This window comes from Mycobacterium sp. OTB74, from assembly GCF_029892685.1.
Classification (GTDB): domain Bacteria; phylum Actinomycetota; class Actinomycetes; order Mycobacteriales; family Mycobacteriaceae; genus Mycobacterium.
On sequence record NZ_JARXVD010000014.1, the window covers coordinates 57,672 to 114,920 of the forward strand.

A 57,249-nucleotide genomic window follows, 5' to 3' on the forward strand; every position below is an offset into this window, starting at 1 on the left:
AGCCGGTCTTCGGGCGCTGACGCCCCCGGCAGTTGTGGCGTGGGGCGCCAAGCTCGGTTGGCTGCCGGTGGCCGGCACCTGGGCTTCCTGGGTGGCCCATCCGATCACGGTCACCGTGCTGACGATTCTGCTGCTGGTGGAGCTGGTCACCGATCAGCTGCCCTCGACGCCGGCCCGGACGGTCCCGCCGCAGTTCGTGGTGCGGATCCTCACCGGTGCCTTTGCCGGTGCGGTGATCGGTGCCGGTTGGCATCACACCTTCACCGCCACCGGATGCGGCATGATCGGTGCGGTGATCGGCACCATGGCCGGCTACAACGCCCGCCGGGCCCTCGTCGAACGCAACGGCGGTAAGGATCGCCCGGTTGCCATCGTCGAGGACGCCATTGCGGTGCTCGGTGGGTTCGGCGTGGCCGCACTGGCAACTCTTCTGTAAATGGGCACTGCCACAACGGCATTCGACGCCATTGTCGTCGGAGCGGGGCAGGCTGGGCCGCCGCTGGCCGGTCGATTGACCGAGGCCGGTAACACCGTCGCGGTGGTGGAACGCAAACTGGTGGGCGGCACCTGCGTCAACTATGGCTGCATCCCCACCAAGACCCTGGTGGCCAGCGCCCACGCCGCGCACCTGGCCCGCCGCAGCGCCGAATTCGGCATCGGTACAGGGCAGATCACGGTCGATATGGCCAGGGTCAAGGATCGCAAAGACGGCATCGTCACCGCCGACCGCACGGGCGTTGAGGGCTGGCTGGAGACCATGGACGGCTGCACGCTACTGCGCGGGCACGCCCGGTTCACCGACCCGCATACCTTGGCGGTTGGCGACCAGACCATCACTGCCGAGCGGATCTTCCTCAACGTCGGTGGCAGGGCCTCGGTGCCTGACATCCCGGGCCTGGCCGACGTCGACTATCTGACCAATGTCGGTATTCTCGAACTCGACACGGTACCAACGCATCTCGTGATCATTGGCGGTAGCTATATCGGCCTCGAGTTCGCGCAGATGTACCGGCGGTTCGGTGCCGAGGTCACCGTGATTGAGCGCGGCCCGCGATTGGCCTCCCGCGAGGACGACGATGTGTGTGTTGCCATCAAGGACATCCTGGAGCGCGAGGGCATCACAATCCACTTGGGCGCCAGCGACATTCGTGTCGAGCGCGAAGGTGACGGGGTGGCGGTGACCACCCGTCCCGGTGGCCCGGTGGTCACCGGCTCGCATCTGCTGGTCGCGGTGGGACGGGTGCCCAACACCGATGAGCTGGGTTTGGATGTCGCCGGAGTAGCAACCGACGCAAGGGGTTTCATCACCGTGGATGACCAATTGCGCACCAACATCGAGCACATCTGGGCAATGGGTGACTGTAACGGCAGGGGAGCGTTCACCCACACTTCGTACAACGACTTCGAGATCGTGGCGGCCAATCTGCTCGATGGCGAACCTCGCCGGGTCAGCGATCGGATCCCCACCTATGCGCTCTACATCGACCCGCCGCTGGGCCGGGCCGGGATGACCGAGGCCCAGGTGCGGGCCTCGGGCCGAAAGGCGTTGGTGGGCAAGCGTCCGATGACACGGGTCGGTAGGGCGGTCGAGAAGGGCGAGACTCAGGGTTTCATGAAGGTACTGGTCGACGCTGAATCCGGGCAGATTCTCGGCGCATCCATCCTCGGCGTCGGCGGCGACGAGGTGGTGCACTGCATCCTGGACCTGATGTCCGCTGGAGCGCCGTACACCACCATGACCCACACCGTACACATCCACCCGACCGTGGCGGAGTTGGTGCCGACGATGTTGGAGGGGCTCAGGCCTCTGCAGCAACTGGCCCCGTAATAGCCTGTACCGCAGCACGTCCGGCGACCAACTGCCGGGTCACGAGGGCGACCCGGCGACCCAGATGTTCGCACGTGGCAAGGTCCGACGGGTGTACATCGGTGGCATTGGCATCCACGTCGGTGGCTGCTGCAGCGCCGAGCCAGAAGCCCAGTCGGTTCAGGTCGTGCTCACTCGACCCGGAACTGTTCCAGCCGGGCCCCAGGCCGAGGTTCACCCAATGCATGTGATGCTGAGCGGCGAATACCGTTAGTGAGACAAGTGAATTGAGCTTGTCGCCGCTCTTGGCGCCGGAGTTGGTGAAGCCCGCGGCGACCTTGTCGCCCCAGGTGCCGAGTTGGCAGCGCCGACCGGTCTGCTCGGCGAAGGCCTGGAAAACCGCCGACACGTTGCCCATGTAGGTGGCGGTGCCGAAGATGATGGCGTCGGCGCAGTCCAGAGTGGGCCAGTCGTCGTCGGACAACTCCGAAAGTCGGATCATGGCCACCTCGACGTCGGCCGACCGGGCGCCCGCCGCAACCGCGTCGGCCAGGACTGCGGTGTGACCGAAGCCGGACTGGTAGGCAACGACGACCGAAGGGGTGCTGTCAAAATCGTTCTGGGACATGCGCTTAGCCGTTCTGAATGGGGCTGCGGCCCGCGATCTGTTCGTAGCGTTCCAACCAGCCGGGCAGCGGTGTGCCGTCCAGCAGTGCTTGCAGCCGGTCCAGGTAGGCCTGGGTGCCGGGCCGGAAACCGTTGGCGTTGGGGACGCCAAGGCCGCGATGAGTCAGGCGGAGCAGCGTGCCGGAGCCGTCGGCGATGAGTTCGTAACGCACCACGCCGGGTTCGACGATCTGTTGGTGCCATTCGTGTTCGAACACCTTTGGCGGGTCCCAGACCAGGATGCGCCCAGTCATCCGCTTCATCTCCGGCGGCACCGGGGGACCAGAGGCCACGGTCTCGATGGAGCCGCCCGCCCTGGCGTCGATCTGGGTCTTGCCCATCCACTGGTCGCGGTGTGCCGGTTGGGTGATGGCAGCCCATACCCGCTCCACCGGATGGGCCAGCCTCCGCTCGAAGATCAACGTTGCGCGATCACCGTCGACGACGACTTCGCCTTGCAGCCCAATCTGATTCATTCATCCTCCTTGAAAGCGCGGTCCAGGTGACGGGTCAGAGCGTCCAGATGATCGGTCCAATAGCGCCGGTACCGCTCGATCCAGCGGTCCATCTCGACCAGGCCGTCGGCCCGCAGTGCGTAGATGCGTCGCTGGGCATCGGGGCGCACTTCGACCAGTCCGACCTCGCGCAGCACCCGCAGATGCCGGGACACGGTGGGCTGGGTCAGGCCGGGCAGTGTGGCCACCAGTTCGCCGGCGGTACGTTCGCCGCCCGCCAGTACGTCGAGCAAGGCGCGGCGGTTGGGTTCGGCGACGGCTTCGAACACATCCACGCAACTAATATCGCATATCATCTATATAGATGTAAAGGAATATAAGGCGCCGGCCAATGACGCGCCTGCCAGCAGGCGGAGGAGGTAACCGCATGACGGTGCTACACGCGATCAAGCAATCAGCGTGAGCGGAGCGGAATCGGCGGCTGGGTTCGGATGGTTATCGTCGGTATTGCCTACCGGAGTTGTTCTAGATCCCGACCGTAGTTCGACCAATCATGTCGCCGCCGCGATCGACCAGGCCCTCCGCGCCTATGACGCCGGCGTACGTCAATTGTGGATAGCCCAGCAGTTCGACCACGACGCGATCTCGCTGGCCGGATATGTAGGCGCCGCGGTGCCAGGCCTTGGCGACGGTACCTTCGTGGTTCCCATCAACCCACGGCATCCGCTGATCGTCGCCTCCCAAGCCCAGACCGCCCAGGCCGCGACCGGCGGGAACTTCGCTCTCGGTCTGGGCCTGGGCGCACACGCTCCCGAACAGGTGGCGTTCGGGACCGCCTGGCCCAACACCATCGGCCGATTACGCGAGCACCTGCAGGTGCTGCGGGCGATCCTGGACACCGGCACCGTTGACTTCCACGGCGAAGAATTCACCGCCGCCCCGCAGTGGCCGGTGACGGTGGCCGGCGGCGCGCCGCTGCCGGTCTACGTCGCGGCCATGGGGCCCAAGGCATTACGCGTCACAGGGGAACTGGCTGACGGGACTTTGCCGTACCTGGCGGGGCCGCGCACCCTTGAGAGATTCATCGTGCCGACCATCACCGCGGCCGCCAGCGCGGCCGGCAGACCCGCAGCGAAGGTGATCGCCGCGGTACCCGTGCTGGTGACCGACGACGTCGACGAAGGTCGGGCACGCGCCGCCGAGGCCCTCGAGTTCTACACGACCATTCCGTCATACGCGCGGGTGATCGCGCGCGAAGGCGTGGACTCCATAATCGACCTCGCTGCAGTCGGCACCGCCGCCCAAGTGGGCGCACAACTGCGCCGCTATCTCGATGCAGGAGCGACCGATGTCGTGCTCAGTCCACTGGTACGCACAGGCGTGGCTGCGCTGGAACCGATTTGGGACGTGGCCGCGACGCTGTAAGGACGGCCGATAAGCCCAATTCAGGCGGCGACGATATGTCATCGAAGTTGGGAACCTACAGCCACAGGCATTGCGTGGTGCTACGGCTGTTATGCCCGCTTCATCGGCCAGCGAATCAGCGCGGCCAACTCCTCACGATCAGCGGCATCGAGCTTCAGGCAGGCCCGGTAGATATGGCCCTCGGCAGTTCGCACGGACATGCACAGTTTGTCGGCGATATCGCGGTTGGACAGGCCCTCAGCGACCAGAGAGGCGATCTCGTGTTCGCGGGAGCTTAGCGGAAGTGGTTGTGCTGCAGCACGAATCGCGGGAGTGATGACACCACCGCAGCGCTCCGCGAGGTCGGCAACCCGGGCCGCGGCAAGCGCGCCCAGCCGTCGTCGCCCGGCCCGGTCGTGTGCGGTGGCGGCCTGCGCTGCAGCGTCTGTGGCCGCCAGCAGCAGCCCGACGGCCTCGAACTCGAGGCTCACGGCATCAAGACGCTCGGCGTCGGAGTTGGCCAGGGCCACGGCATGATCGGCATAAAGCACCGCGAGCTTGCCGTCCAGGTCTCCAGCAAGTTGTACAAGGCGAGACCCGGAGGTCCGGTCGCCGAATCGTGCGGCGTGATGGAGGGCCTCGGCTTCGACCGCGTACTGCTTGGATTGTCGCGCTTCAGTGGCAGCGCGCCGGGCGAGGTCGATTGCAGTACGGTGCCCACCGCGCGCCGCTGCCAGCCACGCCCGCGCGATCAGCATTTCCGGGCCGAACAATGCGACCTGCGGACCGAAACGTCGGGCCGCGTCGGCCAACACACGCTCCGCATCGAGGAACTGGCCCAGCGCGGTATAGCTACGGATGAGCAGCAGTTGACCCACGAGGCGCCACGGCAGGGGAGTCTTAGCGTTGAGAGCGGCCAGTGCCTGCTCGATCTCGGTGATGGCGTCGCGGAATTGACCACGACATGTTGCCACCAGACCAGTCGCGATTTTCGCGATGGCCCAGCCCATGAACTGGCCTTCGGAGAAGACATTGCCGAACTCGGCGGCGAGCTGACCGGCCCGATCCAGGTCGCCCAGATAGGCCAGTGCGAGCACGTCGAAGTACCGGATCATCAGCCGGATCATGCCGTCGGTGGTTCTCGGCTCGGCCCGATAACGGAGGGCGATGGTGACGTACGAGCGGCTGCGCCCACTGACCGGCATGGCCAGGCCGGCGGCAAACGTCGCGAAGTCGATGGCTTCTTCGGGTGCGCAGGGGTCGTTCAGAACCGCGGTCGAGGCACTGATTGCAGCCTCGATGTCGTTCTGGTGCACCGATACCGCCGCAGCGCAGCCTTCGACGATCGATCGCCGTTCCGGCTGCTGAATCCGGGATCGCAACAACACAAGAAGGTCATGGGTCGCCTCGACGTCGACGACCGACCAGAACAATATGCTCAATCGCGGGATGCCCCAGAGCAGCAATAGCAGTTCATCGAGATCGTCGGGATTGAACCGGGCCAGGACGGCGTCGGCCTCATCCGCGCGGCCCTGCCACAGCACTGCGCGGGCCAGCAGCGCGCCGGCCCGCAAGCCGTCTCCGTGATCAAAGGCGGTGCGGGCCAACTGTTCTCCGAGCGGCAGATTGGCCAGCGCGATAGCATCCCGAGCTGCCGCGACCAGCAGGGAATTGTCCGGCAGCCGGTCGCTTTCGGCGCTCAACTGAGCAAGCCGGATCCGTGCGGCGGCCGAGTCCAGAGGCTGACGGCGCAGTACCTGGGTCAGCTGGCCTCTGAGCATCCGCGCTGACGCTGTGCCCAGGCGTCTTCGGATCACCTCACCGTATAGCGGATGGCTGAATGAGGCCTCGGTCTGCAGGCCGTCTCGGGCGATTCGGATAAACCCTTGTGCCTCTGCGGAATTCACGCACGCCTCGCCGCACAGCTCGGTAAGTGTATCGATGTCCAGTGGCTCGCACAGCGCCAGCAGATGTAGCGCAGCGGTGGCCTCGCCCGCCCGGTTGAGCTGCTCGTCCAGCAGCGCCACCAAGCTCGATGTCACGGCCGCGCGTCCGCGCAGCTGCCATATTCCGTCGACCTCGGTTAGGTTGCCGGCTTGCAGCGCGCCTTCGAGAAGGTGCCGCAGATACAGCGGAGAACCTCCCGACGTCCGCCACAGTACGTCGGCCGACAGACCCTCCAGTGTCCCGCCGAGCGCTTGCTGTGCCAGCGTGGCGCACTGCGACTTCGACATCGGCTGCAGATCGAGGCGCAGCAGATAGCCGTCCTTCCACAGCGAAGTCACCGCATCGGACACCGGTTCGCCACTGCGGACGGTCAGGACAATGCGCGCGGCCCGCTCGACCGCAACGTGGTGCAGCATGGTCGCCGAAAGCTGATCCAACAGGTGCGCGTCGTCGACACAGATGATGGACCGATTGCCTGCGAGCAGTGCCTGTCGCGAGGCCGACAGCAGAGCGATCGGGTCGTGTCCACTGCACAGGCCTATCCACGGCGCGAAGACTCCCAGGGGAATGGCGCGTGAGGTGGCCGTACAGGCAGCCCAGTGCACAGTCGCCGATGGGACCGTCAGTACCGAAGGTTTGGTCAGTGTGCGGGCCAGCGTGGTCTTGCCGATACCGGCCGGCCCGACCAGCACAACGCCGCTGACAGTGTCAGAGCTCAAGGCCTCTGCGATCAGCCGTTGCTCAACCGGCCGATCGATTAGTTGCCATGCGCTGCCCACACCACCCCCTCGACCCCAGACGCCGGTACCGACTCACAAGTTAATTTCGAGGATGTTAGCAGAATATATTCTGCGCGCGCGGTAATTTTCTGGGCAGGTCAGCGCCGTTGTACCAGCAATGTCTGCGCCGAAGTCCCGATGAAACCCTCAACATCGAACAACTCGGCAGTGGTTACTCCGATGCCGTCCGGTCCGATCGAACCTCGGGCCCGTAACGCGAAGTCCGTGCCGACTGGCAGGCGATGCAGGTGCACGGTGGTGTCGGTATTCATGAACAGGAATTGCTGCGGGTCCAGCGAAGCTCCGACACCGTTGGCCGAATCCGCCACCATGGCCAGGCGCTGCAACGCCGTGGTGTCTTCGTCGTCGATCAATTGCACCAAGGGGCGCAGCCACACCACCGCGGCGTCGGCGGAGTCGGACTGCGGCACCCACGTCACGGTCTCCAAGTACCCGGGGCGGTCCTGCCAGGGATGCCGGAACCCCGTGTCGGCTCCCTCCACCAGGGGCGGATACCGATCCTGTGCTGCGTCGCGGGTGTCACTGGTGGCCAGCAACCACGCACTGACCCGGGCCACTGCCCGTTGGGAGTCGTTGGGCGCAGCGGCCGTCATTTCGGCGGTCATCATGGCGATGCGCGAGCCGGGACGCGATATCCAGGCCCGAACCCGGACGGGTGAAACGGGAATGGCGCCCAGGATGTCCATGGTCAGTCGGCCGACCCGAAGTCCTGTCCCTTCGGCAAGTTCCTCGATGGACCGGGTCAGAAGAGCCAGTGGAGGTGAGCCATGTTGAATGCTCGGATCCCAGTTGCTGGAGGTGCCCTCGGTGGAATCGAACAGTTGCCAGTCACCATCGGTGCCGAGACGGCGGTAGTAGCAGTCGATCATGCGGCATCGAAGCTGTCCGGCCACCCCGGATAGGGCGGGGGAGTGCCGCCGAATGCCGGGCACAGCGCCTGGTGCGTGCACCAGTCGCACAACCGGGACGGGCTGGGCCGGAAATCACCTGTCACGCCGGCATTTTGGATGGCCCGCCATATGGCCATCAGGGTCTTCTCGAATCGCTCCAGCTCGTCCAGCTCGGGGCTGTAGTCCAGCACTTGGCCGTCAGCCAGGTAGAGCAGCCGCAAGCGGGCCGGCACGATGCCGCGCAACCTCAGCAGGGCCACCGCGTAGAACTTCATCTGGAACATCGCCTTGAACTCGGCCATGGCCCGTGCTGCCGGCGGGGCCTTGCCGGTCTTGTAGTCGACCACGCGCATCTCGCCGGTTGGCGCGACGTCGATGCGGTCGACGAAACCGCGCAACAAGGTGCCGTCGGCCAACTCGACCTCGACGCGCTGTTCGCAGCTCTGAGGGTCGAACCGGGTCGGATCCTCCAGCCGGTAGTAACCCGACAGCAGCGCCCGCGCTTCCTTGAGCAGCGTCTCGCGCAACTCGGGCGCGATCTCGTCGCCCAGCTCCGGCCGCTCGGCTATCACGGCATTCCAGGCTGGGGCGACCAAGGACAGCGCGGTTTCCGGGATGCGGTCACCGGCGGGCAAGGCGTAGAGCCGTTCAAGCGCAGCGTGCACCACCGACCCACGCAACTGTGCCGTCGACGGTGGCTCGGGGAGCCGGTCGATGGCCCGGAATCGGTACAGCAGCGGGCACTGCTTGAAGTCGCTGGCCCGCGACGGTGACAACGCCGGGCGCCGGGTGCGGACCGCGTCGTCACTGATCTCGGATGTACTCATGCGCGATCCGACTCCGCTTCTCGCCGAGTGCTCATACATGCAGCCTATGGCCCGGCGCCGACAAAACTCGCCCAACCCGGCCGCCTGCGGCTACGCGTGAGCTGGCAGGCTAGTCCGGTGCCCATCACCGGACCCTTCACTGTCGGCGACCGCGTTCAACTGACCGACGCCAAAGGCCGGCACTACACCATGGTGCTGGCTCCCGGCGGGGAGTTTCACACCCATCGCGGCATCATCGCTCACGATTCGGTGATCGGGCAGCCTGAGGGCAGCGTGGTGAAGTCCACCAATGGCGACCCGTTCCTGGTGCTGCGGCCGCTGCTGATCGACTACGTGCTGTCCATGCCCCGCGGCGCGCAGGTCATCTACCCCAAGGATGCCGCGCAGATCGTGCATGAGGGCGACATCTTCCCGGGCGCAAGGGTTTTGGAGGCCGGCGCCGGGTCCGGTGCGCTGACCTGTTCACTGCTGCGTGCGGTGGGCCCCGGCGGCACCGTGACGTCGTATGAGGTGCGGGACGATCACGCGGTGCACGCGGTGCGCAACGTCGAGACCTTCTTCGGTGAGCGGCCGGAGAACTGGAACCTGGTGGTCGCCGACCTGAACAGCTACGACGGCCCGTCGGGGGCGAGCGAAGCGACGGGGGACAAGCAGGTGGACCGGGTTGTACTCGACATGCTGGCGCCGTGGGACGTGTTGGACACGGTGTCGAAGGCACTGGTGCCCGGTGGTGTCCTGATCGTCTATGTCGCGACCGTCACCCAGCTGTCGCGGACCGTCGAGGCGCTGCGTGAGCAGACCTGCTGGACCGAGCCGCGCTCCTGGGAGTCACTGCAGCGCGGCTGGGATGTGGTCGGGCTGGCAGTCCGGCCGCAGCATTCGATGCGTGGCCATACCGCGTTTCTGATCAGTGCGCGCCGGCTGGCTCCGGGCGCGGTGACGCCGACGCCGTTGCGCCGTAAGCGAAATATATGACGGCTCCGCGCTAGTCCTCGCTGCTGGCCAACCCACGCTGGGCCGACAGCAACTCGACCTCCGGCCGCCCGGCCACCAATCGCTCGGTCGCGTCCAGGACGTCGACGCAGTGGCTGCGATCAGCGGCCACCACCGCCACTCCGATCGCTGCCCGACGGTGCAGGTCCTGGTGTCCGGACTCGGCCGCCGACACCGAGAACTTGCGTTGCAACTCGGCGATGATAGGACGGATCAGCGAACGCTTCTGCTTCAGCGAATGCACGTCACCGAGCAGCAGATCGAATTCCAGCCAGCCGATCCACATCGAATGTCAGTGCCCGCCGTCGGGCACGGGCGCTGGCGGCGGGGCAGGTGCCGGCGGGGCCGGCACAGAGGGAGCGGGAGCCTCGTTCTCCGGCCCGCCAGGTTTGCCGAATGCCAGCAGCATGTTGGCGGTCTGGCGGCTCAGCTGCCAGGTGTCGCGCAGCGGGCTGAACTCCATGGGAAAGGTGAAGGATTTCTGCGGTGTGACGGACGAACTCATTGTGACGGTGGCCACAATGTTGCCGGGACTGCTGGCCGACCAGGCCAGATCGGTGGCGGTCACGTTCATCGGATCGAACCCGTTGTCATGCAGCGCCTTGGTGAAGCTGTTCACTGGGCCGCGGTCCTGGACGGTGCCGTACTGGATCAACCCGATCTTTTGCTCAACAGGAATCGAAGGGTCGGCGAGGCGAGCTAACACCCCGGTGAGGACATCGGCGGCCGGAAGTGGGGCGGCGGCCGCGGGCGTGTGCGCGCTTGCGGTCAGCTGCGACTGCGAGGCGGGGTCGACGGGCGGCTCGACGTGCTTGCTACACCCGGACAGCCCGGTCGTCACCACTGCGGCGACGATGAGGGCTGTCCGGACCGCAAGCACCTGGTAGCTCGGCTACTTGACCGACTGCAGGAGCGCCATGGCAGACGCCTTGGACAGCTGCCAGCCGGACGGACTCGGACCGGCGACGAAGGTCAGCGGCTGCATCCCGGTGCCGCCATTGGCGGCCGTTGCGGTGACGTTTGCGGTCGCGGTGCCGTCGCCGGCGTCATCGATGTCAGCGATGGCGAACGTGAGCGGGAAGACGCCCTTGGTCAGCGCGTTGCTGTAGGCGCGGTCGGCGGTGATGGCTTCAAGGCGGCCGACGCCACCCTGGATGTAGTTGCCCTTGGCCCCGGCGAAGGTGCCGGCGCCGGTAAGACCGTTGAGGGTGGCCAGCAAAGGGGCCTGCAGGCCGGGAGCCGGCGCCTGGGGCAACGGAACCTCGCGCACCACGGGCGTGATAGCCGTCGCGGTGAGCGTCCCGGAAGTCGGGGCAATCGCGGTCGCACCGGCCGAAGCTGCGCCGACAAGTGCGACAGCTGTGATACCAGTAACGAGGGATTTGACGGTCACGACAGTCCTTTCGATGATCCCGACTTGGGTAGAAGGTTAACAGCGCCGTCGGATGATCGTCAGTGTGTCGAATCTCCTTGAGCACACATGAATGACCGATCGCCGGTAGCGTTGAGGTATCCGCCGCACCAACATCAGGTGTGGGAAAGGAGCGCATGATGAGTGAGTCAGACCGTGCGGATGCGTTCGGTAACACCGACACACCCCGCCCGAAGCCCATGTCCGGCGTAGACGCCGCGGAACTCGAACGGCTCCGAAGCGAGACTGCCGCATTGCGCGAGCAGTTGAGCCTCGCCGCCGGCTCTCCCCGCGGCCAACGAGACGTACAGCAACTCGAAGCCCGGATCGATTCACTGACCGCGCGCAACGGCAAGCTGATGGACACCCTCAAAGAGGCGCGCCAGCAATTGCTGGCGTTGCGCGAGGAGGTCGACCGGCTGGGGCAGCCGCCCAGCGGCTACGGCGTCCTGCTGCTCACCCACGAGGACGACACCGTCGACGTGTTCACCTCGGGTCGCAAGATGCGGTTGTCATGCTCGCCGAACATCGACATCAAGGAACTAAAGCAAGGCCAGACCGTCCGTCTCAACGAGGCACTGACCGTCGTCGAGGCCGGCTCCTTCGAGTCCGTCGGTGAAATCAGCACGCTGCGGGAAATCCTGTCCGACGGCAAGCGAGCCCTCGTGGTCGGCCATGCCGACGAGGAGCGCATCGTCTGGCTGGCCGAGCCGCTGGTCGCCCCGGAGTTCCTGGACCCCGAGGTCGTCGCCTTGCTGGAGGACGCCGAGGAGGACCTGCGTTCACGCAAGCTGCGTCCGGGTGACTCGCTGCTGGTCGACAGCAAGGCCGGCTACGCGTTCGAGCGCATCCCGAAGGCCGAGGTCGAAGATCTGGTGCTCGAGGAGGTGCCCGACGTCAGCTACAGCGACATCGGTGGCCTGGGCCGGCAGATCGAGCTGATCCGCGACGCCGTCGAGCTGCCGTTCCTGCACAAGGATCTGTACAAGGAGTACGCGCTGCGGCCGCCCAAGGGCGTGCTGCTGTACGGCCCGCCCGGCTGTGGTAAGACGCTGATCGCGAAGGCCGTGGCCAACTCGCTGGCCAAGAAGATGGCTGAGATCCGCGGCGACGATGCGCGCGAGGCCAAGAGCTACTTCCTGAACATCAAGGGCCCGGAACTGTTGAACAAGTTCGTCGGCGAGACCGAGCGGCATATCCGCCTGATCTTCCAGCGAGCTCGTGAGAAGGCGTCCGAGGGCACCCCGGTGATCGTGTTCTTCGACGAGATGGACTCCATCTTCCGGACCCGCGGCACCGGCGTCAGCTCCGACGTCGAAACCACTGTCGTCCCACAGCTTCTCAGTGAGATCGACGGTGTCGAGGGCCTGGAGAATGTGATCGTCATCGGCGCTTCCAACCGTGAGGACATGATCGACCCGGCGATCCTGCGGCCCGGCCGCCTGGACGTCAAGATCAAGATCGAACGGCCGGATGCCGAAGCGGCGCAGGACATCTTCAGCAAGTACCTCACCGAGGAACTGCCGGTGCACGCCGACGATCTGCGCGAGTTCGGCGACGACCGGGCGCTCTGCATCAAGACCATGATCGAGAAGGTCGTGGATCGGATGTACGCGGAGATCGACGACAACCGGTTCCTGGAAGTCACCTATGCCAACGGTGACAAGGAAGTCATGTACTTCAAGGACTTCAACTCGGGCGCCATGATCCAGAACGTGGTGGACCGGGCCAAGAAGTACGCGATCAAGTCGGTGCTGGAAACCCAACAGCGGGGCTTGCGTATCCAGCACCTGCTGGACTCGATCGTCGATGAGTTCGCCGAGAACGAGGATCTGCCCAACACGACCAATCCCGATGACTGGGCACGGATTTCGGGCAAGAAGGGCGAGCGGATCGTCTACATCCGGACGCTGGTCACTGGCAAGAGTTCCAGCGCCAGCCGCGCTATCGACACCGAGAGCAACCTGGGACAGTACCTGTAGCGCGTCACTCTCCAACAGAAACAAATATCCCCATTCGCTTCGTCGAGTGGGGATATTTGTGTCTGCGCACGGCTCGGGGTCCAACACCACCCCACTGCCGTAGTCAGCGCGGCGCCCGGGTCCGATACCGGTCGCGGGCCTCCAGCGTGCGTTGCAGATCCGCCACCTGGGGGTCGACGAACTCGGTGCGGTAGTCGGAGTCACTGGCCGCGCGGGCGCTGAGGTACATGAACGTCAGGGCGCCCAGGAACAGCGTCATCTGAATCAGTGGCTCCGGGATCGGCAACGTCATGCCCAGCAGGGTGCCCATGGGTGACCCGGACGGTGCCCACTGTGCGAGTAGCTCCGGGCTCAGCAGAATCAGCCCGAACCCGAAGAAGATGGCCGCGGTTACCGCGGCGACCGTCAACAACTGCGCCACCTGTGACATCGCCAACACGAACACCACGTTGGCACTTTCGGTGCGAGACAACGGGATTCGTCGGCCGGGGTCGGGCATCTGCTCGAAGGGAGTTCCGGTCAGGGGCGCGGGTCCCGTCGTGGACGACTGCTGCGTGGTTGTGGTCAGGAGCGGGCGGACCCGGTCGATCGTCGTCGTCACGACGAATGTCACCGCGATCAGCGCCAGGAAATCCAGTGCGCACCACAGTCGGGCGCGGCTGAGGGTGGCCGCCATGATCCAGGCGTAACCGTTGAAGAACACCAGCACGGTGAGCAGCATTATCGGCAGCACCCTGGCGAACAGGCGGCCCAGGTTGGACAGATTGTGCACCGTCACATCCAGTGCCCAGCCGAGTATCGATCCGATTCCGGATGCGGTGCACGCCAGGATGAGGGCGATGATCACCCCGGCATAGATCAGATTCGGGCCGACTCGTGGGCTCGGCCCGCCTAATACCGCTCCTGTCACGCATACCGCGACGGCCACAAAGGCCGCTGCCGCGCGATTGCGCCAGGACGAGATTCGTGACACCCCCCAGCCGATCAGCGACGCGACCGGTGCCACCAACACCAGCAGACCCAGGACGAACCATTCGGTACGGGTCGGCGCGCCGCCGATGTTGACGGTGTGTTTGCCGGTGATCGACGTCACCAGAATCGAGTTGGCCATGAACACGGCGAATGCCGCCAGCACGGGCGCCGAGCGCTGCCACAGCCGCCGTACCAGCGCCCCTGGACGTAGTACCGCCGGCAGGCCACGGCGCAGGAACCAGGTCTCTGCGGCGATCCGGTCGGTTACCGAGATGGTCATGGTGCTCAATCGTGCAACAGAAGTCGGACGGGGGCTTGAAAGCGATTCGTCTAGTCTGAGCGGCATGCAACGGATCATCGGGACCGAGGTCGAATACGGCATCTCATCGCCGTCGGATCCGACCGCAAATCCGATCCTGACGTCGACTCAGGCGGTGCTGGCATATGCGGCGGCCAGCGGGATCCAGCGGGCCAAGCGCACGCGCTGGGACTACGAGGTCGAATCCCCGCTGCGCGACGCCCGTGGCTTTGACCTGAGCCGTTCCACTGGCCCCGCACCGATCGTGGACGCTGACGAGATCGGCGCCGCCAACATGATCTTGACCAATGGCGCTCGGCTCTATGTCGACCATGCCCATCCGGAGTACTCGGCGCCCGAGGTCACCGATCCGATGGATGCGGTGATCTGGGACAAAGCCGGCGAACGCGTCATGGAGGCCGCGGCTCGGCACGTGGCCAGCGTGCCCGGCGCGGCCAGGCTGCAGCTGTACAAGAACAACGTCGACGGCAAGGGTGCGTCGTACGGTTCGCACGAGAACTACCTGATGAGCCGTCAGACCCCGTTCACCTCGGTGATCGCCGGGTTGACTCCGTTCTTCGTGTCGCGGCAGGTGGTCACCGGTTCCGGCCGGGTCGGTATCGGGCAATCCGGCGACGAGCCGGGCTTCCAGCTCACTCAGCGGGCCGACTACATCGAGGTCGAGGTCGGCCTGGAGACCACGCTCAAGCGCGGCATCATCAACACCCGGGACGAGCCGCACGCCGACGCCGACAAGTACCGGCGGCTGCACGTCATCATCGGTGACGCCAACCTCTCGGAGACGTCGACCTACCTCAAGGTGGGCACCACTTCGCTGGTGCTCGACCTGATCGAGTTCGGTGCGGCCGAGGGCATCGAGCTGTCGGACCTGGCGCTGGCCCGCCCGGTGCACGCGGTGCACGTCATCAGCCGCGACCCGTCGCTGCGGGCCACTGTGGCGCTGGCCGATGGCCGCGAGCTGACCGGCCTTGCGCTGCAACGCATCTACCTGGACCGGGTGGCCAAGTTGCAGGAGCGCCGCGACCCGGACCCGCGGGCCAACCACGTCATCGAGACCTGGGCACGGGTGCTGGATCTGCTCGAACGCGACCCGATGGAGTGCGCCGAGATCCTCGACTGGCCGGCCAAGCTGCGCCTGCTGGAGGGTTTCCGGCAGCGCGAGAACCTGAGCTGGAACGCGCCGCGGCTGCACCTTGTGGACCTGCAGTATTCCGACGTTCGGCTGGACAAAGGCCTGTACAACCGGCTGGTGGCGCGCGGTTCGATGCAGCGGTTGGTCACCGAGCAGGAGGTGCTCGACGCGGTACACAACCCGCCGACCGACACGCGGGCCTACTTCCGGGGTGAATGCCTGCGCCGGTTCGGTGCAGACATCGCCGCGGCCAGCTGGGACTCGGTGATTTTCGACCTCGGAGGCGAGTCGCTGGTGCGTATTCCCACCCTGGAGCCGCTGCGCGGCAGCAAAGCACACGTCGGTGCGTTGTTGGATTCAGTGGACAGCGCCGTGGAACTGGTGGAACAGCTCACGACGTAACTGCTTGGCATACCGGGCAAGACGGGTGCCGACCGGTAGTGTGAGGTAACGCAATCGAGCAGTAGGAGGCGGCGATGGCTCAGGAACAGACCAAGCGTGGCGGTGGTGGCGGCGAGGACGACGACCAGTCGGGCCCGTCTGCCGCGGGCCAGGAGCGTCGAGAGAAGCTGGCCGAGGACACTGACGACCTGCTCGATGAGATCGACGACGTGCTTGAGGAGAACGCCGAGGACTTCGTGCGGGCTTATGTCCAAAAGGGTGGGGAATGACGGCCCGGTACAGCCGCTTACCCGCTGGGCCCCAATTCGCCGATCGTTTAGATGTCACCTCACCGCAGCTGAGTCTGTCGTCGTTCTCGGAGTTTCTGAGCCGACAGGCACCACACCTGCTGCCGTCGGTGAGTGACGTGACCGCGGACGTGAGGAGCAATGGGGTTTCAGCGGGCGGTTCGGACTTGCCCCATGGCACCACGATCGTCGCGTTGAAGTTCCCCGGTGGCGTGTTGATCGCGGGGGACCGGCGGGCCACCCAAGGCAACATGATCGCCAGCCGTGACGTGCAGAAGGTGCATATCGCCGACGACTACACCGCCACCGGCATCGCCGGCACGGCGGCCATCGCGGTGGAATTCGCCCGGTTGTACGCCGTAGAACTCGAGCACTACGAGAAGCTCGAAGGCGTACCGCTGACCTTCCGGGGCAAAGTCAACCGGTTGGCCATCATGGTTCGCGGCAATCTCGGTGCTGCGCTGCAGGGCTTTGTCGCGTTGCCGCTGCTGGTGGGCTATGACCTCGATGATTCTGATCCAGGCAATGCCGGTCGTATCGTCTCGTTCGACGCTGCCGGCGGCTGGAATATCGAGGACGAGGGTTACCAGTCGGTGGGCTCGGGTTCGTTGTTCGCCAAGTCGTCCATCAAGAAGCTGTATTCCCAAGTGACCGATGCGGATTCAGCCTTGAAGGTCGCCATCGAGGCGCTCTACGACGCTGCTGATGACGATTCGGCGACTGGCGGACCGGACCTGACGCGTGGCATCTACCCGACCGCGGCGCTGATAGGTGCCGACGGCGCCGAAGAAGTCACAGAGGAGCGGATCGCCGCGCTGGCCCGCGAGGTCATCGCCAAGCGGACGCGCGCTGGAGGCAACGCCTGATGAGCTTTCCGTATTTCATCTCGCCCGAACAGGCGATGCGTGAGCGTTCCGAGCTTGCGCGCAAAGGCATTTCGCGTGGCCGCAGTGTGGTGGCGCTGGCCTATGCAGGTGGCGTGCTGTTCGTCGCGGAGAACCCGTCGCGGTCGTTGCAAAAGGTCAGCGAGCTCTACGACCGGGTGGGTTTCGCCGCGGTCGGGCGGTTCAACGAGTTCGACAACTTGCGTCGCGGCGGTATCCAGTTCGCTGACACCCGCGGTTACGCCTACGACCGTCGTGACGTCACGGGTCGGCAACTGGCCAACGTGTACGCCCAGACTCTTGGCACCATCTTCACCGAGCAGGCCAAGCCGTACGAGGTCGAGTTGTGCGTGGCCGAGGTGGCCCATTACGGCGAGACCAAAGCCCCTGAGCTGTACCGGATCACGTACGACGGGTCCATCGCCGACGAGCCGCATTTCGTGGTGATGGGCGGCACCACCGAGCCCATCGCCACGGCGCTCAACGATTCCTACACCGAGAACGCCAGTTTGGCCGACGCGGTGAAGATCGCTGTCGATGCGCTGCATGCGGGTGCCGGAGAAGATCGCGTACTTGGGGTATCGAGCCTGGAGGTCGCGGTCCTGGACGCCAAGCGCCCACGCCGGGCGTTCCGCCGGATCACCGGTGCGGCACTGAATGCGTTGCTGCCCAAGGCGGATGCGAACCCGGCCGAAGCTGATGCCGAAGGCGAAGCCGAAGCCGAAGCCGAAGGCGAAGCCGAATAGCTCCGCTATCGGGTCGGTGTCGGTTCTGCTCACTCCAGTCGTGCTCCGGTGCTGCCGAAGAAGCGCAGGTGCTCGGGCTTGGCGACGAGTCGTACCCGGCTTCCGCGCGCCGGCGGGTCGTGAGCATCGGTACGTGCCGTGACGGTATGGCCGGCGGTGCCGTCCATACCATCTGCGGTGATCCGGCCGTGTAGGTAAGCGTCAGCGCCGAGATCCTCGACGACGTCGACTTCGACCTCGGTCCCACTGTCCGAGCCCAGCTCGAAGTGTTCGGGCCGGATGCCGACCACCACGTCGGGTCCGGCATCAGCAATCGCTCTTGGCAGCTGGATCATCCAGTCGCCCAGTGCAACTGAGTCGCCGCGAACCGACAGCGCGAACAGGTTCATCGGTGGTGCCCCGAGAAAGCCGGCGACGAAGGTGTTGGTCGGATTGCGGTACAGCTCGCGCGGCGGCGCGCACTGTTGCAGCACCCCGTCGCGTAGTACGGCGACCCGGTCGCCCATGGTCATCGCCTCGACCTGATCGTGCGTCACGTACAGCGTGGTGGTACCCAATCTCCTCTGTAGCGCGGCGATTTGGTTACGGGTCTGCACCCGCAGGCCCGCGTCGAGGTTAGACAACGGCTCATCCATGAGGAACACCTGCGGATGGCGCACGATGGCCCGTCCCATCGCCACTCGCTGGCGCTGGCCACCGGACAGGTCCTTGGGCTTGCGATTCAGATACGGCTCGAGGTCCAGCATGCGGGCCGCATCCAGCACCCGCTCGGCGATCTCGGCTTTGGGGTGCCGCGCGATCTTGAGGGCAAACCCCATGTTCTGCGCCACCGTCATATGCGGGTACAGCGCGTAGTTCTGGAAAACCATGGCGATATCGCGGTCTTTCGGATCGGTGTCCGTGACGTCGGCACCACCGATCCGGATGCGTCCGGAATCCACGCTCTCGAGGCCCGCCAGCATCCGCAGCGAGGTCGACTTGCCACAACCGGACGGTCCGACCAGAACCAGGAACTCGCCGTCGCCGACAGCCAGATCCAGCTGGTCCACCGCCGGCCGGTCAGTCCCGGGGAAGCACCGGGTCACCTTGTCGAAATCCACTGTGGCCATTGGTCACTGCCCGCCCAGACCGGTCATTGCGACACCGCGGATGAACGAGCGCTGCGCCACCGCGTACAGGGCGATCAATGGCAGCAGGATCAGGATGGAGGCCGCCATCAGCACCGGCCACCGCGAAACATGCTGTCCCTGAGTCCAAACCAGGCCCAGCGTCAACGTGGCGATTTCAGGCCGCTGGATCATCACCAGCGGCCAGAGAAAGTCATTCCAGACGTTCACCCATGTCAACACCCCCAACACCATGAGCGCAGGCTTGGTGTGCGGCAACAGTATCCGCCAATAGATCTGCCAGGGCGAGCAGCCGTCGAGCACGGCGGCCTCCTCGAGGTCGGTGGGCAGGGTCCGGAAGAACTGTCGCATGAGATAGGTGCCGAATGCGGAACCGAACAGCCCTGGCACGATCATCGCCCAAGGGGTGTCGGTCCAGCCGAGGACGCGCATGATGATGAACTGCGGAATGACCGTGACAGTCAGCGGCACCATCAGGGTCGCCAGGTACAGCACAAACATGGTGTCGCGACCACGGAAAGGCAAGCGGGCAAACGCATAACCCGCCAGCGAACAGAAGAACACCTGCCCGGCCGTCACGCAACCGGCATACAGCACGGTATTGGCGAACATCCGCCAGAACGGCATCAGGGTGAACACCTCGGCGTAGTTGGACCACTGCGGTTGCGCCGGAAGCAGTTTGGGTTCACTGACCTCGGCCGGCGTCTTCAACGATCCGGACAGCGCCCACAGCACCGGAAACATTGCGCACCATGCCATGGCGATCAGCAGCGTGTATATCAGCGCGGCACGGAGCATCCCGCGTCGGATGATCCGCTGCTTCCGCGGTGCGAATTGGGACATCACGATTCGGCCCGCCGGGAGCGACGCAGTTGCAACACGGTCAGCACCAGCAAGATGGCGAACATCACCCAGGCCAGGGCACAGGCATAACCGAATTCACTGAACGCGAACGCATGCTGGAACAGCATGATGCCCAGTACGTAGGTGGCCGACTCCGGCCCGCCGTTGCCACCGGTCAACACGTAGACCTGATCAAAGGCCTGGAATGCGTTGATGATCGAGATGATCACCACGAAGGACAGTGCGCTGCGGATCATCGGAAGGGTGATCGAGAAGAAGCGCCGGAGTTCACCGGCGCCGTCGATTCTGGCGGCTTCGTAAAGGGTTTCGGGGATGCCTTGCATCGCGGCCAGCAAGATGACCGTCGCGAACGGAACGCTCTTCCAGACGCTGACCAGGCACAGCGAGACCATCGCCCAGTGCGGGTCGACCAGCCAGGGGACCGGGCCCAGCCCGAACCAGCCCAGCATGATGTTGAGCAGCCCGTTGTTGGTGTTGAAGACGAATTGCCACACCACCGACATCACCACTGCCGAGACCGCCAGCGGCAGGAAGATGATGGTCCGGAAGATATTGATGCCCTTAAGCTTTCGGTTCAGCAGGGCCGCCACTGCCAGGCTGATCACCAGCGTGGGCAGCACGGAACCGATGGTGAAAACCACAGTGTTGCGTAGCGCGATGCCGAAGAGTGGGTCTGCGGTGAACAGGTGGTGGTAGTTGGCCGTCCCCACGAATTTCGCTGGGCTGAACAGATCCCACCGCTGACCGCTCATATACAGCGAGAAACCGAGCGGAAACAGCATGAACACCACCAGTGCGGCCAAATTCGGTACGACGAAAGCGCGCCCGGCACGGGCTCTAGCCCGTTCTGCGGCGGACAGGCGATTACTCATGCGCGATCCGCTTCGCTTCTCGCTGACCAGTCATGCGCCGTGCGCTGCGCTTCTCGCCGAAAGTCATGCGCCGCCCGCCAATATCGCGTCGACCTGTCCGGATAACCTGGTTTTCAGTGACGTTGCAGGTTGGGTGCCACGCAATACCGGACCGAAACTCCGGTCCATCAACGCGTCGATCTTGTTCCAGCACGGGGTGATCGGCAGGTACCCAGAGCGCGCCGGCCCGCCGGTCAGCACGGCGAGGTTGCGAATCCGCTTGTGTGCAAGCGCAAACCCGGCTGATTTGAGGGCCGGGTTGAGCGCCGGCACGAATAGTCCGGTGTCGGCGATCAGGGCCTGGCCGACGGGACCGGTCGCAAACTTGATGAACTCCCAGGCCTGGTCCTTGTGCCGACTGGCGGCCGCGATGGCCAAGCCGGTGGTGCCGATGTTGGAACAAGCGTGGGTGCCGCGGGGGCCGACCGGCAATGCAGTGACATCGAAATCGAGCCCGTCGGACCGGGCGAAGCTCTGAAAACGCCAATGTCCGGCCAGCGCCATCGCTGCTTTGCCCGCTGCGAACAGATCCATCGTGGACATCGACTGCGCGTCGATCGCGGTGGGCGAAACCCGGTGTCTGGCAGCTAGATCGGCGTAGAATTGCACACCTTCGAGGAACGCGTCGTCGTTGAAGTTCAGATGGGTCGGGTTGGTCCGTGGCACGCACCACTGCGCGCCATTGTTCATGGCGAACAGGCCGGCCGAGTAGGTGGGCACCCAGGTTTCGACGAATCCCCACTGGCTGACTTTGCCCGCCCGATCGCGCTTGGTCAAAGCCTTTGCTGCATCGAGGAATTCGGTGAAACTCCAGGGCTGTTCCCAGCTGGCCGGTGGTGGTCGCACGCCGGCCCCGGCGAACAATGCCCGGTTGTAGAACAGGAAATTCCCAGACCATTGCTCGGGGAATGCGTACTGCCCGCCCTTGAAAGCGAAGGTGTCGTACAGCGACGGGATGCTGTCGGCCTTCAGTTGACTGGCGAAATCGGGGTCCTTCGCGGCCAGCGTGTTGAGATCCAGCAGCACACCGCGGTCGGCCAGCGACGCATAGGTCAATTCCCACGCCATCAGCACATCGGGGCACCGGCCACCGGCGCAGAACGTCGACATCTGCTGCACTGGGTCCGGGCCGGACAGCACGATTCGGACCGGGATGTCTGGGTGGAGGCGGCCGAATTCTGCGATGACCCGCCTGCGGGCGTCTGCTTCCTCCGGATTGGCGGCAAAGAAGAAGGTCAGTGTGTGTTCGTCGGGGTTGCCACACGCCGAACCCCACGGCGCCAACGCTGCTGCGCCGAGCACTCCGGCACCGCGCAGCAGCGTGCGGCGATCAAACAGGTTTTCGTACATGTTGCTCCCAGCATCGCGGGCTACCGTCGATGCTGGCATTCCGGCGGCGTGACGTCGAGGCTGACACTGACCCGTAGGCAAAAGAGGCGAATATGGCTCGTACCGAGAACGACACGTGGGATTTGGCTTCCAGCGTCGGTGCCACCGCCACCATGGTCGCGGCCGCGCGTGCCATGGCCAGTCGCGACCCGGCGCCACTGATCGATGATCCATTCGCTGAACCGCACGAAGCCGCAGTCGTCGAGCCAGAGGTCACCGACCACGCCGCGCCGGGCGCCGATCACCGCCCAGCAGCGTAAGGTGTCCGGAATAGACGCCAAGCCCAAGCCGGTTGACCAGGCATGACCGATTTTACAAACGCCGAAGATGTCAAGAACTTCAACAAGGGCATCGTCGACGAGTTCCGGGCCAACGGCGGCAAGGTCACTGGGCCATTCACTCAGGCCGACCTGCTGCTGCTGACCACCACGGGCGCCAAATCCGGCCAGCGCCGGGTGTCGCCCCTGGTCTATTTCCACATCGACGACAAGCTGATCGTGATCGGGTCCTTCCACGGCGCTTCAGTCAATCCGAATTGGGTGCACAACCTGCGGGCCAACCCACAGGCACACGTCGAGGTCGGTCCCGACGCGTTCGACGTGACGGCGCGCGAACTGCCTCCCGCAGAGCGTGAGGAACTGTTCCCAAAGCTGACTGCCGTGGCGCCGGTTGTAGCTGAGTCTCAATCCAAGACCAGCCGGGTGATTCCGCTGTTCGAGTTGCAGCGGGCGTAACTGTCTCTGCGGAGCCGTCGGCGGCGCGTTCGACGACATTGGCATGCACCGCGTGGAACCGGTATGGGCGCAACTGTCGCAGGCTGCCGATCATCGGGGCCGGATCCGGGTGCTGGTCATCCAGACCAGCACCGACGCCCGCAGCGCCGCGGACCCCGGCGATTCGCTACGCCGGATCAGCGCGGCGGTGATACACCAGATCGAAAACGCCGGGCACCCCGTCTTCGTGCACTCCACCGAGCAGCGGCTGACGGTCCTGTTGCCCGGGACGGAAACCACTGAGAACGCGACCGCGCTGCTGGCCGGCATCGACCGAACGCTGCGCAAGACGATCCGCAGCGGACTGAGCGGAGTGCAACTGCTGTCCAAGCTGACCGAGGCCGCCGACAATGCCCGGATGGCGGCATCGGTGGCCGAACGTGGCGGTGTACCTTTGGAATTCGCCGCGATGGCGGGCAGTGCGTTGTTGTCGTTCGGGGAGAGTCGCGAGGTGCTCATTGCACTCGGTGGCGCGGTGCTGGGTCCCGTCGTCGAGCATGACGCGGAGTTCGGCACCGAACTGATGGAGTCGCTGCGGGCATTTCTGGAGGCCAACGGTCACTGGGAGTCGGCCGCGGCGGTGGTCGGTGTGCACCGGCACACGTTGCGCAAGCGCATCGAGACCGCAGAGGCGCTGCTGGGCTGCGATCTAGGCGTGGCTCGGGTCCGCGCCGAGTTGTTGTTGGCGATGTTGGCGCGGATTCCGAGCGCGACAGCCTGATCACACCATCGGTGTTGCCTCGGACGCTGGGCTTGGGCCATACCCCCTAGGGTATTGTTGCCGACGTCGTGACGGACGACACGATTGACCAATACCCCTGGGGGTATACCATGAGTGTGGGAGACGGTCCTGGTAGTCCGTGAATCGGTACGAATTGCGAAGGAGCACAACGTGACCCTCAAGCAACCCGGCGGTGAGCAATCCGGTGGTCCGACGGCAGTGACGCTATGGCTGGACCCAGTCTGCCCGTTCACCTGGAACACCGCACGGTGGATGCAGGCCGTGGCGGCGGCCGGCGTGGCTGAGATCGATTGGCGACTGTTGAATCTGGCCGTCCTCAACGAGGGTCGTGAGTTGCCCGCCGCGCAGCAGGCCCGAATGGTGGATTCGAGGCGTGTTGGCCGGCTGATGGCCGCCATCCGCCGGGACTTGGGCACTGAGCCGCTGGTCGCTGCTTATTTCGCCCTCGGTGAGCTCTATTTCGATCAGTCGCTACCGGTTGACGTGGAGTTGGCCGACAAAGTGCTGGCTGCGGTCGGGACATCGGGGATCACCGCGTCGGTACTCGACGACGACGCGCTCGATGGGCTTGTTGGACAGTCGCATCAGGCCGCGCAGGACGCCTACGGCGGCCCCTGCGGCAGTCCACTGCTGACCATCAACGGCCACACTTTTTTCGGGCCGGTTTTCACCGAGCTGCCTGCGGTCGAGGTCGCTGCGGCCGACTTTGCCGCTCTGGCCAGGCTGACCGAGATGCCGCAGTTCACCCAAATCGAACGTCCACGTATCCACTGAAAAGCATTGAAAGTATTGAAAGGTCAAAGCATGTGTCACGCCAAGCGCTGCTCGGTCTGCGCCAAGATGACGTGGTCCGGTTGCGGAATGCACGTCGATGCCGTCAAAGCCACTGTGCCCGCTGCCCAGTGGTGTGAAGGGCATCCGAAGTCCGATAAACCGTCCCGTCTGAAGTTCTGGAGGTAATGAGATGAACGACAACAAGCTGGTGATCCTCGGTGCCGGTATCGGCGGCCTGTCCGTCATCAAAGAACTCGCCGAATCTGGCGTGGCCCTTGATGATTTGGATATCACCATCGTCGATGAGGACTTCTCGCACTTCCTCGGTTTCACCCTGCCGTGGGTGATGCGTGGTTGGCGCGAACAGAGCAGCGTGCCCATCGAACCGACTGTCGCCGTGCTGTCCGGCGTCAAAACCGTGACCGGTACTGTGGCCACAATCGACCGCTCGGCGCGTGTTGTCACACTGGCTGACGGCACTGAAATCGCTTTCGGCGCACTGATCGTCGCCACGGGTGCCCGCAACGTCGTCGACAAGATTCCGGGGCTTCAGGACGCGGCCGATGCCAGGGTTGCGGTGCACTACTACAGCGCCGATGCGGCGGCCGTTGCGTATGCGGCACTCGAGCGCTTCCCCGGCGGCAAGCTGGCATTCCTTGTTACTTCGGTGCCCTACCGCTGCCCGGTTGCGCCGTACGAAGGCGCACTGCTGGCCGCAGACCTGCTGCACGACAAAAACTGTCGCGAGTCCACCGACATCGCGGTGTACACCCCGGAGAAGCAGCCCATGCCATCGGCAGGACCGTACGCCGGGCTCGAACTGGTGGAAGTGCTTGGCAAGGAAGACATCACGTTCCACGGCGAGCATGTCGTCGAGCGCGTCGACCCCGACCAGAAGGTGATCCACTTCGCCGACGGCACCGTCGCTGAGTTCGACCTGCTGGTGTTCGTGCCGCCGCACGAGCCGGCAGTCTCGCTCGACGAGAAGGGCTGGATCACCGTCGACACCGATATGGCGACCGAATACCCGGGGATCTTCGCTATCGGAGATGCGACCACGGTGACCTCCGGGCCAGGTCGGGCCGTGCCCAAGGCCGCGATCTTCGCCAAGAACGGTGCAAAGGCCGCTGCCCGCAACGCATTGCGCTATCTCGGGCTCGTCGGCGACGGGGCCGCGCTGTCCGGCGAGGGCTACTGCTACATCGACGTCGGCGGGCATGTCTCGGCTCAGGGCAAGGGCAACTTCTTTGAGACGCCGCATCCGGAGATCCATCTGAGCCGGCCGTCCGAGCAGTTGCATCACGACAAGCAGGCCGAGGAGGCCCAGTGGCGTGCGCTGTGGGAGCGTGCGGCGGCACCGGCCGTTCGCTGATACCCTGTGGGGTATAGGTGGGTCCGGCTGGAGAACCGTGACGAAAGGTAGGTGCGACATGATCGGTGATGAAGAGGCAGTGGCTGCGGTCCTGGCCCGGTTGCGCCGCGCGCAGGGTCAGTTGGCGGGCGTCATCTCGATGATCGAGCAGGGCCGGGAGTGCAAGGACGTCATCACGCAGCTCGCGGCGGTGTCGAAGGCGCTGGACCGCGCCGGCTTCAAGATCGTCGCCAGCGGCCTGCGTGAGTGCCTGGCCGGTAACGCCGAGGAGGGTCGCGAGCCGATGAGCGAGGCCGAACTGGAGAAATTGTTCCTGTCGCTGGCCTGACCCGACGCGAATTCGCTGTGAGCCGTTGCACACCTGTACCGAACTGCACCCAGTAAGCTCGACCATGTGCAGCGACGGATCATGGGAATCGAGACCGAGTTTGGCGTGACCTGCACGTTCCACGGTCACCGCAGGCTCAGCCCCGACGAAGTAGCGCGTTACCTTTTCCGGCGTGTGGTGTCCTGGGGCCGCAGTTCCAACGTTTTTCTGCGTAACGGCGCGCGGCTGTACCTTGACGTGGGTAGTCATCCGGAGTATGCGACCGCCGAGTGCGACAACCTGACCCAATTGGTCACCCATGACCGGGCAGGTGAGCGCGTCCTGGAGGACCTGCTGGTCGATGCCGAGCAGCGGCTGGCTGACGAGGGCATCGGCGGCGACATCTACCTGTTCAAGAACAACACGGACTCGGCGGGCAACTCGTACGGCTGCCACGAGAACTACCTGATCGTGCGTGCGGGGGAGTTCTCCCGGATCTCCGATGTCCTGCTGCCGTTCCTGGTCACTCGCCAGCTGATCTGCGGCGCGGGCAAGGTCCTGCAGACCCCGAAGGCTGCGACGTTCTGCCTGTCCCAGCGTGCTGAGCACATCTGGGAGGGTGTCTCGAGCGCGACCACGCGGTCCCGCCCGATCATCAATACCCGCGATGAACCGCATGCCGATGCCGAGAAGTACCGCCGGCTGCATGTGATCGTCGGCGACTCCAACATGAGCGAGACCACCACGATGCTCAAGGTGGGCAGTGCTTCGCTGGTGCTGGAAATGATCGAGGCCGGCGTGCCGTTCCGGGATTTCTCGCTGGATAACCCCATTCGTGCCATCCGTGAGGTCAGCCACGACCTGACCGGCCAACGTCCCGTGCGGCTGGCCGGCGGCAGGCAGGCCAGCGCCCTGGACATCCAGCGTGAATACCATTCGCGCGCCGTGGATTACCTGCAGACGCGTGAACCCAACGAGCAGATCGAACGGGCCGTCGACCTGTGGGGCCGCCAGCTCGACGCGGTCGAAAGCCAGGACTTCGCCAAGGTCGACACCGAGATCGACTGGGTGATCAAGCGCAAGCTGTTCCAGCGTTACCAGGACCGCCACAACATGGAACTGTCCGATGCCAAGATCGCTCAATTGGACCTGGCGTACCACGACATCAAGCGTGGCCGCGGTGTCTTCGACCTGCTGCAGCGCAAGGGGCTGGCTGCCCGGATCACCACCGACGAGGAGATCGACGCTGCGGTGAACACCCCGCCGCAGACCACCCGGGCCAAGTTGCGCGGCGAGTTCATCACGGCTGCACAGGAAGCTGGGCGTGACTTCACGGTCGACTGGGTGCACCTCAAGCTCAACGACCAGGCTCAGCGCACTGTGCTGTGCAAGGACCCGTTCCGGTCGGTCGATGAGCGGGTGAACCGGCTGATCGCCAGCATGTGACGGCTCGCCGCGCCAGACACGTGGCACTCGGCGGCCATCGCGTATCAACCCCTTACTCTGTTGGGCGTGCCGACGCCCAAGGTTGAGCGGTTGATGAATCTCGTCATCGCGCTGCTGTCCACCCGCAGTTACCTGTCTGCGGAACAGATCCGGGCCAATGTCGCCGGGTATCAGGATTCCACCAACGACGAGGCGTTCTCCCGGATGTTCGAGCGGGACAAGAGCGAGTTGCGCGATCTGGGCATCCCGCTGGAGACCGGGCGTGCCTCGGTGATGGACACGAATGACGGCTACCGCATCAACCGCACCGCGTACGAGTTGCCGCCGGTCGAGCTGACGACTGACGAAGCCGCGGCCGTCGCGATCGCCACCCAGCTGTGGGAGTCCCCGGAGCTGGTGACCGCGACCCAGGGTGCGTTGCTCAAGCTGCGGGCGGCCGGGGCGGACGTCGATGCGCCCGACACCGCAGTGGCGATCGCCTCCGGCGCCACCCCAGGGCTGCGCGGCTCCGAGGAGGCGCTCGGAATCCTCTTGTCCGCCATCGATTCCGGCCGTGCCGTGCAGTTCAGGCACCGATCCAACCGGAGTGCGCCGTTCGTCGACCGCACCCTGGAACCTTGGGGCGTCGTCACATATGGCGGCCGGTGGTACGTCGTCGGCCACGACCGTGACCGTGATGCGCCGCGCACCTTCCGGGTCTCCCGCATCGGTGACGGCGTACGAGCCGTCGGCCCCGACTGCGCCGTCACCCGGCCGGAGGGCGTTAACCTGCGCGACATCGTGCACCAGGCGGTGGCCGAGTGGCCGGCCGGTGAACAGGCTCGGGTATGGGTCGCGCAGGGCCGGGCAACAGCGCTGCGCCGCCAGGCCGTCAGCACCGCACCAAGTAACCGCGACGGGCGTGGTGGCGACGAGATCGTCCTCGATATAGGCATGGTCGACCGGCTGGCCCGGGAGATCGCCGGCCATGGGGCCGACGCGGTGGTACTGGAGCCGGAATCCTTGCGGGACAACGTGATTGGCCGGCTGCGAGCGCAGGCGCAGGGAGTGGCTGACGATGAGTAACACGTCCATCCGCTTGATGCGGCTGCTGAACATGGTCCCGTACTTCCAAGCCAACCCGCAGATCAGCCACGAGGAGGCTGCGGCCGAACTGGGTGTGAGCCGCAAGCAACTGTTGGCTGATCTCAACCAGCTGTGGATGTGCGGCCTGCCAGGCGGCGGCCCCGGTGACCTGATCGACCTCGATTTCGAGGGTGGCACCGTCGACGTGATCTTCTCGGCGGGGATGGATCGGGCGCTGCGGCTCACTTCGCTGGAGGCGACCGGCGTGCTGATGGCTCTGCGTGCGCTGGTTGACGTGCCGGGGGTGGTCGACCCCGAGGCGGCCCGCAGCGCGATCGCCAAGATCGAAGCCGCGGCGGGGGCGGTCAGCGGCGGTGAGCACGCCCATTCCACCGGGCCGGAGAACAAGGCGACCGCGGCAGTGCGCGCCGCAGCTCGGGACAAACGGGCGCTGGCCATGGAGTACTACTCGGCCTCGCATGACACTGTGTCGCACCGGACCGTCGACCCCATCCGGGTGCGACTGATCGGCGACCACAGTTACCTGGAGGCCTGGTGCCGCACGGCCGAGGCGGTTCGGTTGTTCCGGTTCGATCGCATCGTCGACGCCGCCGTGCTCGACGAACCAGCGGCAGCACCTGCGGTTCCGGCCGAGCCCGACACCTCGCTGTTCTCTGCCGAGGCCGCCGACCCCAGCCTGCCGACGGCCACGCTGCTGATCGACAAGTCGGCGTCCTGGGTATTCGACTACTACCCGCTGCGTGAGCAACGGAAATTCCCTGACGGCAGCTGGGAAGCCACCATGACATATGCGTCCGATGAGTGGATGGCCCGGTTTGTGCTCGGCTTCGGCGCGGCGGTTCGGGTGGTCGACCCGCCGGCGCTGGCCGATCGGGTTCGACAGGGCGCCACCGCGGCGTTGGCGGCGTACCAATCCGACTCTGGCGAGTAGACTCGGCAACAACTTCTGGAGGTGACCAAATTGGGCGGTTTACAGCCGTGGCACTGGTTGATTGTCATTGCGGTTTTCGTTCTGCTGTTCGGCGCCAAGAAGCTGCCGGACGCGGCTCGTTCGCTCGGCAAGTCGATGCGCATCTTCAAGTCAGAAATCAAGGAGATGCAGTCGGACGGTCAACCGGCCGCCCCCACGCCGATCGCATCTGAGCGGGCCGAAGCTCCGGCGCCTGCGCCGCAGCAGGCACCGGACTCCGCGGACAAGCACCCGGCCTGATCTTTGTTGGACGCCGGCCGTCACGCGATGAGCGCGTGACGGTGCGGCATCCCGTACTAAACACGTGCAGATTCCCGGATTTCTCAAGAAGCTTGACCCGCGCCGTCGACGTGCGCGGGTCAATCCTGACGGCACCATGTCGCTCGTCGACCACCTCGAAGAGCTGCGCAGCCGTCTGCTCATCGCGGTCATCGCGGTCCTGTTGACCACCGTTGTCGGTTTCTTCTGGTACAGCCATGGCATCTTCGGCTACCCCAGCTTGGGGGACTGGTTGCGCGGACCATACTGTGCGCTGCCCGCTTCGGCGCGGGCGACCATCGCCCCCAACGGCGAATGCCGGTTGCTTGCGACGGCGCCATTCGATCAGTTCATGCTGCGGCTCAAGGTCGGTATGGCCGCGGGCGTCATCTTGGCCTGCCCGGTGTGGCTCTATCAGATCTGGGCGTTCATCACTCCTGGGTTGTACAAGAAGGAACGCCGGTTCGCCTCGCTGTTCGTCGGGTTCGGCGCGCTGTTGTTCGTCTCCGGTGCACTACTGGCCTATGTGGTGCTGTCCAAGGCGCTGTCGTTCCTACTCACTGTGGGCAGCGACGTGCAGATCACCGCGCTGTCCGGCGAGCAGTACTTCGGCTTCCTGATCAACCTGCTGATCGTGTTCGGTATCAGCTTCGAGTTCCCGTTGCTGATCATCATGCTCAACATGGTCGGCGTGCTGACTTATGAGCGGCTGGCAGCGTGGCGCCGCGGGTTGATTTTCGGGCTGTTCGTGTTCGCCGCTTTCGCCACGCCAGGCTCGGATCCGTTCTCCATGCTGGCGTTGTCACTGGCGCTGACGGTGCTGCTGGAAATTTCCATCCAGGTGGCCAGGTTGCACGATCGCAGTAAGGCCCGTCGCGAAGCTCTCGAGGTTCCCGAGGACGAAGCCGCCCCGATCGGGACACCGGAACCCATCGACGCGCCGAGCGCGGTGCCTGCGCCGCTGAACTTCGATGACGACGCCACCTGACATCGTCATCGGTCCGCAACTCCGCGACTTCGCCGCGGGGTTGTCGTTCACACTCGACGGCTTCCAGGTCCAGGCTTGCTCTGCGCTCGAAGCTGGTCGGGGTGTACTGGTGTGCGCACCGACGGGCGCCGGCAAGACCGTGGTCGGTGAGTTCGCCGTACACCTGGCGCTGGCCGCCGGCCGAAAGTGCTTCTACACCACGCCCATCAAGGCGCTGAGCAACCAGAAGCACAACGATCTGGTGGCCCGCTACGGGCCCGAGCGCATCGGCTTGCTCACCGGCGATCAGGCCATCAACGGTGACGCAGACATCGTGGTGATGACCACCGAGGTGCTGCGCAACATGCTGTACGCCAATTCTGATGCGCTGTACGGACTTTCGTACGTCGTGATGGACGAGGTGCACTTTCTGGCCGACCGGATGCGCGGTGCGGTGTGGGAAGAAGTGATCCTGCACCTGCCTGACGACGTTCGACTGGTCAGCCTGTCGGCCACGGTGAGCAACGCCGAGGAGTTCGGCGGCTGGATTCAGACCGTCCGCGGCGACACCACCGTGGTGGTCGACGAGCACCGCCCGGTGCCGCTGTGGCAGCACATGCTGGTGGGCCGACGACTGTTCGATCTGTTCGATCTCAGCGCTACCGGCGCCAAGCCCCAGGTCGATCCGGCGCTGCTGCGGCACATCGCGCACCGCCGCGAGGCCGACCGGATGCTGGACTGGCAACCGCGGGGTCGAAGCGGAGACGGGCGCGGACGTCCTAGGGGCCGGCCGGCGATGTACCGCCCGCCGAGTCGGCCCGACGTCATCGGCACCCTGGATCAGGCCGGCCTGCTGCCGGCCATCACCTTCGTGTTTTCCCGCGCCGGGTGCGATACCGCAGTCAAGCAATGCCTGCGCTCAACGGTGCGGTTGACCAACCGTGAGGAACGCGACCGGATCGCGGAGGTCATCGATCGTCGGTGCGCCGACCTCGACGAGTCCGATCTGGTGGTGCTGGACTATCACGAATGGCGTGAGGGCCTGCTGCGCGGAGTGGCGGCGCACCATGCCGGACTGCTGCCGGTGTTCCGGCACACCGTCGAGGAACTGTTCACCGCTGGGCTGGTGAAGGCCGTATTCGCCACGGAGACACTGGCTTTGGGTATCAACATGCCAGCCCGCACAGTGGTGTTGGAACGGCTGGTGAAGTACAACGGCGAGCAACACGCCCCGCTGACCCCGGGGGAGTACACCCAGTTGACGGGACGGGCCGGCCGCCGCGGCATCGATGTCGAAGGGCACGCGGTGGTGCTGTGGCACGCCACCGACGAGATGGCCGACCCCGCCCAGGTTGCGGGTCTGGCATCGACCCGGACCTTCCCGCTGCGTAGCTCGTTCGCGCCGTCGTACAACATGACCATCAACCTGGTGCAGCATATGAGCCCGACGCAGGCCCACCAGCTGTTGGAACAGTCGTTTGCGCAGTATCAGGCCGACCGGTCGGTATCGGGCCTGGTACGCGGCATCAAGCGTGGTGAGCGAATGCTCGGCGAGATCTCTGCAGAACAGGGCGAGCAGTGGTCGTCGGTACTCGAGTACGCCCGGCTGCGCGCCGCCATCACCGAGCGTGAACGCGCCCAGTCTCGGGCCTCGAGGCTACAGCGGCGCAGGGCCGTCAACGAAGCCCTCGCCTCGTTGAAGCGCGGCGACATCATCTCCGTCGGTCAGGGTCGGCGCAGCGGTCTGGCTGTGGTGCTGGAGGCGGCGTTGGACGCCGACGATCCGCGTCCGCTGGTTCTTACCGAACACCGTTGGGCCGGAAGGATTTCGGTTGCTGATTACGCCGGACCGTCGGCTCGGCTGGGCACCATGTCGCTACCGAAACGGGTCGAACATCGCCAACCCAAGGTGCGCCGCGACCTGGCGTCGGCGCTGTTGTCGGCGGCCGAAAGTCTGGAGCTCCCGTCGGCGCGGCGCAAGCGCAGTGCCGGTACCGAAGACGAGGGGCCTGAGGTCGATCTGGAACTTGCCGGTCTACGCGAGCAGATGCGCCGTCACCCGGTGCACCAACTGCCCGACCGCGAGGCCCAGGTCCGCGCCGCCGAACGGTACCTGCGGATCGAGCGGGACAACGCCCAGATTCAGCAGAAAGTCGACGCCGCCACCAACTCGCTGGCCCGCACGTTCGACCGAATTGTTCTGCTACTGAGTGAGCGAGGGTTCATCGACGCCTCCGGTGATGACCCGAAGGTCACCGATGACGGCCGGTTGCTGGCCCGCATCTACAGCGAGAGCGACCTGCTGGTCGCCGAATGCCTGCGGAGCGGTGCGTGGGATGGCCTGAACCCGGCGGAACTGGCTGCGGTGCTGTCGGCGGTGCTGTTCGAATCGCGCGGGGACGGGCCTTCCGTACCGCCCGGCGCCGAGCAGGCCACCGCAGAGGTGCGGCGCGCGCTGGCCAAGACCCGCCGCTTGTGGACCGATATCCGGGGCGACGAACGACGGCACCGCCTGCCCTTCAGCCGTGAACCCGACTCCGGTTTTGTGGCGGCCGTGTACAGCTGGGCCTCTTACGGTGATTTGACCGCGGCCCTGATAGCTTCCGACAACGGCAACGGAAACCCTTTGTCTGCAGGCGATTTCGTGCGCTGGTGCCGGCAGGTTCTTGATCTGCTGGATCAGGTGCGGCTGGCGGCGCCGTCGGCTGAGTTGCGGGCGACGGCCAAGCGTGCCATCAATGCGGTGCGGTGCGGCGTCGTGGCGATCGACACCATGTAACTCAGATCCGCTCCAAGTCCAGCCAGTCGTCGACCATGAACCGGTCGCCTCGGGCGACGATCGTCGCCCCACCATGGCCTGGATAGTGCGCCGGTATCACGGTGGCGCGTCGTCGAGCGGCCTCGGTGAAGATGCGTTTCCGGGTGACGGTGGCCTCGTCGGCGTTGATGTCGAATGCGCACGGGTCGGAGGGTCGGGGGATCTGGATCGGGCAGTGGGTCAGGTCGCCGACGAACACCGCGGGCTTACCTGCATCCAGCCACACCACCGTCGATCCCGGGGTGTGGCCGGCGGCCGGCCGCAACCACACCGATTCACTCAACTGATGCTCTCCGCTGAACTTCTCGGTCTGGTCGGCGACCGGAATGATGCTGTCGGAGAACACGATTCGCATGTCGTCGGTCGTGGTCGGGCTGTCCGGGGCGAAGAATCGGTAGTCGCCCTCTGGCATCAGATAGCGGGCGTTGGGAAACGTCGGTTTCCAACTGCCATCGACCAGTTGGGTGTTCCAGCCGACGTGGTCGGTGTGCAGGTGGGTGTTTATCACCACATCGACTTCCGCTGAGTCGACCCCGGCTGCGTGCAGCGCGCCCAGAAATCCGGTGTTCAGGTGATCCAGCGGCGGCTTGTCGGGCCGGTCCCGGTCATTGCCGACGCCGGTGTCGATGACGATCGTCAAGCCATCCACCTGCAGGACCCAGGTCTGCATCATGATGCGCCACTGATTGGTGTCGGCATTCCAGAAGTCCGTGGCCAGCAGGTCGGCTTCGGCCCGCCATGATTCTGGCGGCGTGGCGGCGAACAGGGAAGTCGTCACCTCGATCTGGGTCTCCACGATCCGGGTCAGGGTGGCGCTGCCCATCCGGATGCGATTGCTCACGTGGCCGACAGTAGGGGTTGACCGGACCAAACGGGTGTTTAACCCGCAGTAACAGGCCAGACACGCGCGTCGCCAGCCATCGGCGCGGCATGCATGCCAGTTTGCGACGGTAGGGTAGATGGTCAGCGCCTAATTGATTGGCGGAGGTTTTGGCAGAGCCCACACGGGTCGAGGAGAGACGATGACTGGACCACAGGGACCTGACCCGTCGCAGCAGTGGTCAGGTCAGCCGCCTGCGTGGGGTCAGCCCACACCCGGCGCGCAACCGGACGCGGCCAACCCGGCCTGGCAGCAGCCGCCGGCGTACAGCCCGGAGCAGTATCAGCAGTATCCGGCGACCGGACAGCCAGCCGCCGGCTACCCGCCTCAGCAGTTCGGTCAGCCTGAATACAACCCGGCTGCCGGCTATCCGGCGGCCGGCTACGGCGCACCGCAGCCGGGGCAGCCTTACGGCCAGCCCCAGTTCGGCCAGCAATTCGGCCAGCCCCAGTACGGGCAGGCGGCGCAGTTCGATCAGCAGTTCGGTGCGCCGCCGTCGGGCAACAAGCCGTCCAAGAAGCTGATCGCCATTGCCGGCGCAGTTGCGGCCGTTGCTGTGATTGCTGTCGGAGTGCTGGGCTTCGTGTGGCCGGGCTGGTTCGTCACCACCAAGCTGGACGTCAACGCCGCGCAGACCGGTGTGCAGAAGGTCCTTTCGGACGAGACCAACGGCTACGGCGCCAAGAACGTCAAGGACGTCAAGTGCAACAACGGCCAAGACCCTGAGGTGAAGCCGGGCACGACGTTCAACTGTGACGTCAGCATCGATGGAACCAAGCGCAGCGTCACCGTGAAGTTCCAGGATGACAAGGGCACCTACGAAGTGGGCCGGCCCAAGTAGCCCCAAGCTCGCGGGCTACAGGCTGTCCAGCGCTTTCTGCAGTCGGCCGATGGATGAAGTGACGCCGTAGGCGCCAGCAAGTTCGGCCACCCGCTGCGGGTCTCGCGCGGCCAGTGGCAGCACGTCGGTCTCGGTCGACAGCTGTACCGGCGCGTCGGTAGCCACCCGCACCACCGGCAGCGCCGCGGCGATGTAGTCGGTAGCCGCCAGCAGCTTCTTGCGTTGGGCCGCAGCTATTTTCGACCCAGGGTCAGCGGCTGCGGTTTGGACGGCGGCCAGGGATCCATAGGTCTGAAGCAGGGTGGCCGCGGTCTTTTCGCCGATTCCGGTAACCCCGGGCAACCCGTCGGATGGATCACCGCGCAGTAGTGCCAGTTCGGCGTACGCGGCACCGGCCCGGTCCAATGGCACGCCATAGTTCTCGGCCACCTCCGCCGGTCCGTGCAGCACCGCTTTGGCCAGTCCGCGGCCGATGTAAAGGACACGCAGACCTGGCCCTTTGTCACTGGCCAGCTGCAGCAGGTCGCGGTCTCCGCTGACCACGATCACCGGGTTGTGCTGCTCGCGGAAGGCCAGCGTCCCGAGCACGTCGTCGGCCTCATAACCCGGCGCGCCTGCGGTGGCGATGCCGAAAGCGTCGAGCAGTTCCATGATCATGTCGACCTGCGGGGTCAGCTCGTCGGGCACTTCCTCGACGTCGGGATCGTCACCCGAGGTTTCCTCCGCGACGCGATGTGCCTTGTATGACGGGATCAGGTCGACGCGCCACTGCGGCCGCCAGTCCAGATCCAGGCACACCACCAGCCGACCGGGCTGGTGCTGGGTGACCAGCGCAGCGATGTTGTCGATGAAGCCGCGGACCGCGTTGACCGGGCGACCATCGGGCGCGGTGATCGACGACGGCACCCCGAAGAACGAGCGGAACCACATGCTGGCCCCGTCGAGGAGCAGGACCGGATGTGCATTTGATTCGCTCATGCGGTCGCCCGGAAGACGTACGACGCCGAGGTGATCACCTTGTCGTCGTTGCCTTCGTCGTGTAGCAGAACGCGCACCGCGATGGTGCCGCCGGCACCTTCCAACGTTTCGGTCTCGGCGCGGAACGGGCCGGACTTGCCGCGCGCCAGGAACATTACGTGCGCGGATACGCCTTGCACGTCGGTGCCTGCCGCATGCGCTGCGGCGGTCTCCAGGATGACGAACTGTGGCCCGATGTGCAGCGCAGCATCGGGGGAGGCGACGTCCTCGGTCAGTTCGGGTAGCAGCCACTTGCCATCGTGCTGGTAGCCGCCGAACACCTGCCATAACGGAGGGAGACTGGGCGAATCCACGACCTCGATGTTGTCTACCTCCATCTTCTCCAGCCCCTCGGGCGGCACCCCGATGGCAACACCTTGGCCCTCGATCAATGCCAGGGTCCGGTCGGGCCGATCGGCGTCGACGATCTTGGCCCGGCTGTAGCCCATCTGCCGGCCCCGTTTGAGTTCCTCGGAGATGATCTCGATGCGTTGCACGTCGTGGCCCGGGTCGATGATCTGGCACGAGTGGATGACGGGGTTGGGCACCGCCTCCAGGTCGGACATGTGTCCGCTCTCCGGTGCGCTGATGCCCAACACCGCGAACAGCAGCCCGCCGCTGGGGTTGCGCATGTCGTGGCGCACCGTGACGGTGTTGCCGACGTCGCGGGGGTCCATGGAGTCATATTGGCGGCCGATGTAGCGGTAGCTCAGCAGGCCACCCCAACGGCGTCGCAATTCGGCGGCGTACTCGTCGCGCTGGTCGGTGAGGTCACGGATATCACGCAGCATCGCACTAGCCTATTGGTTATGCAGGCGAGCGAAGCGACGGGAAATGTGACAGTTGGCCGATTCAGCACCGACGTCTATGCCGCGCGACTCCGGCGGGCGGCGGCTGCCGCTGCCGAGGCCGGGTTGGCAGGGTTGGTCATCACGCCCGGGTACGACCTGCGGTACCTGACGGGTTCGCGGGCGCAGACCTTCGAGCGGCTGACCGCGTTCGTGGTGGCGGCCTCGGGTGAGCTGACCATGGTGGTGCCGCGGATGGAGCTGGCCGCGCTCAGACAGTCCGCCGTTGGTGAACTCGGTGTGGCCGTTCGAGATTGGGTTGACGGCCAGGATCCGTATGCGATGGTGGCCGCGGCGCTCTCGGGTTCGGCTGTGGCAGTGACGGATTCGATGCCAGCACTGCATTTGCTGCCGCTGGCGTCGGTGCTGGGTGAAGTGCCGGTCTTGGCGACCGACCTCTTGCGGAATTTGCGAATGATCAAGGACGACACCGAAATCGACGCGTTGGTGAAGGCGGGAGCGGCGATCGATCGGGTCCATTCGCTGGTGCCGTCGTTCTTGGTGCCCGGACGTACCGAGGCCGACGTTGCTGCTGATATCGCCGAAGCCATTGTTGCCGAAGGACATTCGGAGGTGGCCTTCATCATCGTCGGGTCGGGTCCGAATGGGGCGGACCCGCATCACGAATGCTCGGATCGGGTACTGCAGCACGGGGACATCGTCGTCGTCGACATCGGTGGACCGGTGGAGCCGGGCTACAACTCGGACTGCACCAGGACCTACAGCATCGGCTCTCCTGATCCTGTGGTCGCGCAGCAGTATTCGGTTCTGCAGCGGGCTCAGGCGGCGGCTGTGGCCGCGGTGCGGCCGGGCATGACCGCCGAGCAGATCGACGCTGCAGCCCGCGACGTGCTGGCTGCAGAGGGGCTGGCCGAGGTGTTCGTGCACCGCACCGGCCATGGCATCGGGTTGTCGGTGCACGAGGAGCCGTACATCGTGGCGGGTAATGGGTTGACGCTCGAGCCGGGCATGGCGTTCAGCATCGAGCCGGGCGTGTACTTCGCCGGGCAATGGGGTGCGCGTATCGAGGACATCGTGGTGGTGACCGAGGGCGGCTGCATCTCGGTGAACAACCAGCCGCATGAGCTGGTAGTGGTGTCGGTATAGACCGGTTCCCGCCGAACTTTGCTGAACCCAATTTGAACCAACCGTGGTAGGAGCAGGATAAGCCATTGCAGCCATCGGAACCTGGGGCCGCCGAGTGAAAGTGGCCACTTCGTCGATCTCGGTGTGGGCGCAGCGGGACTGACGGTTAGGCCTCGCCGCGGTCCAACAGTTCGCCGGAGCCGAGCACCCGCTCGACCCGTACTTCAATGACCACACGGCGCGGGTTGATCCGAGGCGTTCGGTAGCGCTGGGCGTACCGAAGCTCAGCGTCGCGAACTGCCTCGGCTTCGGTGCTGACGGACGCCTTGCCCTCCAACGATAGCCACCGAGCCCCGTCGACCTGGCTCAGCACCGCCACGCCACGATCGGCGGCGTTGAGGGCCTTCTGGGACCCTCCGGTGGTGATGACCCGCGCCACGTGTGTCTTGGGGTCGAACGTGAACCCCACGGCCACCACGTGCGGGGAACCATCTGTCCGCAGGGTCGTCAGCATCGCGAGATGACGTTCGGTGAGGAACGCCAGTGCGTCGCTGGTTAGCCGCGTAGTTGCCTTGGGCATCACGGTCAAAACTAGCGCAGGAGATAATCGCAGCCGTGAACGACACGGCGGACGGCGGCGGAGTCGTCGTCATTTTCGGTGGCCGCAGCGAGATCGGCATCGAACTGGCAGCCCGGTTGGCGCCAGGCAACACGGTGGTGCTCGCTGCCCGCCGCCCGGACCAGCTCGCTGACCAGGTTGCGACGGTGACCGCCGCCGGCGCCACTGTGGTGCTGACCTGCGAATTCGATGCTGACGACTTGGCGTCGCACGGCGCAGTGATCGACCGGATCGAAGCCGACCACGGCCCGATCGGCACCGCGGTATTGGCATTCGGCATCCTGGGCGATCAGGCCCGCGCCGAGACCGATCCGGCGCACGCGGTGGCGGTGGTGCATACCGACTACGTCGCGCAGGTGAACCTGCTCACCGTGCTGGCCGATCGGATGCGGAAACGGGGGAAGGGCAGGTTGGTGGTGTTCTCGTCTATCGCGGGCGCGCGGGTCCGCCGCGCCAACTACGTTTACGGCTCGGCCAAGGCAGGTCTGGATGGCTTCGCCTGCGGCCTGTCCGACGCCCTGCATGGCACCGGAGCACAATTGTTGATCGTGCGACCGGGTTTTGTGATCGGCCGGATGACCGAGGGTATGGAGCCGGCACCGTTGTCGAGCACTCCAGCGCAGGTCGCTGATGCGACCGTTCGGGCGTTGCGGCGGGGCAAACGCGCGGTTTGGGTGCCGTGGGGGATAAGGCCGCTGATTTTCGCCACGCGGTTTGTGCCGCAGGTGATTTGGCGAAAGATGCCGCGGTGATAAGCGCTTGCGCGAAGAACAGAGGATGCTGATGAACAGACAGATCACGGTTGTCGGCATCGGCGCTGACGGCATGGCTGGCCTGGCGTCGGCGTCGCGCGCTGAACTGCTCAGGGCCACAGTGATTTTCGGTGGACCGCGCCAACTGGAACTGCTGGATGAGTCAGTCACCGCTGACCGCCGCAGCTGGCCGTCGCCGATGCTGCCGGCACTGCCGGAATTGTTCGACGGCCTGGCCGATGTGCACGTCGTGGCGTCCGGCGACCCGATGCTGCACGGTATCGGTGCCACGTTGATCCGACTATTCGGCCGGGACCGGGTGACCGTCCTGCCGCATGTGTCGTCTGTGGCACTGGCCTGTGCGCGACTGGGCTGGTCCGTCCAGGACGTCGAGGTGATCAGCTTGGTCAATGCCGCCACGCACACTGCGATTCGTCGTGGTGGGCGGGCTGTCGTTTTGTCCCGGGATGCCGAGACGCCGTCGGCGCTGGCGCAGTTGCTCGTCGAAACGGGCCGTGGCGAGTCCGAATTCACCGTGCTGGAACAGCTCGGCGGGCCTGGCGAACGCGTCACCGCCATGGTGGCGGAAGATTGGGCCGACGCCTCTCCAGATGTTGATGTGCTCAATGTGATTGCGGTGCGATATGTTCCAGATCAGCGAATATCGACTGTGCTGCCGGACTCGGCTTTTCAGCACGATGGGCAGATCACCAAGCAGAACATTCGCGCGGTGACCATGACCGCGCTGGAGCCGCGACCAGGTCAAGTGTTGTGGGATGTCGGCTCGGGGTCGGGCAGTGTGGCGATCGAGTGGTGTCGGGTCACTGCCGGTCGAGCGGTCGCGTTCGAGCGCGATGCACGACGTCGAGAGCGGATCATCAACAACGCCAACATGTTTGGCGTCAGTGTCGACGTGCGTGGGGCGGCTCCGGAGTGCTTTGATGATGCGCCGCGTCCGGATACCATCTTCATCGGCGGTGGGTTGACGCAGAAGGATCTGTTTGACGCCTGCTACCGCGCGTTGGGGTCGGGCGGCCGGCTGGTGGCCAACGCGGTCACGGCGGAATCCGAAGCGTTTGCAGTTCAACGCTATTCGGAGTACGGCGGCGAACTGCGCAGGTTCCAGCACTACACGGGTGAACCGATCGGAGGCTTCACCGGGTGGCGTCCAGCGCTACCGATAACTCAATGGACGGTGGTCAAACCATGACGGTGTACTTCATCGGAGCCGGACCGGGCGCCGCCGATCTGATAACTGTCCGGGGCCAGAGGCTGCTGCAGTCCTGCGATGTCTGCCTGTATGCGGGGTCGATAATGCCCGACGACCTGTTGGCACTATGCCCACCGGGAGCGCGGGTAGTCGATACCGGGCCGCTGAACCTGGAGCAGATCATCACCGAACTGGCCGCTGCGGACGCCGCAGGGCACGATGTTGCGCGACTGCATTCGGGCGACCCATCCATCTACAGCGCCGTGGCCGAACAGTGCCGCCGCCTCGACGAGTTGGGTATCAACCACGAAATTGTGCCGGGTGTACCGGCTTTCGCTGCGGCGGCTGCGGCGTTGGGCCGAGAGTTGACGGTGCCGGGGGTGGCGCAAACCGTGACGTTGAGCAGGGTGGCGACGCTGTCGACCGCGATGCCCGACGGCGAGGATTTGGTCACCCTGTCGAAGCCTGGCGCGACGCTGGTCTTGCACCTGGCCGCGGCCCAGATCGACAACATCGTTCCGCAGTTGCTTGAAGGCGGCTACGGGGAGGAAACGCCCTGTGCTGTGGTTGCTTTCGCGAGTTGGCCGGGCCAGCAGGTGATCACGTGCACGCTGGTCGATCTGGCCGAGCGCATGACCCAGGCGAGTATCACCAAGACAGCGGTGATCATCGTCGGAGATGTGTTGGGAGCACAGGGTTTCGAGGGTAGCTATTTGTACTCCAGCGACCGCCGCCGCGGAAGTAGGCATTGATGACGCTGCTGCTATTGGGCGGCACGGCGGAAGCTCGGGCGCTGGCGAAGCGGCTGCACCCCGACATCGAGATCATTAGCTCGCTGGCCGGCCGGGTTCCCGACCCGGCTCTGCCTGAAGGCCCCGTCCGCATCGGCGGTTTCGGGGGCGTCGATGGTTTACGGAAATACCTGCAGGACAACAACATTGCCGCGGTTGTTGACGCCACCCATCCGTTCGCAGCGACCATCACCGCCAACGCGGCGCAGGCGTGCGCAGAGCTGCAACTACCGCATCTGGTGCTGGCCCGGCCGGCCTGGCCGCATGGCAATGCCATTTTGGTGGCCAGCGACGTCGCCGCGGCAGAAGCGGTCAAAGACCGAGGGTATCAACGGGTTTTCCTGACCACTGGGCGTTCGGGCACCGCCGTCTTCAAAGAATCGGATGCGTGGTTCCTGATCCGGGCGGTCACCCCGCCAGCGCCCGAGACGCTCCCACCGCACCACGAAATCGTGTTGTCCCGCGGCCCGTACGACTACTCAGGCGAACGTGCCCTGTTGCAGGAGCACCGGATCGATGCACTGGTCACCAAGAACAGCGGCGGGTCCATGACGCGCGCCAAACTCGAAGCAGCCGAAGAACTCAACATTCCGGTGATCATGGTGGACCGGCCGGCGCTGCCGGAGGGCGTCAACGCAGTGGCCACTGTTGCCGAAGCCGAGGGTTGGGTCAGGGAACGCTCGTGATTTCGGCGCGTTCCGTGACGGCCAGCGACACCGAGCGCGCCGAAATCACTGGATGAGATCCATGGAGCCGAGCTCGCGGATGGCCTGGCAACTGCGCTCGGTCATGGTGAGCATCATGTCGTCGCCGCGCTCGGTCGAGGTGGCAAAAGCGGTGCCCAATACGACCAGCAGCGGCCCCTGCAGCATGCCCAGCCGATAGTCACGCCAGCACGCGTCCCGGTCGTAATCGGTTATGCCATAACGCATCAGCTCGTCGTAGTAGGCATCGACCAGCTGACGGTCAGCGTCGGCACGCTCATCGGACCGCAGGCTGGTCTCGGTGAAATAGGCCAGGTCACGGGCCGGCAGTCCGTTGCCGAGCGTCTGCCAGTCCACGATGGTCACCGCCGTGCGGTCCGGGTTGAACAACATGTTGTCCAACCGGTAGTCGCCATGCAGCAGCGCATGCCGGCTCTGCTCGGTCATCAGCCAGGGGTAGACCATCGACATCGACGTGCGCAGGGTGTCGCGGTCCTCCTCGGACATGCGGGCGCCGAGTTTCTCCAAGGTGATGTCAGTAGCCATCTTGGCGACCTCGCCGAAACCCTTGGCGAACTCCTCGTTGGCCTTGGGCATCGAGATACCCGGGAAGTCAGCCCATTTCGGGTCGCACCAACTGGGGCCGTGCAGACCGGCCAGCGCCCGGACCGCAAGCAGTGCCTCTTCCACCGAACAGCCCGCCAATTGGTCGCCTTGCTCCGCTGGGGCCATGTCGCCCAACAGAAGCGCGAAGTCGGCGCCGTCGTTGCCGATTTCACAGTAGTGACAGACCGGTACGGGGATATCGACGTGCTCGGCGATGTTGGTGTAGAACGCGTGCTCGGATTTGTAGCCGATGGCGACCCGCTCGCGTACCGATTCGTCCTGCGACGGCAGCTTGATCGCGAAAGTCTTTGGCCAAGATGAATTTTCGCTGTAGCTTACGTTCAGTCGGTAAGTGGCGCCGGTCTGTCCGGTACCGATCGGCTGGACGTCGACGGTGGCGACGTCTGTCTCTAGCGTGTGGCCGAGCCACTGCGGGGTCACGTCGCCGGGACCGCGGGGGATGGATACGACAGCCGTCATGGCACGTGACATTAGCTGTACTAACTGTAAAGCGTCAACGGTGCCCGCCGCCCTCGCCGATCAGCCTCCACGGTTAGTGGCTCACCCGAATCAGCGATGCGATTCGGCGCGCCGGGAGACCGGTGAGTGGATCAGTGCGGGTAATACCGCGGCGTGAACACCCGGTCAGTACCCGTCCCGTCGCCATTTTCCGTGTGCTGCCACACTGTCTGGGACGACCCGATGATCAGCATGCAGCGCATGTCCACCTCGGCTGGGTCCAGGTCCGCCAGCCGCACCACGCGCACTGACTCGGACGGGCCGGCCACGTCGCGGCCGATCACCACCGGAGTATTCGGATCGCGGTACTCCAGCAGCAGATCCACCATGGCGCCGACCTGCCAGGTACGGCTCTTGGAAGCCGGGTTGTAGATGGCCAACACCAGATCGGCGGCAGCGGCGGCCTTGATCCGCGTAGCGATGATGTCCCATGGCTTGAGCCGGTCGGACAGCGACACCACGGCGTAGTCGTGGCCCAGCGGAGCACCGACGCGGCTGGCGACGGCCTGCGCGGCCGTCATGGCCGGAATGACCCGCACATGGACGCCCGGCCACTGCTGGGCCTCTTCTAGTACCGCGGTTGCCATGGCGAAAACCCCAGGATCACCGGAGGACACCACGGCGACGGTCCGGCCCTGCTGGGCCAGGCGGCACGCCAACTGGGCGCGAGCCGGCTCATCGGTGTTGTCGCTGGGATGACGCTGCTGTCCTGGCCGCACTGGCACCCGGTCCAGATACGGCCCGTAACCGATCAGGTCGGTGGCCGCCGCCAGCTCGCGGCGGGTCTGAGTCGTCGTCCATTCCGGGTCGCCCGGGCCCAGGCCGACCACCACGACGCTGCCCTCCTCGGCCGGCGCGCTGCGCGAGCCGGGCACCATGGTCAGCGAGAAGTACGGCACGGTGTCGGACTGGACATCCCCGGCCGGCAGCACCCGCTGCGCCTCGGTGCTGGCGCGCTCCACGTAGAACGCTTGGTCCAGCCGACCAGATGCCGAAAGCGCCTGCCGCACAGCAGGATACGATCGGCCCAGCTTCATGATCACCGCGGCGTCGGTATCAGCCAGGCGGCGCTGCAGCTCATCAGGCGGCAGGGTGCCGGGCAGGATAGTGAGAACCTGCTCGCCCTGCACCAGCGGCGTGGAGATGGCTGCGGACGCAGCGGCGACCGACGTCACGCCCGGCACGATCACTGCGTCGAACCGTGAGGTCAGGCGGGTGTGCATGTGCATGTACGAGCTGTAGAACAGCGGGTCGCCTTCCGCCAGGAGCGCCACGTTTCGACCTGCTTCCAGGTGTGCGGCGATCCGTTCGGCGGACTCGACGTAGAAGTCCTCCATCGCGCCGTCGTAGCCACCCGGATGCGAAGTGGTCTCGGTGGTCACCGGATAGACCAGATGCTCCTCGATCTGGCCTTCGCGCAGATACGGTTCGGCGATTCGCCGCGCGATGCTGTGCCCGTGCCGAGCGCTGTGATAGGCCACCACGTCGGCCTCGCCGATGAGTCGGGCGGCTTTGACCGTCACCAGTTCCGGATCGCCCGGTCCCAGTCCGACGCCGTAGAGAGTTCCTCGGTTCATTGGCTCACTTATCCTCCGGCCTCGTTCCTCGGTCGGCATCGTCGACTCGCCGGGCTCATTCGCGTTCACTCGCAATCGCATTCACTGCGGCGGCGGCCATGGCACTGCCGCCACGTCGCCCCGTCACCACCAGATAATCCATGCCGCGGGGCCGCGCGATCAGCTCATCCTTGGATTGCGCCGAGCCGACGAATCCGACCGGCCCGCCCAGCACCGCCGCGGGCACCGGTGCGCCCGCGTCGAGGAGCTCCAGCAGCCGGAACAAGGCGGTCGGCGCATTGCCGATGGCTAGCACCGCACCCTCCAAGCGGTCGGCCCACAGATCTACCGCCGCCGCTGACCGGGTGCTGCCCAGTTGCGCCGCGAGCTCGGGAGCGCGCGGATCGGCCACCAGCGACACCACCTCGTTGTCCGCGGGCAGCCGCGAACGGGTGATGCCGGCGGCCACCATCGACGAGTCGCACAGGATCGGGGCACCGGCGGCCAGCGCTGTGTGGGTCCGGGTGACGACATCGTCGGTGTACGCGACGTGCTCGGTGAGGTCGACCTGCCCGCAGGTATGGATCAGTCGCACCACGACGCGGGATACGTCATCGGGGAAACGCGCCAGATCCGCCTCGGCGCGGATGGTCGCGAACGACTGCCGGTATATCTCCGCGGCGTCACGCACGTAGTCAAGCACCCGCTAACCCTACGGGTGGCGCAGTTGGTACCCCGAAGTGGTCGCTACCAGCACTTGACCGGTCTGAGGGCGGCCGCAGGCACGCTCACAGCCGACGAAGTGCCGGTGTTCGGCTGGTGGCAGGCCTTCGGCGTCGTCTTCAGCAGCGTCCAGGACAGCGGCAGCGGCATCCGAGCGCACATCGGCCAGCGACTTGGCGCATCCTGGGCTGCCGGTGCATGCGCTGACGCGAAGCCAGGGGGAGTTCTCGTCGAAAACCAGCCCCATGGGTGCCAGTACCCGCAGTGCGGTGTCTGCGACGCCCTCGTCAAGATCGCAGACGAGCAATGACCGCCACGGCGTGATGATCACTGGGGCGCCGATGGCCGCGACAAACTCGGCGGTACGGGCCTGCAGCACGCCCAGTGACACGGCAGCCCCCAACGTGACTTTCTCATCGTTCTGCGTGATCCAGCCGACCGGCGGCTTGTCGACGGGCGGCCATAGCGCACCGGCGGCGTCGGTGGGGGTCAGCCCGGTATCGGTTACCAATGCCACCGGGTCATCGAGTTCGGTTGTTCGCCAGCAGTTTCCGCGCACGCGGTGAAATGCGGCGGCCAGGTTCAGCAGGGTCTCGGTAATGCGAGATACCGATATCCGTGCTCCGGTATCGCGGCCCGCGATGAGCACCGCCGCCGTGTCGGCCGCCAGTAGATGGGTGCTGACGTCAGGCTGCAGGCCAGAGATGTCGCCCCGGCCGTCGTCGATGCCGAACCAGAATCTGCCGGGGAGTTCGGCCAGGTCAGGACGGTTTTGTAGGGCTTCGTCCAGCTCTCGGACGGTGTCGCGCATGTCGCCGAGCCCGCCGAATCGACCCGACAACGGGGACGCGACGATATTGCGCACCCGTTCGTGGGTGGCAGATGGCAGCAACCCGGCCGCTGAGACCGCTGCAGCCAGTCCCTCGGTGTCGTGGACAGCACGCACCTGGATGTTGCCGCGGGAGGTCAGTTCCATTGCGGGTGAACCGAATTCGGTTGCCGCATGGGCGAGTGACTCCAGTTGCCCGGCGCTGATCATGCCGCCGGCCACGCGGATTCGAGCCAGGGCGCCGTCGGCCGCCTGGTGCACCTGTAGCGCGCCAGGGCAGGCGTCGTCGTTACGGGTCCGGGCCATAGGTCCACGTTACGGCTCGTGCCAAACGCAGATTGCGTAGCTGCCTGCTCTAGGCGCGCGCCGATGCTTGCCGCACCGCGCCGCGGTGAATTGTGAAGTGCGTCACCGTCGATTTGGCGGTGTTTCCTGCCTTACAAGTCCCTTGTCTTCAACCTCTTTGTCCGTACGGTGAAACACGAACTTCCGCTTGCTACTTGGTATTCGGATGACCTGAGGGAGGGACGCAATGTCCGATTTCGCACTGTACGTCGGTGGCGTACTCGCATTGATCGTGGCCGCCGGACTGCCTTACCAGGGCAAGACCTGGTACTCGCGCTGGAGCGCGAACGAGCGCTGACGCTGTCGCTGTGGCGGTACGGCGAGACAGCCAGCCAGACGGGACGGGTTGCTGAAAAGCGACCCGTCCCGTCTGCATCTGAGCTTCTATAGCGAGGCTAAACACCGGTGCTGCAACCCGGCCACAACCAGCTGGTCACGATCACGCCAGACGCTGCATGCCACGCGATGCCGCTAGTACGGTACGAATAGTCGGTGCCGACCGTATTGCTGCTATCGACGTCCGACACCGATCTGATCACCGCCCGCGCCAGTGGGGCGGACTACCGGTGGGCCAATCCGTCACGATTGATCGACGGGGAACTGGCCGATCTGCTGGCCGGCGTGGATCTGGCGGTGGTGCGTGTCCTCGGCGGCTACCGCACCTGGCAGGACGAGATCGGCGCGGTGCTCGCCAGTGGCATCCCCACTGTGGTGCTGTCCGGCGAGCAGTCGCCTGACGCCGAGCTGATGAGTCACTCGACCGTCCCGGCCGGTGTCGCCCTGCAAACGCACATCTACCTGGCCCAGGGGGGCGTGACCAACCTGCGTCACGCGCACTCTTTCCTCTCGGACACCCTGCTGATGACCGGATTCGGCTTCGGCAAGCCAGAGTCCACCCTCAGCTGGGGCGTGCTGGAGCGCACATCCGAGGATACGGATGGGCCGACCGTGGCCGTGCTCTACTACCGGGCCCAGCAGCTGGCCGGCAACACCACCTACATCGACGCGCTCTGCCAGGCCATCGAAACTGCAGGCGGGCGCGCGCTACCGATCTTCTGCGCGTCGCTGCGCACCGCCGAACCGGAGCTCATCGAGCTGCTGGGGACCGCTGATGCCCTGGTCACCACAGTGCTGGCGGCCGGTGGCGCAACCCCGGCGACCGCGAGCGCCGGTGGGGACGACGACAACTGGAACGTCGCGCACCTGGCTGCTCTCGACATCCCGATCCTGCAGGGCCTATGCCTGACCAGCTCGAGGGCCCAGTGGGACGAGAACGACGACGGGCTGTCGCCCCTGGATGTCGCGTCCCAGGTCGCAGTGCCGGAATTCGACGGCCGGATCATCACCGTGCCGTTCTCGTTCAAGGAGATCGACAGCGAAGGCCTGATCTCATATGTTGCTGACTCGGAGCGCTGCGAGCGGGTGGCCCGGCTGGCCGTTCGCCATGCCCGCCTGCGGTCCATCGAGCCGGCGGAAAAGCGTGTCGCCGTGGTGTTCTCGGCCTATCCGACCAAACACGCGCGGATCGGCAATGCGGTCGGCCTGGATACCCCGGCCAGCGCGGTGGCACTGCTGCGGGCCATGCGCGACACCGGATACGTTATCGGCGACGTTCCCGGCGTCGACGCTGTCGATGGTGACGCACTGATCCATGCGCTGATCGAAAAGGGTGGTCAAGACCCGGACTGGCTTACCGCAGAAGCGTTGGCGGCCAACCCGATCCGGGTGTCAGCCAAGGACTATCGGGCCTGGTTGGCAACCTTGCCCACCGAACTCACCGACGCGGTCCAGCAGCACTGGGGACCGGCACCGGGGGAGTTGTTCGTCGACCGCTCAAGCGATCCGGACGGTGAAATCGTCATCGCGGCAATGGTTTCCGGAAATGTCGTACTTATCGTCCAACCGCCGCGCGGGTTCGGCGAGAACCCGGTGGCCATCTACCACGACCCCGATCTGCCGCCGAGTCACCACTATCTGGCTGCTTACCACTGGATCAACGCGCATTTCGGTGCCGACGTGATGATCCACCTGGGCAAGCACGGCAACCTGGAATGGCTGCCGGGCAAGACCCTCGGCATGTCCGCGGCCTGCGGGCCGGATGCCGCGCTGGGCGACCTGCCGCTGGTGTACCCGTTCCTGGTCAACGATCCGGGCGAAGGTACCCAGGCCAAACGCCGGGCGCACGCGGTGTTGGTCGATCACCTCATCCCGCCGATGGCCAGGGCTGAAAGCTACGGCGACATTGCCCGTTTGGAGCAACTGCTCGACGAGCACTCCACCATCTCCGCGCTGGATCCAGGCAAGTTGCCCGCTATCCGCCAGCAGATCTGGACGCTGATGCGGGCGGCCAAGATGGACCACGACCTGGGCCTGGACGAGCGCCCCGACGAGGATTCGTTCGACGAGATGCTGCTGCACGTCGACGGCTGGCTGTGCGAGATCAAGGACGTTCAGATCCGCGACGGCCTGCATATCCTGGGCGCAGCGCCCAGCGGCGAGGCAGAGTTGGACCTGGTGCTGGCGATCCTGCGGGCCCGGCAGCTGTTCGGCGGCGAGCAGGCGGTGCCCGGGCTGCGGGAGGCATTGGGGCTCACCGAGGACGGTCAGGCCGACAAAGCCGCAGTGGATGCTGCCGAAGCCCGTGCCCGGGAGTTGGTGGCCGGGTTGCAGGAATCCGGTTGGGACGCAGCCTCAGTCGACGACATCACCGCCGACGCCGAAGTCGCGAAGGTCCTGCGGTTCGCTGCCGATGAAGTCGTGCCGCGACTGCGGGAAACGGGCCGCGAGATCGACCAGATCCTGCGCGCCCTGGACGGTCGATACATCGCCGCCGGTCCGTCGGGATCGCCGCTGCGCGGGTTGGTCAACGTGCTGCCCACCGGACGCAACTTCTACTCGGTGGACCCCAAGGCTGTTCCGTCCAAGCTGGCCTGGGAAACCGGTGTAGCCATGGCGGATTCGCTGCTGGAACGGTACCGCGCCGATTACGGGCGCTGGCCCGACTCGGTGGGACTGTCGGTGTGGGGTACCTCGGCCATGCGTACCGCTGGTGACGACATCGCCGAAGTGCTTGCACTGCTTGGTGTTCGGCCGGTGTGGGACGACGCGTCGCGCCGCGTCGTCGGGCTGGAGCCGATCGCCCTCGATGAATTGGGTCGGCCACGGATCGACGTCACCGTGCGCATCTCCGGATTCTTCCGCGACGCCTTCCCCCATGTGGTGACCATGCTCGACGATGCTGTGCGATTGGTTGCCGGGTTGGACGAGTCCGCCGAGGACAACTACATCCGCGCCCACTCGCAGGTCGATATCGCTGACCATGGCGATCAAAGGCGCGCCACCACGAGGATTTTCGGCTCCAAGCCAGGTACCTACGGTGCCGGCCTGCTGCAGCTGATCGACAGCCGGAACTGGCGCGACGACGCCGATCTGGCTCAGGTGTACACGGCCTGGGGCGGCTTCGCGTACGGCCGCGGTCTGGACGGCGCGCCGGCCGCCGAGGATATGAATCGGCAATACCGCCGAATCTCGGTGGCCGCCAAGAACACCGACACCCGCGAGCACGACATCGCCGACTCCGACGACTACTTTCAGTACCACGGCGGCATGGTGGCCACGGTGCGGGCGCTGACCGGCAAGGACCCGGCGGCCTATATCGGCGACAACACCCGGCCCGATGCGGTGCGCACCCGTACGTTGTCGGAGGAGACGACCCGGGTGTTCCGCGCCCGGGTGGTCAACCCTCGCTGGATGACCGCCATGCGCCGGCACGGCTACAAAGGCGCCTTCGAGATGGCCGCCACTGTCGACTATCTGTTCGGCTACGACGCCACCGCCGGCGTGATGGCGGACTGGATGTATGAGCAGCTGACCCAGAGCTATGTGCTGGATGCGGAGAACCGCAAGTTCATGGCCGAGTCCAATCCCTGGGCCTTGCATGGCATGGCCGAGAGACTGCTGGAGGCCGCCGGCCGCGGAATGTGGGCCGAGCCGGAATCCGCAACTCTGGATGGGCTCAAGCAGGTGCTGCTGGAAACCGAAGGTGAGCTGGAGGGCTGACGCTGGATTAGTCTGGCGCCATGGCTCTCACCTTTGCCGACGTCGCCAAGGCCAACTACATCCTGCTGACCACCTTCACCAAGGACGGCCGTCCGAAGCCCACCGCAATCTGGGCGGTACCCGATGGCGAGCGGCTGCTGGTCATCACCGAGTCGAAGTCCTGGAAGGTCAAGCGTATCCGCAACACCCCGCGGGTGACCGTTGCCAAGTGCGATATGCGCGGTAACCCGAAGAGCGAGGCGGTGGAGGCCACGGCAACGATCCTGGACCAGTCGCAGTTGGGCACCGTGTACGACGGTATCGGCAAGCGCTACGGGCTGATCGGCAAGACGTTCAACTTCTTTTCCAAGATGCGCGGCGGAATGCAGAACAACCTCGCTCTGGAGCTACGGGCAGCATAGTGAGTGGCTTTCCCGCCGGCGCGCCAAAGTTGCCGCGTCACAAGGACATCGGACGGCTACTGCTCAGCTGTCCGGACCGTCGCGGCGTCATTGCAGCGGTGTCGACATTCCTGACCAAAGCCGGCACCAACATCATTTCGCTGGATCAGCATTCCACCCAGCCCGAAGACGGAATGTTCCTGCAGCGCACAGTCTTCCATCTGCCCGGTCTGGCCGCCGCGCAGCCGGACCTGGAGCGCGAGTTTGCGGCGGTAGCAGAAGAATTCGGCATGGAATATCGGTTCACCGACGCCGCCAAGCCCAAGCGGGTGGCCATCATGGCCTCCACCGCCGACCACTGCCTGCTGGACCTGTTGTGGCGCAACCGACGTGGCGAACTCGACATGACGGTGGTCATGGTCATCTCCAACCACGCCGATCTGGCCGAGCAGGTCCGCGCTTTCGGGGTGCCATTCGTCCACATCCCGGCCAACCGGGATATCAGGGAGCAAGCGGAGCAACGCCAGCTCGAATTGCTCAAAGGCAACGTCGATCTGGTGGTGCTGGCTCGCTACATGCAGATCATCACCCCGAAATTCCTGGCTGCCATCGACTGCCCGCTGATCAACATCCACCACTCGTTCCTGCCGGCGTTCATCGGCGCCACGCCGTACCGGCGGGCCAAGGAACGCGGCGTGAAGTTGGTAGGCGCCACGGCGCACTACGTCACCGAGGACCTGGACGAGGGCCCGATCATCGAACAGGACGTGGTCCGGGTGGACCATGCTGATTCAGTCGAGGATTTGGTGCGTCTGGGCGCCGACGTGGAACGGGCAGTGCTGTCCCGAGCGGTGCTGTGGCATTGCCAGGACCGCATTCTTCGCAACGGTAACGAAACCGTCATTTTCTGACCGAACCGGAACGCGCGGGCGGTTTCGTACGTTGTTCTGGGCATGGCTACCCGACTGTTTCTGGTCTATGCGCTGATCGAGATTGCGGTTCTCGCGGTCTTGGCGTCGACCATCGGCGTTGGCTGGACGCTGCTGGCGTTGCTGGCGACGTTCGCGGCGGGGCTTGCGATCGCCGGTGCACAGATCACCCGGCATGTCGGCCGGTTGCAGGACGCGTTGAGCGCTCGCACCGGTGACCAGGCATTACTCACCGACAGTGTGCTGGTGGCCTTGGGCACGCTGCTGGTGGTGCTGCCCGGTGTGGCCAGCACGGTGGTAGGGGCACTGATGTTGCTGCCGCCGACGCGGGCGCTCATCCGGCCGGCCGCCAAGGCGGTGTTGAGCCGTCAGTTGGGCGGGCCGATGAATTACCCGACCGAGGTGATCTATATCAACCACGATGAGCGCTATCGGGGTCGCGGCGACTACATCGACGGTGAAGTGATCGACGTGATCGACAGCGAACCGGTTGCGGTGCGACGTCAGGCTGGCTGAACGGACTAACCTGTCACTTTCGTGACGACACTGATGCTCAATGGCCGGGTGCACAGTCCGGCTGCGCCCGATGCGACCGCCCTGGCAGTACGCGACGGGCTGGTGGTCTGGCTCGGCTCTGACGACATCGGGCGGGCCCAGTTTCCGGACGCCATCGTTAACGACCTCGAGGGCGCCTTCATTGCCCCGGCATTCGTCGACAGTCACGTCCACCTCACCGCCACCGGGCTGAACGTCACCGGTCTGGATCTGCGGTCGGTCACGTCGTTGGAGCAGTTGCTGACACGGCTCGTGCAGTACGCCGCGAGCCAGCCGGACGGCATCATCTGGGGCCACGGCTGGGACGAGTCGGGCTGGCCGGTCAAAACCCCGCCGACCACTGCCGACCTGGACCGCGTCCTCGACGGCCGGCCGGCGTACCTGGCCCGGGTCGACGTGCATTCGGCAGCCGCGTCGACGGCGTTACGCCGATTGGTGCCGGAACTGGTTGGAGCGGAGGGCTTTTCGGAGCAGGCACCGTTGACCGCCGATGCGCATCATCGAGTGCGGGCCGCGGCCCGGGACCTGCTCAGCCCAACTCAGCGCCGCGCTGCGCAGGCAGCCGCGCTCGATTTGGCCGCGCGCAACGGCATCGTCGCGGTGCACGAGTGTGCGGGACCCGACATCGGCGGAGCGGACGACTGGGCCGACCTGAGCTCTACGGAGCACGGTGTCGAGATCGTCGGTTACTGGGGCGAGGCCGTCAGCACCGCCGCACAGGCGCGGAGCCTGCTCGAGCAGACGGGCGCCCGTGGCCTGGCCGGCGACCTCTTCATCGACGGCGCGCTGGGCTCACGTACTGCTTGGCTGAAGCAGCCCTACGCCGACGCCCCGCACTGCTGCGGCAACCGCTATCTGGACGTCGATGCGGTGACAGCACACTTGCTGGCCTGTACCGAGGCCGGGGTCACCGCCGGATTCCATGTCATCGGTGATGCGGCCGTCGACGTGGTGGTGCGCGCGTTCGCTCAGGCCGTGTCCTCCTTCGGTGCACCCACTGTGGCACGGTGCGGTCATCGGCTGGAACACCTCGAGATGGTTGACGACGAGCAGGCTCGGCAACTCGGAGCGTGGGGCGTGGTGGCCAGCATGCAGCCGAACTTCGATGCGCTCTGGGGCGGTACGGACAGCATGTACGCCCAGCGGCTCGGTATTGATCGAGCGCTCAAATTGAACCCGTTTGCGCTGTTAGCATCAGCAGGCGTGCCTCTCGCGTTCGGCTCTGACAGTCCCGTCACCAGCATGAATCCGTGGGGATCAGTGCGAGCCGCGACTTTGCATCAGACTCCGGGCAGCGCTATCTCGGCGCGGTCGGCGTTCCTGGCCGCCACCCGCGGGGCATGGCGGGCCGGCGGCGTCCGCGACGGGATGACCGGCACCCTGGTCCCCGGCGCCCCTGCGTCGTACGCGGTATGGCGGGTGCCCGGGGGTGCCGAGGCTCTGGACGTCACCGCGCCGGCCGACGCGGTGCAGCGCTGGTCCACCGATCCGCGGTCCCGGGTGCCGGCCCTGCCGCCGCTGGGGCCCGACGACGACTTGCCCACTTGCGTGCGAACCGTCCGCTGCGGCGAGGTAATTCATGGTTGATGACGGCGTGACCGAAGCCGATGTGGCGGATTTCACGGACGACCCGGCGCCGGCCGGTCCGGGTCTTGGGCAGCGCATGCTGGTCGCGGCGAAGCGGTTCTTCGAGCCCCGGCTGATGCGCTTGGCGGCGGCGATCGCCGCGGGCCTGCTGTTGTATGCGGCGTTCCCCCCGATGGGCTACTGGTACCTGGCGTTCCCGGCAATGGCCTTGCTGGGCTGGGTTCTGGTGCACGAAAAGACAACACCGGCAGGCAGTTTCGGTTACGGAATGCTGACCGGGCTGGTGTTCCACGTGTTTTTGCTGCCGTGGATCAGCGCTCTGGTGGGTCCGGTGCCCTGGCTACTGCTGGCGGCGTTGGAGGCACTGTTCACGGGATTTTTCGGGCTGATGGCGGCGCTGGTGCGCACCTTGCCGGGTTGGCCGGTGTGGTTCGCCGGCCTGTGGTTGTTGGCTGAGTGGGCCAAGTCGACAGTGCCGTTCGGTGGCTTTCCGTGGGGCGTGGTGGGTTTCAGCCAGGTCAACGGTCCACTGTTGGCGCTGGCCCGGTACGGCGGTGCGCCGCTGTTGTCTTTCGCGGTGGCACTGGTCGGCTTCGGGCTGACGGCACTGGTGCTCGAGACGGTCGAGAGGTTGCGCCATGACCACCGCACCGGTGCCGCGGCGCCGTCCGAAGCGGTAATCCCGGGTGTGAGCGTTGCGTTGGTGCTGTTGTTGGCGGGCCTGGCCTGGCCTGCGGTGCGCCAGGCGGGTTCGGGGGCCAGCGACGAACCGCCCGTCACGGTCGCCGCGGTTCAGGGCAACGTGCCGAGGTTGGGGCTGGATTTCAACGCCCAACGGCGTGCAGTGCTGGACAACCACGTGCACGAGACCATGCAACTGGCCGATGACGTCCGCGCCGGTCGCGCCCATCAACCAGCGGTGGTGATCTGGCCGGAGAACTCTTCGGACATCGATCCACTGACAAATCTCGATGCAGCGCAAGAGATTTCAGCGGCTTCCTTGGCCATTCACGCGCCGATTCTGGTCGGTACCGTGTTGGCCGCACCGCACTATTCACCGGATAACCCGGCGACCACCAACTCGGTGATCGTCTGGGACGGCACCAACGGGCCGGGGGAGCGGCACGACAAGGCGATCGTGCAGCCCTTCGGTGAATATCTGCCGTGGCGCGGGTTCTTCAAGCATTTGTCGTCATATGCCGATAGGGCGGGCTACTTCGTTCCGGGACACGGCAACGGTGTGGTCACCGCGGCCGGGGTGCCCATCGGCGTGACCACCTGCTGGGAGGTCATCTTCGATCGCGCGCCGCGGCAGGCGGTGCTCAACGGCGCCCAGCTGCTGGCGGTGCCGACCAACAACGCAACCTTCGACGAGTCGATGAGCGCGCAGCAGCTGGCGTTCGCCCGGCTCCGTGCCGTCGAGCACGACCGTTATGTGGTCGTCGCCGGGACTACCGGAATCAGTGCCGTGATCGCGCCCGACGGCCGTGAGATCGCGCGGACGGCGTTCTTCGAGCCCGCCTACCTGGACAAACAGGTGCGGTTGAAGACGGAGCTGACTCCGGCGACGCAATGGGGGCCGATCGTCAACGGATTGCTGATCGCGGTGGGTGCGGGGGGTCTGCTGGCGGCCATGGTGCACAACATGCTGCAGAATGGGATGTTCGTGCGTCGCTACAGGGCGGACGCGGCAGGCCGTGCAGGCATAGAAGAAGACAACGAAGAGGGGCAATGACCATGGGTGGCGACCGTCCGAGTCAGCGCACGCTGGTCATTATTCCGACCTACAACGAGCGGGAGAATCTGCCGCTCATCGTGGGCCGCGTCCACGCCGCTCGGCCCGACGTGCACATCCTGGTGGTCGACGACGGCAGCCCCGACGGCACCGGACAGTTGGCCGACGAGCTGTCGCTCGCCGATCCGGACCGCCTGCACGTCATGCATCGCCCAGGCAAAGGCGGGTTGGGCGCGGCGTACATCGAGGGATTCGGTTGGGGCCTGAGTCGTGGATACCACGTCCTGGTGGAGATGGATGCCGACGGCAGCCACGCCCCCGAGGAGCTGTACCGGCTACTGGACGCCGTTGATGGCGGGGCTGATCTGGCCATCGGTTCGCGGTATGTGCCCGGCGGGACCGTGCGCAACTGGCCGCACCGTCGACTGGTCCTGTCGCGCACCGCCAATACCTATTCACGCGTGCTGTTGGGCGTGGACATCCACGACATCACCGCCGGCTACCGCGCATACCGGCGCGGCGTGCTGGAGAAGATCGGCCTCGATGACGTCGATTCCAAGGGTTACTGCTTCCAGATCGACCTGACCTGGCGCGCCATCAACGCCGGCTTCAAGGTGGTCGAGGTGCCGATCACCTTCACTGAGCGCGAACTCGGTGTGTCGAAGATGAGCGGCTCGAACATTCGTGAGGCCATGTCGCAGGTCGCGAAGTGGGGTATCCAGGGCCGGCTTGACCGCGCCCGTGGCATCTCCCGCTAGTTCGCGCCGAAACCGACAAACGGGCCGCAAAGCACGAGGGCAAGCGGCAAAAACGTCGATCTGGGCACGCTTGCCGTGCATCCGTGAGCAATAAAAAACCCCGCATGTGCGGGGTTTTTCTATTGCCAGGGGATCAGTTGCCGCGACGGCGGGTCTTGATCAGCTCCAGGCGCTCTTTGAGCAGCTCTTCGA

The 57,249-nt window shown here is 65.5% G+C and carries 53 protein-coding genes and 3 pseudogenes (2 of these 56 running past the window's edge); 33 read left to right on the forward strand and 23 right to left on the reverse strand.

The window, feature by feature from the left end:
- Nucleotides 1-436: the 3' portion of a DUF4126 family protein gene (locus tag M2432_RS18580; RefSeq protein ID WP_280828298.1), read on the forward strand. Its footprint begins 47 nt before the window's first position; the window shows 436 of its 483 coding nt (coding positions 48-483); its start codon lies off the left edge, out of view; its stop codon occupies nucleotides 434-436.
- A complete protein-coding gene (locus tag M2432_RS18585; protein ID WP_280828299.1) occupies nucleotides 437-1,828 on the forward strand; it encodes an FAD-containing oxidoreductase in 1,392 nt (463 codons plus the stop codon). It abuts the gene before it with no gap.
- Here M2432_RS18585 and M2432_RS18590 read toward each other — a convergent pair.
- From M2432_RS18590 to M2432_RS18600, 3 genes are read right to left on the reverse strand one after another with little or no spacing between them, the layout of a single operon-like run.
- Nucleotides 1,800-2,435, reverse strand: a complete 636-nt coding sequence (locus M2432_RS18590) for a flavodoxin family protein (protein ID WP_280828300.1) — start codon at nucleotides 2,433-2,435, stop codon at nucleotides 1,800-1,802. The two genes, M2432_RS18585 and M2432_RS18590, sit on opposite strands and share 29 nt — an antisense overlap.
- A gap of 4 nt (nucleotides 2,436-2,439) precedes the next feature.
- On the reverse strand, nucleotides 2,440-2,949 hold the full coding sequence (locus M2432_RS18595) for an SRPBCC family protein (protein WP_280828301.1): 510 nt from the start codon (nucleotides 2,947-2,949) through the stop codon (nucleotides 2,440-2,442).
- Nucleotides 2,946-3,263: a metalloregulator ArsR/SmtB family transcription factor gene (locus M2432_RS18600; RefSeq protein ID WP_280828302.1), complete on the reverse strand. Its 318-nt coding sequence runs from the start codon at nucleotides 3,261-3,263 to the stop codon at nucleotides 2,946-2,948. Before M2432_RS18600 ends, M2432_RS18595 begins: the two co-directional genes overlap by 4 nt.
- Before the next feature lie 172 nt (nucleotides 3,264-3,435).
- On the opposite strand from M2432_RS18600, the gene M2432_RS18605 reads away from it, so the two are divergent.
- On the forward strand, nucleotides 3,436-4,353 hold the full coding sequence (locus M2432_RS18605) for a TIGR03564 family F420-dependent LLM class oxidoreductase (RefSeq protein WP_280828391.1): 918 nt from the start codon (nucleotides 3,436-3,438) through the stop codon (nucleotides 4,351-4,353).
- 89 nt (nucleotides 4,354-4,442) lie between these two features.
- Here the strand turns inward: M2432_RS18605 and M2432_RS18610 are convergent, their stop codons facing one another.
- The 3 genes from M2432_RS18610 to M2432_RS18620 form a co-directional block, all read right to left on the reverse strand.
- Entirely contained in the window at nucleotides 4,443-7,058 is a 2,616-nt protein-coding gene (locus M2432_RS18610; protein ID WP_280828303.1) for a LuxR C-terminal-related transcriptional regulator, read from the reverse strand.
- Between the two features lie 98 nt (nucleotides 7,059-7,156).
- The gene (locus M2432_RS18615; protein ID WP_280828304.1) at nucleotides 7,157-7,948 is read right to left on the reverse strand and encodes a thioesterase family protein; all 792 of its coding nucleotides are present in this window, start codon (nucleotides 7,946-7,948) and stop codon (nucleotides 7,157-7,159) included.
- A complete protein-coding gene (locus M2432_RS18620) occupies nucleotides 7,945-8,796 on the reverse strand; it encodes a RecB family exonuclease (RefSeq protein ID WP_280828305.1) in 852 nt (283 codons plus the stop codon). Before M2432_RS18620 ends, M2432_RS18615 begins: the two co-directional genes overlap by 4 nt.
- 117 nt (nucleotides 8,797-8,913) lie before the next feature.
- On the opposite strand from M2432_RS18620, the gene M2432_RS18625 reads away from it, so the two are divergent.
- Nucleotides 8,914-9,771 (forward strand): tRNA (adenine-N1)-methyltransferase, encoded by an 858-nt coding sequence (locus tag M2432_RS18625; RefSeq protein ID WP_280828306.1) that lies wholly within the window; start codon nucleotides 8,914-8,916, stop codon nucleotides 9,769-9,771.
- Nucleotides 9,772-9,781: 10 nt separating this feature from the next.
- Here the strand turns inward: M2432_RS18625 and M2432_RS18630 are convergent, their stop codons facing one another.
- The 3 genes from M2432_RS18630 to M2432_RS18640 are packed head-to-tail and all read right to left on the reverse strand — an operon-like array spanning nucleotide 9,782 to nucleotide 11,182.
- Entirely contained in the window at nucleotides 9,782-10,075 is a 294-nt protein-coding gene (locus M2432_RS18630) for a DUF503 family protein (protein WP_280828307.1), read from the reverse strand.
- A 6-nt stretch (nucleotides 10,076-10,081) separates the two neighbouring features.
- Nucleotides 10,082-10,669, reverse strand: a complete 588-nt coding sequence (locus M2432_RS18635; protein ID WP_280828308.1) for a hypothetical protein — start codon at nucleotides 10,667-10,669, stop codon at nucleotides 10,082-10,084.
- A 12-nt stretch (nucleotides 10,670-10,681) separates the two neighbouring features.
- Nucleotides 10,682-11,182 (reverse strand): hypothetical protein, encoded by a 501-nt coding sequence (locus M2432_RS18640; protein WP_280828309.1) that lies wholly within the window; start codon nucleotides 11,180-11,182, stop codon nucleotides 10,682-10,684.
- Between the two features lie 158 nt (nucleotides 11,183-11,340).
- On the opposite strand from M2432_RS18640, the gene arc reads away from it, so the two are divergent.
- Nucleotides 11,341-13,182: a proteasome ATPase gene (arc, locus tag M2432_RS18645; protein ID WP_280828310.1), complete on the forward strand. Its 1,842-nt coding sequence runs from the start codon at nucleotides 11,341-11,343 to the stop codon at nucleotides 13,180-13,182.
- 103 nt (nucleotides 13,183-13,285) lie between these two features.
- On the opposite strand, the gene M2432_RS18650 is transcribed toward arc, so the two are convergent.
- Nucleotides 13,286-14,434 (reverse strand): hypothetical protein, encoded by a 1,149-nt coding sequence (locus M2432_RS18650; protein ID WP_280828311.1) that lies wholly within the window; start codon nucleotides 14,432-14,434, stop codon nucleotides 13,286-13,288.
- 64 nt (nucleotides 14,435-14,498) lie between these two features.
- On the opposite strand from M2432_RS18650, the gene dop reads away from it, so the two are divergent.
- From dop to prcA, 4 genes are all read left to right on the forward strand, one after another.
- The gene (gene dop, locus M2432_RS18655) at nucleotides 14,499-16,007 is read left to right on the forward strand and encodes a depupylase/deamidase Dop (RefSeq protein WP_280828312.1); all 1,509 of its coding nucleotides are present in this window, start codon (nucleotides 14,499-14,501) and stop codon (nucleotides 16,005-16,007) included.
- Nucleotides 16,008-16,081: 74 nt separating this feature from the next.
- Complete coding sequence (locus M2432_RS18660) at nucleotides 16,082-16,276, forward strand: ubiquitin-like protein Pup (protein WP_280828313.1); 195 nt, start codon at nucleotides 16,082-16,084, stop codon at nucleotides 16,274-16,276.
- Complete coding sequence (gene prcB / locus M2432_RS18665; protein ID WP_280828314.1) at nucleotides 16,273-17,160, forward strand: proteasome subunit beta; 888 nt, start codon at nucleotides 16,273-16,275, stop codon at nucleotides 17,158-17,160. Before M2432_RS18660 ends, prcB begins: the two co-directional genes overlap by 4 nt.
- Nucleotides 17,160-17,924, forward strand: a complete 765-nt coding sequence (prcA, locus tag M2432_RS18670) for a proteasome subunit alpha (RefSeq protein ID WP_280828315.1) — start codon at nucleotides 17,160-17,162, stop codon at nucleotides 17,922-17,924. The genes prcB and prcA overlap by 1 nt, the downstream gene beginning before the upstream one ends.
- A 29-nt stretch (nucleotides 17,925-17,953) precedes the next feature.
- Here the strand turns inward: prcA and ugpC are convergent, their stop codons facing one another.
- The 4 genes from ugpC to M2432_RS18690 form a co-directional block, all read right to left on the reverse strand.
- Nucleotides 17,954-19,033, reverse strand: coding sequence for a sn-glycerol-3-phosphate ABC transporter ATP-binding protein UgpC (ugpC, locus tag M2432_RS18675; protein ID WP_280828316.1), 1,080 nt, complete (start codon nucleotides 19,031-19,033; stop codon nucleotides 17,954-17,956).
- Nucleotides 19,034-19,036: 3 nt separating this feature from the next.
- Nucleotides 19,037-19,894: a carbohydrate ABC transporter permease gene (locus M2432_RS18680; RefSeq protein WP_280828317.1), complete on the reverse strand. Its 858-nt coding sequence runs from the start codon at nucleotides 19,892-19,894 to the stop codon at nucleotides 19,037-19,039.
- On the reverse strand, nucleotides 19,894-20,787 hold the full coding sequence (locus tag M2432_RS18685) for a sugar ABC transporter permease (protein ID WP_280828318.1): 894 nt from the start codon (nucleotides 20,785-20,787) through the stop codon (nucleotides 19,894-19,896). The genes M2432_RS18680 and M2432_RS18685 overlap by 1 nt, the downstream gene beginning before the upstream one ends.
- A 63-nt stretch (nucleotides 20,788-20,850) precedes the next feature.
- Nucleotides 20,851-22,176: a sugar ABC transporter substrate-binding protein gene (locus M2432_RS18690; RefSeq protein WP_280828319.1), complete on the reverse strand. Its 1,326-nt coding sequence runs from the start codon at nucleotides 22,174-22,176 to the stop codon at nucleotides 20,851-20,853.
- A 92-nt stretch (nucleotides 22,177-22,268) separates the two neighbouring features.
- Between M2432_RS18690 and M2432_RS18695 the strand changes: the two are divergent.
- The 12 genes and pseudogenes from M2432_RS18695 to M2432_RS18750 form a co-directional block, all read left to right on the forward strand.
- A pseudogene (locus tag M2432_RS18695) lies at nucleotides 22,269-22,400 on the forward strand (SAM-dependent methyltransferase); the annotation flags it as partial.
- Nucleotides 22,401-22,517: 117 nt separating this feature from the next.
- Nucleotides 22,518-22,949 carry a nitroreductase family deazaflavin-dependent oxidoreductase gene (locus M2432_RS18700; RefSeq protein WP_280828320.1) on the forward strand — a complete coding sequence of 144 codons (432 nt, stop codon included), beginning with the start codon at nucleotides 22,518-22,520 and terminating at the stop codon, nucleotides 22,947-22,949.
- 37 nt (nucleotides 22,950-22,986) lie between these two features.
- Nucleotides 22,987-23,709: pseudogene (locus tag M2432_RS18705) on the forward strand (helix-turn-helix domain-containing protein); the annotation flags it as partial.
- A 219-nt stretch (nucleotides 23,710-23,928) separates the two neighbouring features.
- Nucleotides 23,929-24,504 (forward strand): hypothetical protein, encoded by a 576-nt coding sequence (locus tag M2432_RS18710; protein WP_348536319.1) that lies wholly within the window; start codon nucleotides 23,929-23,931, stop codon nucleotides 24,502-24,504.
- Between the two features lie 190 nt (nucleotides 24,505-24,694).
- Entirely contained in the window at nucleotides 24,695-25,876 is a 1,182-nt protein-coding gene (locus tag M2432_RS18715) for an FAD/NAD(P)-binding oxidoreductase (RefSeq protein ID WP_280828322.1), read from the forward strand.
- A gap of 58 nt (nucleotides 25,877-25,934) precedes the next feature.
- Nucleotides 25,935-26,204: a metal-sensitive transcriptional regulator gene (locus M2432_RS18720; protein WP_280828323.1), complete on the forward strand. Its 270-nt coding sequence runs from the start codon at nucleotides 25,935-25,937 to the stop codon at nucleotides 26,202-26,204.
- A 66-nt stretch (nucleotides 26,205-26,270) separates the two neighbouring features.
- Entirely contained in the window at nucleotides 26,271-27,629 is a 1,359-nt protein-coding gene (pafA, locus tag M2432_RS18725; RefSeq protein ID WP_280828324.1) for a Pup--protein ligase, read from the forward strand.
- A 66-nt stretch (nucleotides 27,630-27,695) separates the two neighbouring features.
- Nucleotides 27,696-28,694, forward strand: a complete 999-nt coding sequence (locus M2432_RS18730) for a YafY family protein (RefSeq protein WP_280828325.1) — start codon at nucleotides 27,696-27,698, stop codon at nucleotides 28,692-28,694.
- Nucleotides 28,687-29,646, forward strand: coding sequence for a YafY family protein (locus M2432_RS18735; protein ID WP_280828326.1), 960 nt, complete (start codon nucleotides 28,687-28,689; stop codon nucleotides 29,644-29,646). The genes M2432_RS18730 and M2432_RS18735 overlap by 8 nt, the downstream gene beginning before the upstream one ends.
- Nucleotides 29,647-29,676: 30 nt before the next feature.
- The gene (tatA, locus tag M2432_RS18740) at nucleotides 29,677-29,925 is read left to right on the forward strand and encodes a Sec-independent protein translocase subunit TatA (protein ID WP_280828392.1); all 249 of its coding nucleotides are present in this window, start codon (nucleotides 29,677-29,679) and stop codon (nucleotides 29,923-29,925) included.
- Between the two features lie 64 nt (nucleotides 29,926-29,989).
- Nucleotides 29,990-30,931, forward strand: coding sequence for a twin-arginine translocase subunit TatC (gene tatC, locus M2432_RS18745; protein ID WP_280828327.1), 942 nt, complete (start codon nucleotides 29,990-29,992; stop codon nucleotides 30,929-30,931).
- Nucleotides 30,915-33,689, forward strand: a complete 2,775-nt coding sequence (locus M2432_RS18750; RefSeq protein ID WP_280828328.1) for an RNA helicase — start codon at nucleotides 30,915-30,917, stop codon at nucleotides 33,687-33,689. Before tatC ends, M2432_RS18750 begins: the two co-directional genes overlap by 17 nt.
- 1 nt (nucleotide 33,690) lies before the next feature.
- On the opposite strand, the gene M2432_RS18755 is transcribed toward M2432_RS18750, so the two are convergent.
- Nucleotides 33,691-34,569 (reverse strand): MBL fold metallo-hydrolase, encoded by an 879-nt coding sequence (locus tag M2432_RS18755; RefSeq protein ID WP_280828329.1) that lies wholly within the window; start codon nucleotides 34,567-34,569, stop codon nucleotides 33,691-33,693.
- A 181-nt stretch (nucleotides 34,570-34,750) separates the two neighbouring features.
- On the opposite strand from M2432_RS18755, the gene M2432_RS18760 reads away from it, so the two are divergent.
- Nucleotides 34,751-35,449, forward strand: coding sequence for a DUF4333 domain-containing protein (locus tag M2432_RS18760; protein WP_280828330.1), 699 nt, complete (start codon nucleotides 34,751-34,753; stop codon nucleotides 35,447-35,449).
- 15 nt (nucleotides 35,450-35,464) lie between these two features.
- Here M2432_RS18760 and M2432_RS18765 read toward each other — a convergent pair whose 3' ends face one another.
- Entirely contained in the window at nucleotides 35,465-36,427 is a 963-nt protein-coding gene (locus M2432_RS18765; RefSeq protein WP_280828331.1) for a 5'-3' exonuclease, read from the reverse strand.
- Nucleotides 36,424-37,257, reverse strand: coding sequence for a hypothetical protein (locus M2432_RS18770; RefSeq protein ID WP_280828332.1), 834 nt, complete (start codon nucleotides 37,255-37,257; stop codon nucleotides 36,424-36,426). Before M2432_RS18770 ends, M2432_RS18765 begins: the two co-directional genes overlap by 4 nt.
- A gap of 45 nt (nucleotides 37,258-37,302) precedes the next feature.
- Between M2432_RS18770 and M2432_RS18775 the strand changes: the two genes are divergently transcribed.
- Nucleotides 37,303-38,421 carry a Xaa-Pro peptidase family protein gene (locus tag M2432_RS18775; RefSeq protein ID WP_280828393.1) on the forward strand — a complete coding sequence of 373 codons (1,119 nt, stop codon included), beginning with the start codon at nucleotides 37,303-37,305 and terminating at the stop codon, nucleotides 38,419-38,421.
- A gap of 145 nt (nucleotides 38,422-38,566) precedes the next feature.
- On the opposite strand, the gene M2432_RS18780 is transcribed toward M2432_RS18775, so the two are convergent.
- Nucleotides 38,567-38,980, reverse strand: coding sequence for a F420-dependent biliverdin reductase (locus M2432_RS18780; RefSeq protein WP_280828333.1), 414 nt, complete (start codon nucleotides 38,978-38,980; stop codon nucleotides 38,567-38,569).
- Nucleotides 38,981-39,015: 35 nt separating this feature from the next.
- Between M2432_RS18780 and M2432_RS18785 the strand changes: the two genes are divergently transcribed.
- The 4 genes from M2432_RS18785 to M2432_RS18800 are packed head-to-tail and all read left to right on the forward strand — an operon-like array spanning nucleotide 39,016 to nucleotide 42,458.
- Nucleotides 39,016-39,771 (forward strand): SDR family NAD(P)-dependent oxidoreductase, encoded by a 756-nt coding sequence (locus tag M2432_RS18785; protein WP_280828334.1) that lies wholly within the window; start codon nucleotides 39,016-39,018, stop codon nucleotides 39,769-39,771.
- A gap of 31 nt (nucleotides 39,772-39,802) precedes the next feature.
- The gene (gene cbiE / locus M2432_RS18790) at nucleotides 39,803-40,981 is read left to right on the forward strand and encodes a precorrin-6y C5,15-methyltransferase (decarboxylating) subunit CbiE (RefSeq protein ID WP_280828335.1); all 1,179 of its coding nucleotides are present in this window, start codon (nucleotides 39,803-39,805) and stop codon (nucleotides 40,979-40,981) included.
- A complete protein-coding gene (gene cobM, locus M2432_RS18795) occupies nucleotides 40,978-41,733 on the forward strand; it encodes a precorrin-4 C(11)-methyltransferase (protein ID WP_280828394.1) in 756 nt (251 codons plus the stop codon). Before cbiE ends, cobM begins: the two co-directional genes overlap by 4 nt.
- Nucleotides 41,733-42,458, forward strand: coding sequence for a cobalt-precorrin-6A reductase (locus tag M2432_RS18800; RefSeq protein ID WP_280828336.1), 726 nt, complete (start codon nucleotides 41,733-41,735; stop codon nucleotides 42,456-42,458). Before cobM ends, M2432_RS18800 begins: the two co-directional genes overlap by 1 nt.
- A gap of 45 nt (nucleotides 42,459-42,503) precedes the next feature.
- On the opposite strand, the gene M2432_RS18805 is transcribed toward M2432_RS18800, so the two are convergent.
- From M2432_RS18805 to cobG, 4 genes are all read right to left on the reverse strand, one after another.
- Nucleotides 42,504-43,562 carry an aminoglycoside phosphotransferase family protein gene (locus tag M2432_RS18805; protein WP_280828337.1) on the reverse strand — a complete coding sequence of 353 codons (1,059 nt, stop codon included), beginning with the start codon at nucleotides 43,560-43,562 and terminating at the stop codon, nucleotides 42,504-42,506.
- A 131-nt stretch (nucleotides 43,563-43,693) separates the two neighbouring features.
- On the reverse strand, nucleotides 43,694-45,178 hold the full coding sequence (locus M2432_RS18810; RefSeq protein ID WP_280828338.1) for a precorrin-2 C(20)-methyltransferase: 1,485 nt from the start codon (nucleotides 45,176-45,178) through the stop codon (nucleotides 43,694-43,696).
- Nucleotides 45,179-45,233: 55 nt separating this feature from the next.
- On the reverse strand, nucleotides 45,234-45,860 hold the full coding sequence (locus M2432_RS18815) for a precorrin-8X methylmutase (RefSeq protein WP_280828339.1): 627 nt from the start codon (nucleotides 45,858-45,860) through the stop codon (nucleotides 45,234-45,236).
- Nucleotides 45,861-45,869: 9 nt separating this feature from the next.
- The gene (cobG, locus tag M2432_RS18820; protein ID WP_280828340.1) at nucleotides 45,870-47,015 is read right to left on the reverse strand and encodes a precorrin-3B synthase; all 1,146 of its coding nucleotides are present in this window, start codon (nucleotides 47,013-47,015) and stop codon (nucleotides 45,870-45,872) included.
- A 531-nt stretch (nucleotides 47,016-47,546) separates the two neighbouring features.
- Between cobG and cobN the strand changes: the two genes are divergently transcribed.
- The 6 genes and pseudogenes from cobN to lnt all read left to right on the forward strand — a co-directional run bounded on the left by cobN (nucleotide 47,547) and on the right by lnt (nucleotide 57,057).
- The gene (gene cobN, locus M2432_RS18825) at nucleotides 47,547-51,113 is read left to right on the forward strand and encodes a cobaltochelatase subunit CobN (RefSeq protein WP_280828341.1); all 3,567 of its coding nucleotides are present in this window, start codon (nucleotides 47,547-47,549) and stop codon (nucleotides 51,111-51,113) included.
- 20 nt (nucleotides 51,114-51,133) lie between these two features.
- On the forward strand, nucleotides 51,134-51,514 hold the full coding sequence (locus tag M2432_RS18830) for a PPOX class F420-dependent oxidoreductase (protein ID WP_280828342.1): 381 nt from the start codon (nucleotides 51,134-51,136) through the stop codon (nucleotides 51,512-51,514).
- Nucleotides 51,511-52,404 (forward strand): formyltetrahydrofolate deformylase, encoded by an 894-nt coding sequence (gene purU / locus M2432_RS18835; RefSeq protein ID WP_280828395.1) that lies wholly within the window; start codon nucleotides 51,511-51,513, stop codon nucleotides 52,402-52,404. Before M2432_RS18830 ends, purU begins: the two co-directional genes overlap by 4 nt.
- A gap of 42 nt (nucleotides 52,405-52,446) precedes the next feature.
- On the forward strand, nucleotides 52,447-52,938 hold the full coding sequence (locus M2432_RS18840) for an FxsA family protein (RefSeq protein WP_280828343.1): 492 nt from the start codon (nucleotides 52,447-52,449) through the stop codon (nucleotides 52,936-52,938).
- Between the two features lie 21 nt (nucleotides 52,939-52,959).
- Complete coding sequence (locus M2432_RS18845) at nucleotides 52,960-54,564, forward strand: amidohydrolase (RefSeq protein WP_280828344.1); 1,605 nt, start codon at nucleotides 52,960-52,962, stop codon at nucleotides 54,562-54,564.
- 76 nt (nucleotides 54,565-54,640) lie between these two features.
- Nucleotides 54,641-57,057: pseudogene (gene lnt, locus M2432_RS18850) on the forward strand (apolipoprotein N-acyltransferase).
- A 133-nt stretch (nucleotides 57,058-57,190) separates the two neighbouring features.
- Here lnt and M2432_RS18855 read toward each other — a convergent pair.
- Nucleotides 57,191-57,249, reverse strand: partial view of an RNA polymerase-binding protein RbpA gene (locus tag M2432_RS18855; protein WP_280828345.1) — the final stretch only. 280 nt of this gene lie beyond the right edge of the window; 59 of the gene's 339 nt are visible here — the last part of the coding sequence; its start codon lies off the right edge, out of view — the gene reads right to left on this strand; its stop codon occupies nucleotides 57,191-57,193.

Excerpts from the sequence above, each read along its gene's own strand:
- prcB (WP_280828314.1), top strand. The coding sequence starts at position 16,273 with ATGACGGCCCGGTACAGCCGCTTACCCGCTGGGCCCCAATTCGCCGAT.
- M2432_RS18810 (WP_280828338.1), bottom strand. The coding sequence starts at position 45,178 with ATGAACCGAGGAACTCTCTACGGCGTCGGACTGGGACCGGGCGATCCG.
- cobG (WP_280828340.1), bottom strand. The coding sequence starts at position 47,015 with ATGGCCCGGACCCGTAACGACGACGCCTGCCCTGGCGCGCTACAGGTG.
- dop (WP_280828312.1), top strand. The coding sequence starts at position 14,499 with ATGCAACGGATCATCGGGACCGAGGTCGAATACGGCATCTCATCGCCG.
- cbiE (WP_280828335.1), top strand. The coding sequence starts at position 39,803 with ATGAACAGACAGATCACGGTTGTCGGCATCGGCGCTGACGGCATGGCT.
- M2432_RS18615 (WP_280828304.1), bottom strand. The coding sequence starts at position 7,948 with ATGATCGACTGCTACTACCGCCGTCTCGGCACCGATGGTGACTGGCAA.
- M2432_RS18830 (WP_280828342.1), top strand. The coding sequence starts at position 51,134 with ATGGCTCTCACCTTTGCCGACGTCGCCAAGGCCAACTACATCCTGCTG.
- M2432_RS18800 (WP_280828336.1), top strand. The coding sequence starts at position 41,733 with ATGACGCTGCTGCTATTGGGCGGCACGGCGGAAGCTCGGGCGCTGGCG.
- M2432_RS18840 (WP_280828343.1), top strand. The coding sequence starts at position 52,447 with ATGGCTACCCGACTGTTTCTGGTCTATGCGCTGATCGAGATTGCGGTT.
- arc (WP_280828310.1), top strand. The coding sequence starts at position 11,341 with ATGAGTGAGTCAGACCGTGCGGATGCGTTCGGTAACACCGACACACCC.
- M2432_RS18680 (WP_280828317.1), bottom strand. The coding sequence starts at position 19,894 with ATGTCCCAATTCGCACCGCGGAAGCAGCGGATCATCCGACGCGGGATG.
- M2432_RS18690 (WP_280828319.1), bottom strand. The coding sequence starts at position 22,176 with ATGTACGAAAACCTGTTTGATCGCCGCACGCTGCTGCGCGGTGCCGGA.
- ugpC (WP_280828316.1), bottom strand. The coding sequence starts at position 19,033 with ATGGCCACAGTGGATTTCGACAAGGTGACCCGGTGCTTCCCCGGGACT.
- M2432_RS18620 (WP_280828305.1), bottom strand. The coding sequence starts at position 8,796 with ATGAGTACATCCGAGATCAGTGACGACGCGGTCCGCACCCGGCGCCCG.
- M2432_RS18765 (WP_280828331.1), bottom strand. The coding sequence starts at position 36,427 with ATGAGCGAATCAAATGCACATCCGGTCCTGCTCCTCGACGGGGCCAGC.
- M2432_RS18685 (WP_280828318.1), bottom strand. The coding sequence starts at position 20,787 with ATGAGTAATCGCCTGTCCGCCGCAGAACGGGCTAGAGCCCGTGCCGGG.
- M2432_RS18595 (WP_280828301.1), bottom strand. The coding sequence starts at position 2,949 with ATGAATCAGATTGGGCTGCAAGGCGAAGTCGTCGTCGACGGTGATCGC.
- prcA (WP_280828315.1), top strand. The coding sequence starts at position 17,160 with ATGAGCTTTCCGTATTTCATCTCGCCCGAACAGGCGATGCGTGAGCGT.
- M2432_RS18720 (WP_280828323.1), top strand. The coding sequence starts at position 25,935 with ATGATCGGTGATGAAGAGGCAGTGGCTGCGGTCCTGGCCCGGTTGCGC.
- M2432_RS18770 (WP_280828332.1), bottom strand. The coding sequence starts at position 37,257 with ATGCTGCGTGATATCCGTGACCTCACCGACCAGCGCGACGAGTACGCC.
- M2432_RS18660 (WP_280828313.1), top strand. The coding sequence starts at position 16,082 with ATGGCTCAGGAACAGACCAAGCGTGGCGGTGGTGGCGGCGAGGACGAC.
- M2432_RS18805 (WP_280828337.1), bottom strand. The coding sequence starts at position 43,562 with ATGACGGCTGTCGTATCCATCCCCCGCGGTCCCGGCGACGTGACCCCG.
- M2432_RS18630 (WP_280828307.1), bottom strand. The coding sequence starts at position 10,075 with ATGTGGATCGGCTGGCTGGAATTCGATCTGCTGCTCGGTGACGTGCAT.
- M2432_RS18590 (WP_280828300.1), bottom strand. The coding sequence starts at position 2,435 with ATGTCCCAGAACGATTTTGACAGCACCCCTTCGGTCGTCGTTGCCTAC.
- M2432_RS18715 (WP_280828322.1), top strand. The coding sequence starts at position 24,695 with ATGAACGACAACAAGCTGGTGATCCTCGGTGCCGGTATCGGCGGCCTG.
- M2432_RS18750 (WP_280828328.1), top strand. The coding sequence starts at position 30,915 with ATGACGACGCCACCTGACATCGTCATCGGTCCGCAACTCCGCGACTTC.
- M2432_RS18760 (WP_280828330.1), top strand. The coding sequence starts at position 34,751 with ATGACTGGACCACAGGGACCTGACCCGTCGCAGCAGTGGTCAGGTCAG.
- M2432_RS18650 (WP_280828311.1), bottom strand. The coding sequence starts at position 14,434 with ATGACCATCTCGGTAACCGACCGGATCGCCGCAGAGACCTGGTTCCTG.
- M2432_RS18585 (WP_280828299.1), top strand. The coding sequence starts at position 437 with ATGGGCACTGCCACAACGGCATTCGACGCCATTGTCGTCGGAGCGGGG.
- M2432_RS18735 (WP_280828326.1), top strand. The coding sequence starts at position 28,687 with ATGAGTAACACGTCCATCCGCTTGATGCGGCTGCTGAACATGGTCCCG.
- cobM (WP_280828394.1), top strand. The coding sequence starts at position 40,978 with ATGACGGTGTACTTCATCGGAGCCGGACCGGGCGCCGCCGATCTGATA.
- M2432_RS18700 (WP_280828320.1), top strand. The coding sequence starts at position 22,518 with ATGACCGATTTTACAAACGCCGAAGATGTCAAGAACTTCAACAAGGGC.
- M2432_RS18780 (WP_280828333.1), bottom strand. The coding sequence starts at position 38,980 with ATGCCCAAGGCAACTACGCGGCTAACCAGCGACGCACTGGCGTTCCTC.